This is a genomic window from Azoarcus sp. PA01, assembly GCA_001274695.2.
In the GTDB taxonomy this organism is placed as follows: Bacteria; Pseudomonadota; Gammaproteobacteria; order Burkholderiales; family Rhodocyclaceae; genus Aromatoleum.
The window spans coordinates 1-55,287 of sequence record LARU01000004.1 but is presented as its reverse complement, the minus strand read 5'-3'; the positions used below and the strand labels follow the sequence as shown (position 1 = coordinate 55,287).

62 protein-coding genes, 3 pseudogenes and 1 other annotated feature (1 of these 66 only partly in view) are annotated in these 55,287 nt (G+C 64.1%); of the genes and pseudogenes, 17 read left to right on the top strand and 48 right to left on the bottom strand.

Annotated features, from left to right (window positions below; genetic code table 11):
* The 3 genes from PA01_12375 to PA01_12365 form a co-directional block, all read left to right on the top strand.
* Positions 1–910 carry the 3' portion of a 3-deoxy-7-phosphoheptulonate synthase gene (locus tag PA01_12375; protein ID KON79348.1) on the top strand. The gene continues 170 nt to the left of window position 1, outside the view, so only the last 910 of its 1,080 coding nucleotides appear in the window; its start codon lies off the left edge, out of view; the stop codon is at positions 908–910.
* Entirely contained in the window at positions 907–1,737 is an 831-nt protein-coding gene (serB, locus tag PA01_12370) for a phosphoserine phosphatase SerB (GenBank protein KON79347.1), read from the top strand. The genes PA01_12375 and serB overlap by 4 nt, the downstream gene beginning before the upstream one ends.
* 317 nt (positions 1,738–2,054) lie before the next feature.
* The gene (locus tag PA01_12365) at positions 2,055–2,405 is read left to right on the top strand and encodes a hypothetical protein (GenBank protein ID KON79346.2); all 351 of its coding nucleotides are present in this window, start codon (positions 2,055–2,057) and stop codon (positions 2,403–2,405) included.
* Positions 2,406–2,427: 22 nt separating this feature from the next.
* Here the strand turns inward: PA01_12365 and PA01_12360 are convergent, their stop codons facing one another.
* The 3 genes from PA01_12360 to yaaA all read right to left on the bottom strand — a co-directional run bounded on the left by PA01_12360 (position 2,428) and on the right by yaaA (position 4,709).
* Positions 2,428–2,658 (bottom strand): DUF433 domain-containing protein, encoded by a 231-nt coding sequence (locus PA01_12360; GenBank protein KON79345.1) that lies wholly within the window; start codon positions 2,656–2,658, stop codon positions 2,428–2,430.
* 106 nt (positions 2,659–2,764) lie between these two features.
* Positions 2,765–3,889: a M14-type cytosolic carboxypeptidase gene (locus PA01_12355; GenBank protein ID KON79344.1), complete on the bottom strand. Its 1,125-nt coding sequence runs from the start codon at positions 3,887–3,889 to the stop codon at positions 2,765–2,767.
* Between the two features lie 34 nt (positions 3,890–3,923).
* Positions 3,924–4,709 carry a peroxide stress protein YaaA gene (gene yaaA / locus PA01_12350; protein ID KON79343.1) on the bottom strand — a complete coding sequence of 262 codons (786 nt, stop codon included), beginning with the start codon at positions 4,707–4,709 and terminating at the stop codon, positions 3,924–3,926.
* A gap of 141 nt (positions 4,710–4,850) precedes the next feature.
* On the opposite strand from yaaA, the gene PA01_12345 reads away from it, so the two are divergent.
* From PA01_12345 to bioD, 5 genes are read left to right on the top strand one after another with little or no spacing between them, the layout of a single operon-like run.
* On the top strand, positions 4,851–6,194 hold the full coding sequence (locus PA01_12345; GenBank protein KON79342.2) for an adenosylmethionine--8-amino-7-oxononanoate transaminase: 1,344 nt from the start codon (positions 4,851–4,853) through the stop codon (positions 6,192–6,194).
* 5 nt (positions 6,195–6,199) lie between these two features.
* A complete protein-coding gene (bioF, locus tag PA01_12340) occupies positions 6,200–7,360 on the top strand; it encodes an 8-amino-7-oxononanoate synthase (GenBank protein KON79341.1) in 1,161 nt (386 codons plus the stop codon).
* Positions 7,357–8,109, top strand: coding sequence for an alpha/beta fold hydrolase (locus PA01_12335; GenBank protein KON79340.1), 753 nt, complete (start codon positions 7,357–7,359; stop codon positions 8,107–8,109). Before bioF ends, PA01_12335 begins: the two co-directional genes overlap by 4 nt.
* Positions 8,102–8,965, top strand: a complete 864-nt coding sequence (locus PA01_12330) for a methyltransferase domain-containing protein (GenBank protein ID KON80318.2) — start codon at positions 8,102–8,104, stop codon at positions 8,963–8,965. Before PA01_12335 ends, PA01_12330 begins: the two co-directional genes overlap by 8 nt.
* A complete protein-coding gene (gene bioD / locus PA01_12325; protein ID KON79339.1) occupies positions 8,958–9,638 on the top strand; it encodes a dethiobiotin synthase in 681 nt (226 codons plus the stop codon). Before PA01_12330 ends, bioD begins: the two co-directional genes overlap by 8 nt.
* 148 nt (positions 9,639–9,786) lie before the next feature.
* On the opposite strand, the gene PA01_12320 is transcribed toward bioD, so the two are convergent.
* The 17 genes from PA01_12320 to rpsB all read right to left on the bottom strand — a co-directional run bounded on the left by PA01_12320 (position 9,787) and on the right by rpsB (position 25,359).
* Positions 9,787–10,572: an RNA methyltransferase gene (locus PA01_12320; GenBank protein KON79338.1), complete on the bottom strand. Its 786-nt coding sequence runs from the start codon at positions 10,570–10,572 to the stop codon at positions 9,787–9,789.
* 21 nt (positions 10,573–10,593) lie between these two features.
* Positions 10,594–11,049, bottom strand: a complete 456-nt coding sequence (locus PA01_12315; protein ID KON79337.1) for a CopD family protein — start codon at positions 11,047–11,049, stop codon at positions 10,594–10,596.
* Positions 11,050–11,196: 147 nt separating this feature from the next.
* Positions 11,197–11,811 (bottom strand): ribonuclease HII, encoded by a 615-nt coding sequence (gene rnhB, locus PA01_12310; GenBank protein KON79336.1) that lies wholly within the window; start codon positions 11,809–11,811, stop codon positions 11,197–11,199.
* Complete coding sequence (gene lpxB / locus PA01_12305) at positions 11,784–12,959, bottom strand: lipid-A-disaccharide synthase (protein ID KON79335.1); 1,176 nt, start codon at positions 12,957–12,959, stop codon at positions 11,784–11,786. The genes rnhB and lpxB overlap by 28 nt, the downstream gene beginning before the upstream one ends.
* Before the next feature lie 4 nt (positions 12,960–12,963).
* On the bottom strand, positions 12,964–13,734 hold the full coding sequence (gene lpxA / locus PA01_12300) for an acyl-ACP--UDP-N-acetylglucosamine O-acyltransferase (GenBank protein KON79334.1): 771 nt from the start codon (positions 13,732–13,734) through the stop codon (positions 12,964–12,966).
* Complete coding sequence (fabZ, locus tag PA01_12295) at positions 13,731–14,168, bottom strand: 3-hydroxyacyl-ACP dehydratase FabZ (GenBank protein ID KON79333.1); 438 nt, start codon at positions 14,166–14,168, stop codon at positions 13,731–13,733. Before fabZ ends, lpxA begins: the two co-directional genes overlap by 4 nt.
* A 5-nt stretch (positions 14,169–14,173) precedes the next feature.
* Positions 14,174–15,193, bottom strand: a complete 1,020-nt coding sequence (gene lpxD, locus PA01_12290; GenBank protein KON79332.1) for a UDP-3-O-(3-hydroxymyristoyl)glucosamine N-acyltransferase — start codon at positions 15,191–15,193, stop codon at positions 14,174–14,176.
* 12 nt (positions 15,194–15,205) lie between these two features.
* Positions 15,206–15,709, bottom strand: a complete 504-nt coding sequence (locus PA01_12285; protein ID KON80317.1) for an OmpH family outer membrane protein — start codon at positions 15,707–15,709, stop codon at positions 15,206–15,208.
* A 115-nt stretch (positions 15,710–15,824) separates the two neighbouring features.
* The gene (gene bamA, locus PA01_12280; GenBank protein ID KON79331.1) at positions 15,825–18,125 is read right to left on the bottom strand and encodes an outer membrane protein assembly factor BamA; all 2,301 of its coding nucleotides are present in this window, start codon (positions 18,123–18,125) and stop codon (positions 15,825–15,827) included.
* Positions 18,126–18,132: 7 nt separating this feature from the next.
* Positions 18,133–19,497: an RIP metalloprotease RseP gene (rseP, locus tag PA01_12275; GenBank protein KON79330.1), complete on the bottom strand. Its 1,365-nt coding sequence runs from the start codon at positions 19,495–19,497 to the stop codon at positions 18,133–18,135.
* Positions 19,494–20,705, bottom strand: a complete 1,212-nt coding sequence (gene ispC, locus PA01_12270; GenBank protein ID KON80316.1) for a 1-deoxy-D-xylulose-5-phosphate reductoisomerase — start codon at positions 20,703–20,705, stop codon at positions 19,494–19,496. The genes rseP and ispC overlap by 4 nt, the downstream gene beginning before the upstream one ends.
* A 2-nt stretch (positions 20,706–20,707) precedes the next feature.
* Positions 20,708–21,535: a phosphatidate cytidylyltransferase gene (locus PA01_12265; GenBank protein ID KON79329.1), complete on the bottom strand. Its 828-nt coding sequence runs from the start codon at positions 21,533–21,535 to the stop codon at positions 20,708–20,710.
* Positions 21,528–22,319: a polyprenyl diphosphate synthase gene (gene uppS / locus PA01_12260; GenBank protein ID KON79328.1), complete on the bottom strand. Its 792-nt coding sequence runs from the start codon at positions 22,317–22,319 to the stop codon at positions 21,528–21,530. The genes PA01_12265 and uppS overlap by 8 nt, the downstream gene beginning before the upstream one ends.
* Positions 22,320–22,365: 46 nt before the next feature.
* Positions 22,366–22,923 carry a ribosome recycling factor gene (gene frr / locus PA01_12255; GenBank protein KON79327.1) on the bottom strand — a complete coding sequence of 186 codons (558 nt, stop codon included), beginning with the start codon at positions 22,921–22,923 and terminating at the stop codon, positions 22,366–22,368.
* A 10-nt stretch (positions 22,924–22,933) separates the two neighbouring features.
* On the bottom strand, positions 22,934–23,650 hold the full coding sequence (gene pyrH / locus PA01_12250; GenBank protein KON79326.1) for a UMP kinase: 717 nt from the start codon (positions 23,648–23,650) through the stop codon (positions 22,934–22,936).
* Between the two features lie 10 nt (positions 23,651–23,660).
* Positions 23,661–24,551, bottom strand: coding sequence for a translation elongation factor Ts (gene tsf / locus PA01_12245; protein ID KON79325.1), 891 nt, complete (start codon positions 24,549–24,551; stop codon positions 23,661–23,663).
* A gap of 52 nt (positions 24,552–24,603) precedes the next feature.
* Entirely contained in the window at positions 24,604–25,359 is a 756-nt protein-coding gene (gene rpsB / locus PA01_12240; protein KON79324.1) for a 30S ribosomal protein S2, read from the bottom strand.
* Positions 25,360–25,721: 362 nt separating this feature from the next.
* On the opposite strand from rpsB, the gene map reads away from it, so the two are divergent.
* A complete protein-coding gene (gene map, locus PA01_12235) occupies positions 25,722–26,546 on the top strand; it encodes a type I methionyl aminopeptidase (GenBank protein KON79323.1) in 825 nt (274 codons plus the stop codon).
* 7 nt (positions 26,547–26,553) lie between these two features.
* Positions 26,554–29,142: a [protein-PII] uridylyltransferase gene (locus PA01_12230; protein ID KON79322.1), complete on the top strand. Its 2,589-nt coding sequence runs from the start codon at positions 26,554–26,556 to the stop codon at positions 29,140–29,142.
* A gap of 406 nt (positions 29,143–29,548) precedes the next feature.
* Here the strand turns inward: PA01_12230 and PA01_12225 are convergent, their stop codons facing one another.
* From PA01_12225 to PA01_12195, 7 genes are all read right to left on the bottom strand, one after another.
* Positions 29,549–30,253 (bottom strand): nucleotidyl transferase AbiEii/AbiGii toxin family protein, encoded by a 705-nt coding sequence (locus PA01_12225; protein KON79321.1) that lies wholly within the window; start codon positions 30,251–30,253, stop codon positions 29,549–29,551.
* On the bottom strand, positions 30,253–30,747 hold the full coding sequence (locus tag PA01_12220; protein KON79320.1) for a helix-turn-helix domain-containing protein: 495 nt from the start codon (positions 30,745–30,747) through the stop codon (positions 30,253–30,255). The genes PA01_12225 and PA01_12220 overlap by 1 nt, the downstream gene beginning before the upstream one ends.
* A 149-nt stretch (positions 30,748–30,896) precedes the next feature.
* Positions 30,897–32,444 (bottom strand): O-antigen ligase family protein, encoded by a 1,548-nt coding sequence (locus PA01_12215; protein KON79319.2) that lies wholly within the window; start codon positions 32,442–32,444, stop codon positions 30,897–30,899.
* Positions 32,441–32,839, bottom strand: a complete 399-nt coding sequence (locus PA01_12210) for a VanZ family protein (GenBank protein KON80315.2) — start codon at positions 32,837–32,839, stop codon at positions 32,441–32,443. The genes PA01_12215 and PA01_12210 overlap by 4 nt, the downstream gene beginning before the upstream one ends.
* 31 nt (positions 32,840–32,870) lie before the next feature.
* The gene (locus PA01_12205) at positions 32,871–33,206 is read right to left on the bottom strand and encodes an H-NS histone family protein (GenBank protein ID KON79318.1); all 336 of its coding nucleotides are present in this window, start codon (positions 33,204–33,206) and stop codon (positions 32,871–32,873) included.
* Positions 33,207–33,378: 172 nt separating this feature from the next.
* A complete protein-coding gene (locus PA01_12200) occupies positions 33,379–33,870 on the bottom strand; it encodes a GNAT family N-acetyltransferase (GenBank protein ID KON79317.1) in 492 nt (163 codons plus the stop codon).
* Positions 33,867–34,154 carry a DUF1778 domain-containing protein gene (locus tag PA01_12195; GenBank protein ID KON79316.1) on the bottom strand — a complete coding sequence of 96 codons (288 nt, stop codon included), beginning with the start codon at positions 34,152–34,154 and terminating at the stop codon, positions 33,867–33,869. Before PA01_12195 ends, PA01_12200 begins: the two co-directional genes overlap by 4 nt.
* 358 nt (positions 34,155–34,512) lie before the next feature.
* On the opposite strand from PA01_12195, the gene PA01_12190 reads away from it, so the two are divergent.
* The 3 genes from PA01_12190 (at position 34,513) to PA01_12175 (ending at position 36,176) form a co-directional block, all read left to right on the top strand.
* Positions 34,513–34,635, top strand: a complete 123-nt coding sequence (locus PA01_12190; GenBank protein KAI5912305.1) for a hypothetical protein — start codon at positions 34,513–34,515, stop codon at positions 34,633–34,635.
* Positions 34,636–34,683: 48 nt separating this feature from the next.
* Positions 34,684–35,906 (top strand): IS3 family transposase gene (locus tag PA01_12180; GenBank protein KON79314.2). Its coding sequence is split into 2 segments (ribosomal slippage): positions 34,684–34,966 and positions 34,966–35,906, totalling 1,224 coding nucleotides; the frame shifts between segments, so codons are not numbered across the junction.
* Positions 34,962–35,078, top strand: a sequence feature (AL1L pseudoknot). (Overlaps the previous gene by 117 nt.)
* Before the next feature lie 60 nt (positions 35,907–35,966).
* On the top strand, positions 35,967–36,176 hold the full coding sequence (locus tag PA01_12175) for a hypothetical protein (protein KAI5912304.1): 210 nt from the start codon (positions 35,967–35,969) through the stop codon (positions 36,174–36,176).
* Between the two features lie 38 nt (positions 36,177–36,214).
* On the opposite strand, the gene PA01_12170 is transcribed toward PA01_12175, so the two are convergent.
* From PA01_12170 to PA01_12140, 7 genes and pseudogenes are all read right to left on the bottom strand, one after another.
* The gene (locus tag PA01_12170) at positions 36,215–36,475 is read right to left on the bottom strand and encodes a putative toxin-antitoxin system toxin component, PIN family (protein ID KAI5912303.1); all 261 of its coding nucleotides are present in this window, start codon (positions 36,473–36,475) and stop codon (positions 36,215–36,217) included.
* Complete coding sequence (locus PA01_12165; GenBank protein KON79313.1) at positions 36,475–36,711, bottom strand: hypothetical protein; 237 nt, start codon at positions 36,709–36,711, stop codon at positions 36,475–36,477. Before PA01_12165 ends, PA01_12170 begins: the two co-directional genes overlap by 1 nt.
* Before the next feature lie 249 nt (positions 36,712–36,960).
* On the bottom strand, positions 36,961–37,362 hold the full coding sequence (vapC, locus tag PA01_12160; GenBank protein ID KON79312.1) for a tRNA(fMet)-specific endonuclease VapC: 402 nt from the start codon (positions 37,360–37,362) through the stop codon (positions 36,961–36,963).
* On the bottom strand, positions 37,362–37,595 hold the full coding sequence (locus tag PA01_12155) for an AbrB/MazE/SpoVT family DNA-binding domain-containing protein (GenBank protein ID KON79311.1): 234 nt from the start codon (positions 37,593–37,595) through the stop codon (positions 37,362–37,364). Before PA01_12155 ends, vapC begins: the two co-directional genes overlap by 1 nt.
* Before the next feature lie 147 nt (positions 37,596–37,742).
* The gene (locus PA01_12150) at positions 37,743–38,234 is read right to left on the bottom strand and encodes a GDP-mannose mannosyl hydrolase (protein ID KON80314.1); all 492 of its coding nucleotides are present in this window, start codon (positions 38,232–38,234) and stop codon (positions 37,743–37,745) included.
* A 5-nt stretch (positions 38,235–38,239) separates the two neighbouring features.
* Positions 38,240–39,453 (bottom strand): annotated as a pseudogene (locus PA01_12145) (glycosyltransferase WbuB).
* Positions 39,453–40,061 (bottom strand): annotated as a pseudogene (locus tag PA01_12140) (NAD-dependent epimerase/dehydratase family protein). Before PA01_12140 ends, PA01_12145 begins: the two co-directional pseudogenes overlap by 1 nt.
* A gap of 96 nt (positions 40,062–40,157) precedes the next feature.
* On the opposite strand from PA01_12140, the gene PA01_12135 reads away from it, so the two are divergent.
* Both PA01_12135 and PA01_12130 read left to right on the top strand, forming a co-directional pair.
* Entirely contained in the window at positions 40,158–41,306 is a 1,149-nt protein-coding gene (locus PA01_12135; GenBank protein KON79310.1) for an XRE family transcriptional regulator, read from the top strand.
* Between the two features lie 10 nt (positions 41,307–41,316).
* On the top strand, positions 41,317–41,772 hold the full coding sequence (locus PA01_12130; protein ID KON79309.2) for a DUF4411 family protein: 456 nt from the start codon (positions 41,317–41,319) through the stop codon (positions 41,770–41,772).
* 202 nt (positions 41,773–41,974) lie between these two features.
* On the opposite strand, the pseudogene PA01_18930 reads toward PA01_12130, so the two are convergent.
* Together PA01_18930 and PA01_12125 are read right to left on the bottom strand one after the other, a co-directional pair.
* Positions 41,975–42,079, bottom strand: a pseudogene (locus PA01_18930) (GDP-L-fucose synthase).
* Positions 42,080–42,093: 14 nt separating this feature from the next.
* The gene (locus PA01_12125; GenBank protein ID KAI5912302.1) at positions 42,094–42,813 is read right to left on the bottom strand and encodes a glycosyltransferase; all 720 of its coding nucleotides are present in this window, start codon (positions 42,811–42,813) and stop codon (positions 42,094–42,096) included.
* 219 nt (positions 42,814–43,032) lie between these two features.
* Here PA01_12125 and istA point away from each other — a divergent pair, with 219 nt between their 5' ends.
* Both istA and istB read left to right on the top strand, forming a co-directional pair.
* The gene (gene istA, locus PA01_12120) at positions 43,033–44,559 is read left to right on the top strand and encodes an IS21 family transposase (protein KON79308.1); all 1,527 of its coding nucleotides are present in this window, start codon (positions 43,033–43,035) and stop codon (positions 44,557–44,559) included.
* A gap of 41 nt (positions 44,560–44,600) precedes the next feature.
* Entirely contained in the window at positions 44,601–45,389 is a 789-nt protein-coding gene (istB, locus tag PA01_12115; protein KON79307.1) for an IS21-like element helper ATPase IstB, read from the top strand.
* Positions 45,390–45,406: 17 nt separating this feature from the next.
* Here istB and PA01_12110 read toward each other — a convergent pair whose 3' ends face one another.
* The 12 genes from PA01_12110 to pseC all read right to left on the bottom strand — a co-directional run.
* Complete coding sequence (locus PA01_12110) at positions 45,407–45,919, bottom strand: DUF1972 domain-containing protein (GenBank protein ID KAI5912301.1); 513 nt, start codon at positions 45,917–45,919, stop codon at positions 45,407–45,409.
* Positions 45,920–46,019: 100 nt separating this feature from the next.
* A complete protein-coding gene (locus tag PA01_18925) occupies positions 46,020–47,168 on the bottom strand; it encodes a glycosyltransferase family 4 protein (GenBank protein KAI5912300.1) in 1,149 nt (382 codons plus the stop codon).
* Between the two features lie 233 nt (positions 47,169–47,401).
* A complete protein-coding gene (locus tag PA01_18920) occupies positions 47,402–48,604 on the bottom strand; it encodes an O-antigen ligase family protein (GenBank protein ID KAI5912299.1) in 1,203 nt (400 codons plus the stop codon).
* Positions 48,579–49,580, bottom strand: a complete 1,002-nt coding sequence (locus PA01_18915; GenBank protein ID KAI5912298.1) for an alpha-2,8-polysialyltransferase family protein — start codon at positions 49,578–49,580, stop codon at positions 48,579–48,581. The genes PA01_18920 and PA01_18915 overlap by 26 nt, the downstream gene beginning before the upstream one ends.
* 181 nt (positions 49,581–49,761) lie before the next feature.
* Entirely contained in the window at positions 49,762–50,808 is a 1,047-nt protein-coding gene (pseI, locus tag PA01_12105; protein ID KON79306.2) for a pseudaminic acid synthase, read from the bottom strand.
* 22 nt (positions 50,809–50,830) lie between these two features.
* Positions 50,831–51,343: a UDP-4-amino-4,6-dideoxy-N-acetyl-beta-L-altrosamine N-acetyltransferase gene (gene pseH, locus PA01_12100; protein KON79305.2), complete on the bottom strand. Its 513-nt coding sequence runs from the start codon at positions 51,341–51,343 to the stop codon at positions 50,831–50,833.
* On the bottom strand, positions 51,336–52,433 hold the full coding sequence (gene pseG, locus PA01_12095) for a UDP-2,4-diacetamido-2,4,6-trideoxy-beta-L-altropyranose hydrolase (protein ID KON79304.2): 1,098 nt from the start codon (positions 52,431–52,433) through the stop codon (positions 51,336–51,338). The genes pseH and pseG overlap by 8 nt, the downstream gene beginning before the upstream one ends.
* Positions 52,430–52,879: a putative toxin-antitoxin system toxin component, PIN family gene (locus tag PA01_12090; protein ID KON79303.1), complete on the bottom strand. Its 450-nt coding sequence runs from the start codon at positions 52,877–52,879 to the stop codon at positions 52,430–52,432. The genes pseG and PA01_12090 overlap by 4 nt, the downstream gene beginning before the upstream one ends.
* Positions 52,858–53,082, bottom strand: coding sequence for an AbrB/MazE/SpoVT family DNA-binding domain-containing protein (locus PA01_12085; protein ID KON79302.1), 225 nt, complete (start codon positions 53,080–53,082; stop codon positions 52,858–52,860). The genes PA01_12090 and PA01_12085 overlap by 22 nt, the downstream gene beginning before the upstream one ends.
* Before the next feature lie 36 nt (positions 53,083–53,118).
* Entirely contained in the window at positions 53,119–53,826 is a 708-nt protein-coding gene (gene pseF / locus PA01_12080; GenBank protein ID KON79301.1) for a pseudaminic acid cytidylyltransferase, read from the bottom strand.
* A 40-nt stretch (positions 53,827–53,866) separates the two neighbouring features.
* A complete protein-coding gene (locus PA01_12075) occupies positions 53,867–54,157 on the bottom strand; it encodes a nucleotidyltransferase family protein (GenBank protein KON79300.1) in 291 nt (96 codons plus the stop codon).
* Between the two features lie 32 nt (positions 54,158–54,189).
* A partial coding sequence (gene pseC, locus PA01_12070; protein ID KON79299.1) for a UDP-4-amino-4,6-dideoxy-N-acetyl-beta-L-altrosamine transaminase occupies positions 54,190–55,287 on the bottom strand: 1,098 nt, incomplete at its 5' end.

Sequence of the window (55,287 nt, the reverse complement as noted above, 5' to 3'; positions counted from 1 at the left end):
CGTCGTCGGCCCGTGTTCGATCCACGACCCGGTCGCCGGCCTCGATTATGCGAAGCGCCTGAAGGCGCTGGCCGACGACGTGGCCGGGACGATGGTGCTGGTGATGCGCGTGTATTTCGAAAAACCGCGCACTTCGACCGGCTGGAAAGGCTTCATCAACGATCCGTACATGGACGACTCGTTCCACATCGAGGAAGGCATGGAGAAGGCCCGGCGCTTCCTGCTCGACGTGAACGAGATCGGCCTGCCGGCCGCGACCGAAGCGCTCGACCCGATCGCCCCGCAGTATTACGGCGACCTGATCGCGTGGACGGCGATCGGCGCGCGCACATCGGAATCGCAGACGCACCGCGAGATGTCGTCGGGCCTGTCGACGCCGGTCGGCTTCAAGAACGCCACCGACGGCGACCTCGACGTCGCGATCAACGCGATCGTCTCCGCGTCGCATCCGCACAGCTTCCTCGGCATCAACGGCAAGGGACAGTCCGCGATCCTGCGCACGCGCGGCAACCGCTATGGCCACGTCGTGCTGCGCGGCGGCGGCGGCCGGCCGAACTACGACACGGTGTCGATCTCGCTCGCCGAACAGGCGCTGGCGAAAGCGAAGCTGCCGCTGAACATCGTCGTCGACTGCTCGCACGCGAACTCGTGGAAAAAGCCCGAGCTCCAGCCGCTCGTCATGAAGGACGTGGTGCACCAGATCCGCGAAGGCAACCGCTCGGTGGTCGGGCTGATGATCGAGAGCTTCCTCGAAGCCGGCAACCAGCCGATTCCGGCCGACCTGTCGCAACTGAAATACGGCTGTTCGGTCACCGACGCCTGCATCGACTGGGCGAGCACCGAAGACACGATCCGCAAGGCCGACAGCGTGCTGCGCGAAGCATTGCAGCGCCGGAGCGAGCCCGCATGAATCTTGTCGTGCAGGGCGAGGATGTCGATTCGGTCGCCCTGAAGAATCTCGCCAAAATCGCCGGCGCGCGCGCCATCGAGCAGATCACTGCACAGGCTTTCCGGCTCGTGGCCGCGCACGACCGCGAAGACATCGACCGCCTGTGTGCCGACGCCGGGCTCGACCGGGCGTGGGTACCGGCCGGGCGCAGGCTCGCCGACTTCGGCCTGTTCGTCACCGACATGGACTCGACACTGATCAACATCGAGTGCATCGACGAGATCGCCGACATGCAGGGCCTGAAGCCTCAGGTCGCAGCGATCACCGAAGCGGCGATGCGCGGCGAAATCGACTTCCGCGAATCCCTGACGCGCCGCGTGAGCCTGCTCGCCGGCCTGCCCGAAACAGCGCTCGCCGAAGTCTACGAGCAGCGGCTGCAGCTGAATCCGGGCGCCGAACGCCTGATGCGCGGGCTCAAAGCCGCGGGCCTCCACACCGTGCTGGTGTCGGGCGGTTTCACGTATTTCACCGAGCGCCTCAAGGCACGGCTCGGCTTCGACGAAGCCTATGCGAACGAACTGGAGACGCACGACGGGCGCCTGACCGGCCGGGTTCGCGGCGCGATCGTCGACGGCGAGGCGAAAGCCGCGCACCTGCGCCACGCGCGCGAGCGCCTCGGCCTGAAAGCCGACCAGGTGATCGCCGCCGGCGACGGCGCCAACGACATCCCGATGCTGACCGAAGCGGGTTTCGCCGTCGCCTATCGCGCGAAACCCGTGCTGCGCAACGTCGCCGACTGCCGCCTCGACCACGTCGGGCTGGACGGCCTGCTGAACCTCTTCGCGTAGGGCGGAAAAGCCGCACGCGCCTTCCGCCGCAGGGTACTTCCGCCCCACCACCAATGCCGATTCGTTTGTCATGGAGCGGGCAACGCCGCTGCGGAGGGCTCATCCGCCCTACCGCGGCTGTACATTGCCGCAACAACTTGATACAACCCTCCTTTACTCTCCAGGAGGATCCGATGCAACGTGTCTTGTGCTGCCTCGCCTTGGCATGCTCCCTGACCCCGCCGGCCTGGGCCCAGACCCAAGTCTGGTCCGAGGCCCCCAAAACCCAGCGCTGGTCCGAAGCCTCCCAGCCCCCCGCCGCACCCGTACCAGCCCAAGTGGTGCCAAGCACGGGCCAATGGAGCAACAGCCACGCCCTGCCCGCTTCCGCGAGCACTGCGCGCCCGCCCGCTGCGCCCGGCGGCACGGCAGGGCGCACCGGTCAATGGTCCACCCCGACCTATACGCAGCGCCGCTCGGACGAAGACATCCAGCGTCAGGTCGACGGCATCTCCCGGGACGCCGAACGCCGCGCACTCGCGGGCCAGCGTGGCGGGAACGCCGCGCGCAGCGGCAGCCAAGTGCCCGACCAGGCCTGGCGCGACCACATGGACCGCTCACGCGCCCAGGATCAGTTCCAGCGCGACCAGGACGCCTACTACGAGCGCCAGCGGCAATACAACCGTTAAGCATTCATATCGACCAGCAGCTTCATGCGGAAACCAGCATGACCTCGCGCTCTTCGGCCCGCCACGCAGCGTAACGAAGCGCCTGCATGATGTCCTCACGTTCAAGATAGGGGTAATCGACAAGGATCTCGTCGACGCTATGCCCTGCCCCGATCTGTCCCACGATCATGCCGACGGTGACACGCATGCCTTGGACGCACGCTTTGCCGCCCATGACACCGGCCTCCTGCGTGATCCGATCAAGCTGTCCCATGGCCCACTCCTATCGAAACGCTAGTCAGCAGAGTTCAAGAATAGCAGTTCAAGTGCTATTCACGAGAACGAGAAACCCCCGGTCGCGACGAACTCGATCACCTCGATCAGCCCTCCAGATGCGCGAGGATCGCACTGAGCATCGCGCCGCCGAGCCGCTTGCTGCGCGCACCGCTCCAGCCGGTGAGGCCGTCGGGGAGGTTGGCGTTGTCCTTGAACGGCATCTCCAGCGTCAGGGACACGCAACCGAAGCGGTGCGCGACCCATTTGCTTGCAAGCGTCAGCAGTTCGTCGCCGAACCGGCCGGACTTGTAGCCATGCTGCGTCTGGAAATCCGGACTCGCCGCGGCCAGCGCGGCAATGAAGCGCGCCTGCTGCTGCCCCATCTCGGCGGTGAAGCCCGGAACTTCCTCGGCGGTCGAGAAAAACACATACGGCAGCGACTCGTCGCCGTGGATGTCGAGGAAGAGATCGCATCCGCTCGCCTCCATCGCCTCGCGTACGCAGAACACTTCGGGACTCGCGACCGGGTCGGGCGCGCGCCATTCGCGGTTCAGGTTGCGCCCGGCCGCGTTGGTGCGCAGGTTGCCGTGCACGGCGCCGTCGGGATTCATGTTGGGCACGATGTGCAGCACGGCCTGTTCGCGGATCCTGCGCGCGACCGGGTCGGCGGCGTCGAGCAGACGTTCGAGCAGGCCTTCGACGAACCATTCGGCCATCGTCTCGCCGGGATGCTGGCGCGCGATGATCCATACTGGCCGGCGTCCCGGGCTCGCGCGCCCGACGACGACGCGGTCGATATCGCGCCCTTCGACGGTCGTGCCGAGCGTATCGACCTGCGCGAACGCGGACATCTCGGCCCAGCCGAGCAGATCGAGGTGGCGTTCGTGCGAGTAGGGCTCGAAATACGCGTAGTAGATGCTGTTGCGCTCGGGCGTGTGCTCGACGATCAGCTGGCCGTTGTCGTATGACGTCCCCGCGACGCGGAACCAGTTGCGCCGGTCGTACGACGCGACGCAGCGATAGCCCGGCCAGCCTTCGGCGAATGCCGCGCCGGCCGCGTTCTCGAACGTCATGCGAAGCGGCCGGCCCGCGGCGCCGTGCATGCGGAAATAGAACCACTGGTGCAGCGCCGCGGCATTGTCGGGGCGCAGGCGCAGGCGGATGTCCTGCGGGTCGGCGAGGCTGACGACCTCGATCGCGCCGGCGTCGAAGTTGTGGCTGATTTTCATGCTGTCCTCCGAACGGGTGGCGGTGTGGTGGGCGTCAGTCGGTGCGGCGGCGGAACACGAGCGTGTGCGCGTCCGAAACTTCGGGCGCGAAGCCGTAGCCTTCGGCGTCGAAGCCCTTCAGCTCCTCGACGTCCTCGACCCGGTCGCGGATCGCGTAGCGGCTCATCAGGCCGCGCGCACGCTTCGCGTAGAAGCTGATGATCTTGTAACGCCCGGCCTTCCAGTCCTCGAACACCGGCGTGATCACCGGCGCGGCGAGCTTCGCCGGCGCCGCTGCCTTGAAGTATTCCTGCGATGCGAGGTTCACCAGCACCGCGCTGCCGCCGGCCTCGCGCTCGGCGGCGAGCAGTCGGTTCAGCGCTTCGGCGAGGGTGTCGCCCCAGTACGCGTAGAGGTTCGCCCCGCGGGGATTTCCGAGCCGCGTGCCCATTTCCAGGCGGTACGGCTGCATCAGGTCGAGCGGGCGCAACAGGCCGTACAACCCGGACAGGATGCGCAGGTGCTGCTGCGCCCACGCGAAATCGTCTTCCGACAGGCTCGGTGCGTCGAGTCCGCCGTAGACGTCGCCGTTGAACGCGAGCAGCGCCTGCTTCGCGTTGTCCGGGGTGAAAGGCCGCTGCCAGCGCTCGTAGCGCGCCGTGTTCAGCGCCGCGAGCGGGTCCGACAGGTGCATCAGCTCGGCGACCTCCGCAGGAGTCTTCTGCCGCAGGATGCCGATCAGCTCCTCGGCTTCGCGCAGATAGTCCGGCTGCGTCGCCGCAATGGTGACCGGCGGGGTTTCGAAATCCAGCGCCTTGGCCGGAGAGATCACGAAAATCATCGATTGTGCTTGTTGTCGTTGCCGGGCCGACGCATGGTAACAAAACGCCATGCGTCGCGTCGCGCGGGGACGGACACGGCGTTTGACATGAATAGCCCGATTGCGCGACATTCCTTGGTCCCACCCGGCCGGAATCCCCAGATGCACGCCCCGTCACTGCTCGAACGATCCCTCAGGAGCGTATGGCACCCCTGCACGCAGATGAAGCAGCATGAAGCGCTGCCGCTGGTGCCGATCGTGCGCGGTGAAGGCCCGTGGCTCATCGACGCCGATGGCCGGCGGCTGCTCGACGGCATCAGCTCATGGTGGGTCAACCTGTTCGGTCACTGCAACCCGCGCATCAACGCCGCGCTGCGCGCGCAGCTCGACACCCTCGAACATGTCATGCTCGCCGGCTTCACGCACGAGCCGGTGGTCGAGCTGTCCGAACGGCTCGCGGCGCTGACTGGCCATCGCCTCGGGCACGCGTTCTACGCGTCCGACGGCGCCTCCGCGACCGAGATCGCATTGAAGATGAGCGCGCATTACTGGCGCAACCTCGGCCTCGCCGAAAAATCCCGCTTCGTCAGCCTCGCCGGCAGCTATCACGGCGAAACGGTCGGCGCGCTGGCGGTCACCGACGTTCCGATCTTTCGCGACGCATACGCGCCGCTGGTGCGCGCCGGCACGACGGTGCCGACGCCGGACGCCCGCCTCGCCCTGCCCGGCGAATCGGCGGCGGATGTCGCGCGCCGCGCCGCCGCCGCGCTCGAAATGCATCTGGCCGAGCATCACGCGCAGACCGCCGCGCTGATCGTCGAGCCGCTCGTGCAGGGCGCCTCCGGCATGGTGATGTACGACGCGGAATACCTGCGTCTCGCCCGCGCATTGTGCGACCGTTACCGCGTTCATCTGATCGCCGACGAGATCGCGGTCGGCTGCGGGCGCACCGGCAGCTTTTTCGCGTGCGAGCAGGCCGGCATCTGGCCCGATTTCCTGTGCCTGTCGAAAGGCATTTCGGGGGGCTATCTGCCGCTGTCGCTGGTGCTCGCGACCGACACCGTCTATGCGGCGTTCTACGATGACTCGGCGACCCGCGCGTTCCTACATTCGCACTCGTACACCGGCAACCCGCTCGCGTGCCGCGCGGCGCTGGCGACGCTGGACATCTTCGAACAGGACGGCGTGCTGGCCGCGAACCGCGTGCTCGCCCGGCAGCTCGGCGACGCCGTCCGGGCGCGTTTCGGCGCGCATCCCGCGGTGCGCCAGCTGCGCCAGCGCGGCATGATCGTCGCATTCGACGTCGCGACCGAGCGGCCCGACTTCGCGCGCAACTTCTTCCGCGCCGCACTCGACCACAGCGTGCTGCTGCGCCCGATCGGCAACACCGTCTATTTCATGCCGCCGTACATCCTCGACGCGGCTCACGTCGCGCATCTCGTCGACGGCGCCGCAGAAGCGCTCACCAAAGCGCTCGACGAAGCGCTCAACCCGGCGCCGAACTGACCGCGATGCTGCTCGACCGCCTCAAGGCCGATCTCGCCGAACTCGACAGCCGCGCGCTCCGGCGCACGCGTCGCAGTCTCGCAACCCCGTGTGCTCCGCATGTCCGCGTCGACGCGCGCGACATGCTCGCGTTCTGCAGCAACGACTATCTGGGGCTTGCCGCCGACCCTGCCCTCGCGCACGCGCTGCAGGCCGGCGCCGCGCAGTGGGGCGCGGGCTCGGGCGCGTCGCACCTCGTCAGCGGCCATTACGCCGTCCACGATGAACTCGAAACGCGGCTCGCGGCGTTCGTCGGCTGCGAACGCGCACTGTATTTCTCGACCGGCTACATGGCGAACACGGGGGCGATCCCGGCGCTCGTCGGGCGCGGCGACGCGATCTTCGCCGACCGCCTCAACCACGCGTCGCTCGTCGATGGCGCGTTGCTGTCACGCGCCGAGCTGCACCGCTACGCGCACGGCGATCCGGCGGCGCTCGAGGGCGCGCTGGCGGCGAGTTCGGCGAAGCGCAAGCTGATCGTCACGGACACGGTCTTCAGCATGGACGGCGACGTCGCGCCGCTCGCGGCGCTGCTCGATCTGGCCGAGCGCTTCGACGCGTGGCTGATGGTCGATGACGCGCACGGCTTCGGCGTGCTCGGCCCCGGAGGGCGCGGCGCGGTAGCCGAAGCCGGCCTCGCGTCGTGGCGGCTGATCTACGTCGGCACGCTCGGCAAGGCCGCCGGGGTGTCCGGTGCGTTCGTCGCCGGCCACGCCGATGTCATCGAATGGCTGATGCAAAAAGCCCGCACCTACATCTTCACGACCGGTGCCCCGCCTGCGCTCGCCGAAACGCTGCTCGCGAGCCTCGACCTGATCGAGCACGGCGACGAGCGCCGGGAACACCTCGCCGGACTGGTCGCGCTGCTGCGGCGCGAACTCGCCCTCGCCCGCTGGCAGCTGCTGCCGTCGCGCACGCCGATCCAGCCGGTCGTGATCGGCGACAACGCCGAAGCGCTTGCGGTCGCCCGCGCGCTGTGGGACGCAGGGCTGTGGGTACCGGCGATCCGCCCGCCGACGGTGCCGCCCGGCACCGCGCGCCTGCGCATCTCGCTGACCGCCGCGCATCGTGCGGACGACGTCCGTCGTCTCGCGCACGCGCTCAACCGGCTGGAGGCGCGTGCATGAGCCGGCCGGATCTCGTCCTGCTGCATGGCTGGGGACTCGGGCCACAGGTGTGGAACGCGCTGACGCCGCACCTGCCGGCTGCGCTGCGCATTCGCACGCCGGCGCTGCCGGGCCACGGCGGCACGCTCGCGTGCAGCCCGACCCTCGAAGCCTGGAGCGACGCGCTGCTGCCCGAACTGCCCGACGGCGCAGTCCTATGTGGCTGGTCGCTCGGCGGGCTCGTCGCGCTCGACCTCGCGCGGCGTCATCCGCACAAAGTCGCGCGGCTGGTGCTGATCGGCACGTCGCCGTGCTTCGTCACGCGTGCCGATTCCGCCGCGGCACCGTGGCTGCACGGCCTCGCCGCTTCGACCGTCGGCGGATTCATCGACGAGTTCGCCCACGATCCGGCCGCGACGCTGCGCCGCTTCGTCGCGCTGCAAGCCCTTGGCGACGCGCGGCGGCGCACTGTCGCGAACGCGTTGAATGCGGCGCTCGTGAATAGCGAAAAATGCGATCGCAGCATGCTCGCCACCGGCCTCGAACTGCTCGCGGACACCGACTGGCGTGCCGCGCTCGACGACGTCCGCCAGCCGGTGCAGCTGATTCACGGCGACGGCGACGCGTTGATGCCGGTCGCCGCTGCCGAATGGCTCGCGACGCGACTGCCGGACGCCCGCCTCGCACGATTCGACGATTGCGGCCACGCGCCTTTCCTGTCGCGTCCGGAAGACTGTGCCGCGCTCGTCGAGGAGTTCGTCCGTGGTTAGCAGCCGCACCGTGCCGAAACACGTCGTGCGACGCGCGTTCGATCGCGCCGCGGTGACCTATGACAGCGCCGCCGCGGTACAGCGCGAAATCTGCAATCGGCTCGCGGAGTTCGTCGCACGCCGGCTCGCGTCGGTGCCGCCGCTGCAGCGTGTCGTCGATGCCGGGTGCGGCACCGGCTACGGGCTCGATCTCCTCGCGCGGCTCTGCCCGCAGGCGACGCTGATCGCGCTCGATTTCGCGCCGGCGATGCTCGCCCGCCTGGCGGCCGGGTCTGGCCACGTGCAGCCGGTGCCCCTTTGCGCCGACCTCGAAGCGCTGCCGCTCGCTGACGGTTCGATCGACGCCGTCTGGTCGAGCCTCGCGCTGCAATGGTGCGAGCCCTCGCTCGCGCTCGGCGAGTTCGCCCGCGTCCTGCGCCCCGGCGGCGAAGCGTGGATCGCGACGCTCGGCCCGCGCACGCTGTGGGAGCTGCGCGACGCGTTCACCGCCGTCGACGACGCCGAACATGCGATCCGCTTTCACTCGCGCGAACGCTGGCTCGCGGAAGCCGTCGCGGCCGGCTTCGAGCCGCTCGCCGCCGACAATTTTCCCGTCTTCGCCGTCGCCCCCGACTTGCGCCAGCTGCTGCGCGACATCAAGTCGATCGGCGCGCACAGCGTCGGCGCGCAGCGGCGCCGCGAACCGCTCGGCCGCGCAGCCTGGAAAATGCTCGAAACCCGTTACGAGACGCACCGCCGCGACGACGGCCTGCTGCCCGCGACTTACGACCTGATCCTGCTCGCACTGAGAAAACCCGCGCAACCGGCGAGTAGCGGCGCGGACGTCGCAGCCCCCGAAGGACCGACAGATGACTGAACCCCGCGCCTGGTTCCTCGCCGGAACCGATACCGAGATCGGCAAGACTTTCGTCGCCTGCGCGCTGCTGCACGCGGCGCGCCAGGCCGGCCACCGCGCACTCGGCATGAAGCCGGTCGCAGCCGGCGCCGAATGGATCGCCGGCGAATGGCTCAACGAGGACGCCGCGCAGCTGCGCGCCGCTTCGAGCTTCGACCCCGGCCTCGACCGGCTGAACCCCTACTGCCTGAAGACGCCGATCGCCCCGCACATCGCCGCCGCCGAGGAAGGCATCGCCATCGACCCGGCGCGCATCCGCGCAGCGTTCGAGGAGCTCCGCATGCAGGCGGACGTCGTCATCGTCGAAGGCGTCGGCGGGTTCCGCGTGCCGCTCGGCGACCGTTACGACACGGCGGACCTCGCACGCGAGCTCGGGCTGCCGGTGATCCTCGTCGTCGGCATGCGGCTGGGCTGCATCAACCACGTGCTGCTGACCGCCGAAGCGATCGCGGCGCGCGGCCTGACGCTCGCCGGCTGGATCGCGAACCGCATCGACCCGGCGATGCTGCGCGCGGACGAGAACCTCGAAGCGCTGCGAACCCGCATCGACGCGCCGCTGCTCGGCGTCGTGCCGCACGTCGCCGGCGCCGACCCGGCGCAGGTCGCCGCGGCGCTGCGGCTGCCCTCCTGCTAAGGCGCCAATCAAATACAACCGTTCGCCCTGAGCCCTTCGACTTCGCTCAGGACAGGCTTGTCGAAGGGCATTGGCAGGGCTTCGACGGGTTCAGCCCGAACGGTATTTGGCTGCCGGGTTAATAACTTTGCCGCGCTCCGGCGTCGCGCTATCCCACGCCGCGCTGGCGCACCTGCTCGAACAGGCACACTGCGGCCGCCGCCGCGACGTTCAGCGATTCGACCGCGCCCGGCATCGGAATGACGACCGTCGCGGTCGCGAGCGCCGCAACTTCCGCAGACAGCCCCCGCCCTTCCGCCCCGAACAGCCACGCGACCGCTTCGCGCAGGTCCATTTCGTACAGTCCGCGCGCGCCGGCGCCGAGCCCCGTCGCGAGGATCTGTCCCGGATAGCCCTGCAGCAGCGCCGTGACGTCCGCATGCTCGTGCAGCCGCACGCAGAAGTGTCCGCCCATGCCGGCGCGCAGCACGCGCGGCGACCACGGCTGCGCGCAGCCCGGCGTCAGCAGCACGTCGCGCACGCCCGCCGCCGCCGCAGTGCGCAGGATCGTGCCGAGGTTGCCGGCGTCCTGCACGCCGTCGAGCACGAGCAGCGAGTCGGTGAACGCCCGGGGCGACGGCGGCGCCGGCAGGTCGATGACGGCGAGCAGGCCCGACGGCGTATCGACCGGGCTGACGTGCGCGAACAGCGCGTCGGGGAGGTGGATCGTCGGCACATCGGCACAGCGCTCGAGCAGCTCCGCAATCTCGGCGCGGCCGAGACCCAGGTCGCTCGCGACGAGTTCGCGCAGCGGCCAGCCGGCGTCGAGCGCCGCCCGCACCAGATGCGCGCCGTCGAGCAACGTTCGGCCTTCGCTGCGCCGGTCGCGCGCCGAATGCGCGAGCGCGTGCAGGCGCTTGACCGTCGGGTTATCGCGGGACGTGAAGGTTTTCACGGCGAACCGCCCGCCTGACTCTTACAGGCCGAGCCCGAGCGTCGCGATCGCGATCGTGACGAAGCCGAGCGCGAGGTTGAACGCGACGCGCTGGCGGATGCGGTTCAGCGCGACCGCCCCGGCCGCCCAGTTCTCGCCGGCCACCGCTGATTGCAGCGCACGCCATGGCCCTGCCCAGATCCACACGAACACCGCGATCATTACGAAGCCGGTGACGAGCATCACGTGCCACGCGACCGGCGCTCGCGCGAAGCCGGTGGCGACCAGCATCGCAAGGCCGCTTGCCGCAACCAGCGCGACGCTCACCCACACCAGCGGGAAAAAGCGCGCGAACACCGCGGCCCACAGCGGCAGCCGCTGTGCAGGAGGCAGCGCCGTCGCCGCGGGACGCAGGCACAGGTACGCGAACGCCATGCCGCCGACCCATACGACGACACCGACGACGTGCAGGAACAGCATCAGGTGAGGAAAAGTCATGTCAGTATGCGCCGAGCCGCTTCAAGCGTACTGACGCCCCCTCGGGGGGGTGAGACAGGGGTTTCGCGGCGCACTGCGCCGTGCCTGTCGAACGGGTCGGCTGTGCAAAGCCGGCCCTTCGCGAACGCAGTGAGCGTGGGGGTTGTTTCATGTCAGCGTCCCTGCAGGCCAGAGTTCGGGATTGTCGAGCAGCTCGCGCACCGGCGCGAAGCTGCGGCGGTGGCACGCGACGACGCCGTGGCGGCGCAGCGCGACGAAATGTTCGGGCGTCGGGTAACCTTTGTGGCTCGCGAAACCGTACGCGGGATACTCGCCGTCGAGCGCGACCATCTGCGCGTCGCGCACCGTCTTCGCGAGGATCGACGCCGCGGCGATCGCCGGCACCGTCGCGTCGCCCTGGACGACCGCTTCGGCCGGCACCGCCAGCGGCGGGCAGCGGTTGCCGTCGACGCGCACCAGATCCGGCACGCGGCCGAGCGCAGCGACGGCGCGCTGCATCGCGAGCATCGTCGCGTGCAGGATGTTAAGGCGGTCGATCTCCTCGACGCTCGCTTCGGCGACCGCCCACGCGATCGCCCGCTCGCGGATCAGCGGCGCGAGCCGTTCGCGTGCGCGCTCGGTGAGCTTCTTCGAATCGTTCAGGCCGGCGATCGGGCGGGCCGGGTCGAGGATCACCGCAGCGGCGACGACCGAACCGGCGAGCGGTCCGCGCCCGGCCTCGTCGACGCCACAGATCAGGCCGATTGCCGGGATGGCTTCCATTCGGGATTCCGGTTCAGGTAGGGAAGGATCGCGGCTGCGGCGCGCCCGGCAGTGTCCTGGCGCAACTCGCGGTGCAGCGCGTCGAAGCGCCGCGCGAGCTCGGCACACGCGTCCGGATCGTTGAGCCAGCGGTCGAGCGCGTCCGCGAGCGCCTGCGGCGTCGCGTCGTCCTGCAGCAGCTCGGGCACGACGCTGTCGTTGCACAGGATGTTGGGCAAGCCGACCCACGGCAGGTAGGCCATGCGTTTCATCAGCCGGTACTGCCACTTGCCGATGCGGTAGCTGATCACCATCGGCCGCTTCAGCAGCGCCGCTTCGAGGCTGGCGGTGCCGCTCGCGACGAGCACGACGTCGGCGGCCGTCATCGCTTCGACCGCGTGACCGAACAGCAGGCGGATCGGCAGCTCGCCGGCGCCGGCCGCGTGCAGCGCCTGCTCGAACAGCGTGCGCGTCTCGCGCGTCGCGAGCGGCACGACGAAGCCGATGTCGTCGTGGCGCTCGGCGAGGAGGCGCGCCGTCTCGATGTAGGTCGCCGCGAGGTTGCGCACTTCGGACTGGCGGCTCCCCGGCAGCAGCGCGACGATCCGGCAGTCGGCCGGGAGGTTCAGCAGTTCGCGCGCCTCGGCGCGGTCCGGCGCGAGCGGGAACACGTCGGCGAGCGGATGGCCGACGTAGCTCACCGGGATGCCGGCTTTTTCGTACAGCGCAGGCTCGAACGGAAACAGGCACAGCATGTGCGACACCGAGCGCGCGATGCCCTTGATGCGTCCGCCGCGCCACGCCCAGATCGACGGGCTGACGAAATGGATCGCGGGGATGCCCGACGAACGGATCCTGCCTTCGAGCCACAGGTTGAAGTCGGGCGCGTCGACGCCGATGAACGCGTCGGGCCGACCGGCGCGCACGCGGCGCAGCAGCGCCTTGCGGATGCCGGACAGCTCGCGGTAGCGTTTCAGCGCATCGACATAACCATGCACGGCGAGGCGCTCGCACGGCCACAGCGCGTCGAAGCCTTCGGCCTGCATTTTCGGCCCGCCGATGCCGTAGAACTGCGCGTCGGGGATTTCCTGGCGGATCGCGCGGATCAGGTGGCTCGCGAGCAGATCCCCGGAGGCCTCGCCCGCGACCATCGCGATGCGCGTCGCCATCGGCTCAGCGCACGACGCCGCGCGCGGAAGCCGAAAGGAAGGCGCCGAACGGAGCGACTTCGGAGTGGTCGGCGGCGATCTCGGCGATGCGCGTGCGGGCGTCGTCGAAGCTCAGCCCGGAGCGGTACAGCGCACGGTACGCGCGCTTGATCGCCGCGATGCCGTCGGCGGAAAAACCGCGCCGTCGCAGGCCTTCGCTGTTGATGCCGTGCGGCTTGGCCGGATTGCCGGCGACGGTCACGAACGGCGGCAGATCCTGCAGCAGCACCGTGCCGACGCCGCAGAAACTGTGCGCACCGACGCGCACGAACTGATGCACGCCGGTGAAGCCGCCGAGGATCGCCCAGTCGCCGACCTGCACGTGCCCGGCGAGCGTCGCGTTGTTGGCGAAGATCGTGTGGTCGCCGACGACGCAGTCGTGCGCGACATGCACGTACGCCATGACCCAGTTGTCGCTGCCGACGCGCGTCACGCCGGCGTCCTGGCTCGTGCCGACGTTGAACGAACAGAACTCGCGGATCGTGTTGCGGTCGCCGATCTCGAGCCGCGTCGGCTCGTCGTCGTATTTCTTGTCCTGCGGTGCCGCGCCGATCGAGCAGAACTGGAAGATCTCGTTGTCGCGCCCGATCCGGGTGCGGCCTTCGATGACGACGTGCGGCCCGACGCGCGTGTTGTCGCCGATCTCGACGTGCTCGCCGATGATCGAGTACGCGCCGACGGTGACGTTGGCTCCGAGCGCAGCGCCCGGGTGGACGATGGCGGTCGGATGGATCATGACAGGGTCTTGAGCGCGCACATCAGTTCGGCTTCCGCCGCGACTTCTTCGCCGACGCGGGCGACGCCCTTATATTTGTAGATGTTGCGCTTGCCCTGCGTGATCGAGACATCGAACAGCAGCTGATCGCCCGGCACGACAGGGCGCTTGAAGCGCGCGTTGTCGATGCCGGCGAAATAGACCACGGAGTTCTCGTCCGGCTTGATCCCGAGCGTCTTGAACGACAGCAGCGCCGCAGCCTGCGCCATCGCCTCGACGATCAGCACACCGGGCATCACCGGATGATGCGGAAAATGCCCCGGGAAGAACGGCTCGTTCATCGTCACGTTCTTCAACGCGAGGATGCGCTTGCCTTCTTCCATCTCCAGCACACGGTCCACGAGCAGAAAGGGATAGCGGTGCGGAAGGTACTGGAGAATTTCGTTGATATCCATGGCATTCACCGAGCTTTGCGTTCTTTGTGTTCTTCAAGGGCGCGTATTCTATCGACCAGCGCATCCAGGTGGCGCAGGTGGGCGAAGTTTTTCACCCACTCGGCGTGGCCCTGCACCGGCAGGTTCGCGGTGTAGACGCCGCGCCGACGGATCGACTTGGTCACCAGCGTGCCCGCCGAAACCACCACGTCATCGACGATGTCGAGGTGCCCGATGATGCCGGCCTGGCCGCCGATCATGCAGCGCGCGCCGATCGTCGTGCTGCCGGCAATGCCGACGCAGCCCGCGATCGCGGTGCGCGCGCCGATGCGCACGTTGTGACCGATCTGGATCTGGTTGTCCAGCTTGACGCCGTCGCCGATGACGGTGTCGTCGAGTGCGCCGCGGTCGATCGTCGTGTTGGCGCCGATCTCGACGTCGTCGCCGATGACGACGCGGCCGACCTGCGGGATCTTGACCCAGCTGCCGTCGCGCTCGCGCGCGAAGCCGAACCCGTCCGCGCCGATCACCGCGCCGGCATGCACGATGCAGTCGCGCCCGACCACGCAGTCGTGGTAGATCGTGACATTGGCGTTGAGCCGGGAGCCTGCGCCGATGCGGGCGCCGCGCCCGATGCGGCAGCCCGGACCGATGACGACGTGCTCGCCGAGCTCGACGTCGACGTCGATCGACGCGCCGGCCGCGACGCTCACCGAAGCCGGAACGGGACTCGCGACGCTCGCCGCGGGATGCACCCCAGGCACGAACGCTTCGGGCGGGTTGAACAGCTGCGCGACGCGCGCGAAATAGATGTACGGGTCGGCGGTGACGATGCGCGGCAGCGCGGTCAGGTCGCGCGCGGCGGGCGCGAGGATGACCGCGGACGCGCCGCACGCGGCCAGCCGCGACTGGTATTTCGGATTCGCGAGGAACGCGAGATCGCCTTCGCCGGCCTGCTCCAGCGTCCCGACCCGACGCACCGGCGTTGCCGGATCCCCCAGCAGTTCGCCGCCGAGGCGCTCGACGAGTTCATCGAGGCGGAACATCGAACGCTGCGCTTACTTGCTGTCCGCCAGCGCCTTGATCACCTTGTCGGTGATGTCGATGCGCGGGCTCGCGTAGACGGCTTCCTGCAGGATCACGTCGTATTTCTCGGCTTCGGCGATCTGCTTGACGGCGCGGTTGGCGCGGTCGAGCACCGACGCGAGCTCCTCGTTGCGGCGCTGGTTCAGGTCTTCGCGGAACTCGCGCTGCTTGCGCTGGAAGTCCCGGTTCAGGTCGTTGAACGAGCGTTCCTTGTTGCGCCGGTCGGTTTCGGCCATCGTCACGCCGTTGCGTTCGAGATCTTCCTGCAGCGCCTGCAGTTCCTTGCCGAGTCGCTGAAGCTCCTGGTCACGCTTCTCGAACTCCTTCTCGAGACGCTGCTGCGCGCGCACTGCCGGCGCGGCTTCGCGCATCACCCGGTCGGAATTGACGAAGCCGAGCCTGGACTCGGCCAGGGCGGCGGGCGCGGCAACGCTCAGCAGCGCAGCGGCAAGAACGGTCAGGGTCGTAACTTTCACATCTTTCTCCAACGGAATCCGGTAGATCTGGTTCTCTCGAGAAAACGCCGGGCCGTCCCGGGTTTTCCTGTCCCCCTCGCGGGGCGGAAACGGCCAGGCCGTTTCCCGGGGGCGCTCAGAAGACCGAGCCCAACTGGAACTGGAATTTCTGCAGTTCGTCGGTTTCCTTCTTCTTCAGCGGAAGACCGAAACTGAACTTGAGCGGGCCAATCGGGGAACTCCACGAGAACGCCAGCCCTGTACTGTAGCGCAGGTCGGCGGCCTTCACCTTGTCGCCCTCGCTCCACACCGAGCCGACGTCGAAGAAGGCCGACATGCGGAACGAGCGGTCCCTGCCGGTGCCCGGCAGCGGGAAATAGAATTCGGCGTTGCCGATCACGCGCCGGTTGCCGCCGAGCGCATCTTCGCTGATCGGATCCTTCGGGCCGATCGAGCTCTGGTCGAAGCCGCGCACCGACCCGATGCCGCCGGCGTAGAAGTTCTTGTAGAACGGCAGCGGCTTGCCGCCGTACCCCTTGCCCCAGCCCAGATCGGTGTTGAGCATCAGCGCGTAGTCGCGGCCGAACGGGAACCAGTGCTGGTACTGGTAATTGAGCTTGTAGTAACGAAGCGCGCCGGGCGGGATGCTCAGCTCGCCGAAGACGCGCTGGTAACTGCCCATGCGCGGATAGAACGTGCTGTCGCGCGTGTCGCGGGACCAGCCGGCCGTCGCCACGAGGCTGGTCACCGAGTCGCAGTCGAAGTCGTCCTTGTTGGGGTCGCAGAAGTCGAGGTACTGCTGCGGGCTCTCGTCGAACGTCGTGATGACAGTGCGATCGACGGCGAGGCCGAAGTTGATCGAGTCGTCTTCGGCGATCGGGTAGCCCATGCGCAGCCCGGCGCCCGACGACACGGTCTTGTACGGCGCGACCGACAGCGATTCCGACGGATCGTAGGTGCGGTGATAGACGTCCCAGCCGAGGCTCAGGCCGTCCTGCGTGAAATACGGGTTGGTGAAGGACAGCGCGTAGGTGCGGCTCGATTCGCTGGTATTGAGCGCGAGCGTCAGCGCGTTGCCGCTACCGAACAGGTTCTGCTGCGACACCGACGCCGAGAGCACGACGTTTTCCGAGCTCGAGAAGCCGACGCCGAGCGTCAGGTTGCCGGTCGGGCGCTCCTTGACGTTGAAATTGACGTCGACCTGGTCGGTCGTGCCGGTCACCGGCGGCGTCTCGACGGTCACTTCCTCGAAATGCCCGAGCCGGTCGATGCGGGTGCGCGACCGGTTGATCTCTTCGGCGTCGTACCAGGCGCCTTCCATCTGGCGCATCTCGCGCCGCACCACCTCGTCGCGCGTCTTCGTGTTGCCGCCGACGTTGATGCGCCGGACATAGACGCGGCGACCCGGGTCGACGAAGATCGTGAACGCGACTTCGCGCTTTTCCTTGTCCACTTCCGGCGATGCATTCACGTTGGCGAACGCGTAGCCTTCGTTGCCGAGACGGTCGGCGACCGCTTTCGTCGTCTCGGTCAGCTTTTCGCGCGAGAAGATCTCGCCCGGCTTGATCGCCGCCAGCTTGCGGTATTCCTCTTCGGGCAGGATCAGGTCGCCGGCGAAGCGCACTGCCGAGACGGTGTAGCGCTCGCCTTCGGTGACGCTCACCGAGATGTAGATGTCCTTCTTGTCGGGCGTGATCGAAACCTGCGTGGAATCGATGTTGAAGTCGAGATAGCCGCGATTGAGATAATACGAACGCAGGTTCTCGAGGTCCGCGGCGAGCTTCTGGCGTGAATACTGGTCGTTCTTCGTGTACCAGGTCAGCCACCCCGGCGTGGTCAGCTGGAAAAGGCCGAGCAGCTCGGAATCCTTGAACGCCTTGTTGCCGATGATCTCGATCTGGCGGATTTTCGCCACCTCGCCCTCATCGACCTTGAAGTTCAACCCGACGCGGTTGCGCTCGAGCGGGGTGACCGTCGTCTCGATCACCGCGGCATATTTGCCGCGACTCAGGTATTGCCGCTTGAGCTCCTGCTCCGCGCGTTCGAGCAGCGAGCGGTCGAAGATCCGCGATTCGGCGAGGCCGACTTCGCGCAGCCCCTTCTTCAGCGCTTCCTTGTCGAACTCCTTGACCCCGACGAAGTCGATCTGGGCGATCGCCGGACGCTCGTCGACGAGCACCACCAGCACGTCCCCTTCGACCTCGATCCGCACGTCCTTGAAAAACCCGGTGGCAAAGAGACCGCGAATCGCCTCGGCGGCCTGCGCTTCGGTGAAGGTCTCTCCGACCCGCACCGGAAGGTAGTTGAATACCGTTCCGGCTTCGGTTCGCTGGATCCCTTCGACCCGGATGTCCTTGACAACGAAAGGCTCGAACGCATGCACCGGCGCGACGGCGAACAGGGCCGTCAACAGCCCGGTGAGAAGCTTGTGTTTCATCAGGGATTCAGCCAGAAATGAGACGTGTTATGTCGTTGTAAAAGGCGAATGCCATCAACATTGCAAGCGCAACCAGGCCGATTTGCTGGCCGATCTCCATCACGCGCTCGGGAATTGGGCCGCCCTTGATAATTTCGATCACATAATACAGCAAATGCCCGCCATCCAGCACCGGGATGGGCAGCAGGTTCAGCACCCCCAGGCTGATGCTGATCAGCGCGACGAACTTGAGGTAATGGCTCAATCCGAGCTGGGCCGACTGCCCGGCATAGTCGGCGATCGTCACCGGTCCGGAGAGGTTTTTCCACGACACTTCGCCGGTCAGCATGCGCCCCATCATCTTGAGGCTCAGCACACTGGTTTCCCAGGTCTGGGCCATCGCCTTCGACAGCCCGTCGATCGGGCCGTAGCGCACGACTGCGAACATCTCCTCGCGCCCGCCCGGCGGCTCGGCGACCGCGACGCCGATTTTTCCGACGCGCTCGCCCCGGTCCTCCGACACCTCGGGCACGAGCGTCGTGTCGACCGGCGTGTCGCCGCGCATCAGCCGCACCGGCAGCGATTCACCGGGCGAGCTGCGCACCCGCTCGACGAAGTCGACCCACGACGTGACCGGCTCGCCGGCGAGCGACACGAAACGGTCGCCTTCCCTGATGCCAGCCGCGGCCGCCGCGCCGTCCGGGATGATCCGGCCGACCACCGGCGGAATCAGCGGGCGCCACGGGCGCAGGCCGATCTTCGCGATCAGGTCGCTCTCGCCGTCGTCGACCTCGACGCCGGACAGGTCGAGCGTGCGCTGCGCCTCGCCGCCTTCGGCAGTACGCACCTGCAACGTCACTTCGCGCGCGTCGAGCGCGTGGCGCAACAGCACCCAGCGCAGCTCGGGCCAGCTGCGCACCGCTTCGTCATCGACCGCGGCGACGAGATCGCCTTCGCGCACGCCCGCCGACGCCGCGATGCTCGGCCCGTCGGTCAGCGCGAGCCGCGGCTTGAGCTCCTCGGCGCCGGTCGCGAACAGGCCCCAGTACAGCACGATCGCGAGCAGGAAGTTGGCGAGCGGTCCGGCTGCGACGATCGCAAAGCGCCGCCATACCGACTGGCGGTTGAACGAGCGGTGCAGCTCGGCCGGGGGGACTTCGCCTTCGCGCTCGTCGAGCATCTTCACGTAGCCGCCGAGCGGGAACGCGGCGATCACCCATTCGGTGCGATCGGCGCCGGCGGTCCAGCGCAGCAGCGGGCGGCCGAAGCCGATCGAGAAACGCAGCACTTTCACGCCGCACGCGCGCGCGATCAGGTAATGGCCCAGCTCGTGAGCGAGGATCAGCAGGCCGAGCGCGAGAACGAACGGGATCAGGTATTCGAGAATGTTCATGGAGTCGTCTGTCGGGCGAGGATTTCACTTCGCGCGACTTCACGTGCGCGCGCATCGGCATCGAGGATTGCCTCGATGCAATCGACCGACAGATCGCGCGCGCGTTCGAGCGTCGCCGCAATGATGTCGGGGATGCGCGTGAATCCCACCCGGCGCTCGAGGAACGCGGCGACCGCTTCCTCGTTCGCGGCGTTGAGCACGGCCGCCGCCGCCCCGCCTTCGCGCAGCGCGTCGTACGCGAGCGCCAGGCACGGAAAGCGGACAAAGTCCGGGCGCTCGAAGTTCAGCCGGCCGATCTCGAACAGATCGAGCGCGCGCACGCCGGCGTCGATGCGTTCGGGATAGGCCAGCGCATGCGCGATCGGCGTGCGCATGTCGGGGTTGCCGAGCTGCGCGAGCACCGAGCCGTCGGCATATTCGACCATCGAATGGATGACGCTCTGCGGATGCACGACGACTTCGATCGCCTCCGGCGGCACCGCGAACAGCCAGTGCGCCTCGATGACTTCGAGCCCTTTGTTCATCATCGTCGCCGAGTCGACCGAGATTTTTCGCCCCATGACCCAGTTCGGATGGGCGCACGCCTCGTCCGGCGTGACGTCGGCGAGGCTCTCGAGCGAGCGCTCGCGAAACGGACCGCCCGAGGCGGTCAGCAGGATGCGCCGCACGCCGCAACGCTGCGGGTCGCGCGCGTAGCCCTGCGGCAAAGCCTGGAAGACCGCGTTGTGCTCGCTGTCGATCGGCAGCAGCTCGGCGCCGCTCGCCGCCACCGCCTGCATGAAGAGCCGCCCGGACAGCACCAGCGCCTCCTTGTTCGCGAGCAGCACGCGCTTGCCGGCGCGCGCCGCGGCAAGCGCCGGCGCAAGGCCCGCGGCGCCGACGATCGCCGCCATCACCGCGTCCGTGTCGGGGTGCGCCGCGACATCGACGAGCGCCGCCGCACCGGCGAGCACTTCCGTCGCCGAACCGGCGGCTTTCAGGCGCTGGCGCAGATCGGCCGCCGCGCCCGCATCGACGAGCACCGCGAAGCGCGGCGAAAAGCGCAGGCACAGCTCGAACAGACGCTCGACCTGGATCTGCGCGGTGAGCGCGAACGCCTCGAAGCGATCCGGGTGACGGGCGAGCACGTCGAGCGTGCTCATGCCGATGGAACCGGTCGCGCCGAGCACCGTGACGCGTTGCAGACGGGGGGGAATCGGGTCAGGCACGATCAAAGAGCCAGCCATAAAGCTGCCAGACCGGCCAGCGGAAGAGTTGAGGTCAGGCTGTCGATGCGGTCGAGGATGCCGCCGTGCCCGGGCAGCATGCTGCCGCTGTCCTTGACGCCCGCCTGACGTTTGAGCAGCGACTCGAAAAGGTCGCCGAGGACGCCGACCGCGGTGAACGCGGCGAGCAGCGGAACCACCAGCCACACCGTGGGCGCGTCGAGCATCGACGGCGCGTTCGCAGCCAGCACGATCAGCGCGAACACCAGCACGCCGGCAACCGCGCCGCCGGCCCCTTCCCAGGTCTTGCCCGGACTGATCGCCGGCGCGAGCTTGTGGCGACCGAATGCGCGCCCGGTGAAATAGGCCGCGATGTCCGACACGAACGTCGCCGCCATCACCGCCAGCAGCAGCCACGGACCGAGCATGCGCAGGTGCGCGAGCGCGAGCGCCGGCGGCAACAGCACGACGAGGCCGACGATGACCGTGCCGGCCGTGCCGGTGATGCGCCATTTTCTCGCCAGCCACACCGGCACGACGGCGACCCAGAACATGGCGCTCGCGAAGTACAGCGCCGCGAGCCCGCCCGCCGCGGAGGCGGCGTCGCCGGCGAGCCCGCTCATCGCGCCGGTCAACAGACAGGCGACGCCCATCAGCGCCGCGAACACGCTGCGCGGGCCGACGGCAAAGCCGCCGAGGCCGCCCCACTCCCACGCCGCTGCCGCGCAGATGACCGCGGCGAGCGCGAGCCAGCCCCACGGCGGCAGCAGGAAAATCCCCGCCAGCAGACCCGCCAGCAACACCAGCGCCGTGATGACGCGCGTTCTAAGCATGGCCGCCGGACGGAGAGACCACGCCTTCGGCCTGATTGAGCTGCTCGCTGGTCCGCCCGAAACGGCGCTCGCGCGCCTGGTACGAGCGGATCGCCTCGTCCAGCGCCGCGACGTCGAAATCGGGCCACAACGTATCGGTGAAATAAAGCTCGGAATAGGCGAGCTGCCACAGCAGGAAATTGCTGATCCGCTGCTCGCCGCCGGTGCGGATGAAGAGGTCCGGCTCCGGGCCGTAGTTCAGCGACAGCTCGGCGGACAGATCCTCTTCGGTGAACCCTTCGCGCCGCTCGGGGTGCTTTGCCAGCATCCGCGTCATCGCCTGCAGGATGTCCCAGCGGCCGCCGTAGTTCGCGGCGATCGTCAGGGTCAGCTTTTCGTTCGCGGCGGTGCGCTCCTCGGCGCGGCGGATCATGTCGACGAGCTTCGGATCGAAGCGCGACAGGTCGCCGATGACGCGAAAACGGATGCCGTTGTCGTGGAGCCGGTCGACTTCCTTCTGCAGTGAACGCATGAACAGCTGCATCAGGAACGACACCTCGTCGGCCGGGCGGCGCCAGTTCTCGGAGCTGAACGCGAACAGCGTGAGGTAGGACACGCCGCGCTCCATGCACGTGCGGATCACGCTGCGCACCGATTCGACGCCGCGGCTGTGGCCGGCGACGCGCGGCATGAAGCGCTTGCGCGCCCAGCGGCCGTTGCCGTCCATGATGATCGCGATGTGGCGGGGAATGCCCGACACCGCCGGGACGTCGCGAGTCGAACTGATGAAGGATGATTCCGTCATGATGCGTCTCCCGCGGCTCGTCCGGACTGGAGGTGATCCGGAAGGATCAGAGCTGCATCAGTTCCTGCTCTTTTTGCGCGAGCAGCTTGTCGATCTCGGCGATGTACCGGTCGGTGAGCTTCTGGATGTCTTCCTGGGCGCGGCGATCGTCGTCCTCCGAGATCGTCTTGTCCTTGACCGCATCCTTGAGGTGCTGGTTGGCGTCGCGGCGCAGGTTGCGGATCGCGACTTTCGCCGCCTCGCCTTCGTGGCGGACGACTTTCGTCAGGTCGCGGCGGCGCTCTTCGGTCAGCGCCGGCATCGGCACGCGGATGATGTCGCCCTGGTTCGCGGGATTGAGGCCGAGGTCGGAGTCGCGGATCGCGCGCTCGACTTTCTGCACCATCGGCTTTTCCCACACCTGCACGCCGATCGTCCGCGCGTCGACCAGCGTCACGTTCGACACCTGGTTGATCGGCACCATGCTGCCGTAGTACTCGACCATGACGTGGTCGAGCAGCCCGGTGTGGGCGCGGCCGGTGCGCACTTTCACGAGGTCGGCCTTGAGCACCTCGATCGACTTCTGCATCTTCTGCTCGGTCGTCTTCTTGAGTTCGGGGATCATCGTCGAGTCCTCACGAATGGACCAGCGTGCCTTCGTCCTCGCCGAGCACGACGCGCTTGAGCGCGCCCGGCTTGAAGATCGAGAACACGTTGATCGGCAGTTTCTGGTCGCGGCACAACGCAAACGCGGTCGCATCGAGAACGGCCAGATTGCGGCCGATCGCTTCGTCGAAACTGATGCGGTGATAGCGCTGCGCCTCGGGGTCCTTCTGCGGGTCGGCGGTATACACGCCGTCGACTTTCGTTGCCTTCAGCACGATCTGCGCGGCCATCTCCGACCCGCGCAGCGCGGCCGCGGTGTCGGTCGTGAAGAAGGGGTTGCCGGTGCCGGCAGCGAAGATCACGACGCGGCCTTCTTCCATGTGCCGGATCGCGCGGCCGCGGATGTACGGCTCGACGACCTGATCGATGCGCAGCGCCGACTGCACGCGCGCCTCGACTCCGGCACGACGGAACGCGTCGGCGAGCGCCATCGCGTTCATCACCGTCGCCAGCATGCCCATGTAGTCGGCAGTGGCGCGGTCCATGCCGGACGCGGCACCTTTCATGCCGCGAAAGATGTTGCCGCCGCCGATAACCACGCCGATCTGCACGCCGAGGCGACTGACCTCGGCGATCTCGGCGACGATGCGGCTCACCACATCCTCGTTGATGCCGTACGAGTCGTCCCCCATCAGGGCCTCGCCGGACAGCTTCAACATGATGCGCTTGTAGGCGGCGACACTCATCTTGCAGCCCTTACTTCTGCGCCGCGGCGGCGGCCTGCGCAGCCACTTCGGCGGCGAAGTCGGACACTTTCTTCTCGATGCCTTCGCCGACGACGTACAGCACGAAGCTCGCCACCGACGCGTTGCGCGACTTCAGCAGGGTTTCGATCGTCAGCTTGTCGTCCTTGACGAACGGCTGGCCGAGCAGCGTCACTTCCTTGAGGAACTTCTGCACCGTGCCTTCGGCGATCTTCTCGAGCATCGCTTCCGGCTTGCCGGCTTCGCGCGCCTTCTCGATCGCGATGCGGCGCTCGGTGTCGATCAGCTCGGCCGGGATCTCGGACGCCATCAGCGCCTTCGGCTTGGCCGCGGCGATGTGCATCGCCAGGTCCTTGCCGAGCGCCTCATCGCCGCCGACGAGGTCGACCAGCACGCCGATCTTCGCACCGGCGTGGATGTAGCTCGACACTGCGCCTTGCGCGTCGATCCGCGTGAAGCGGCGGATCGTGATGTTCTCGCCGATCTTGCCGACGAGCGCGGTGCGCACCTGCTCGACCGTCTGGCCGTCGAGCTCGAGCGCGCCGATCGCGGCGACATCGGCCGGATTGCGCGTCGCGACCAGCTCGGCGACCGCAGCGGCGAACGCGAGGAAGTCGTCGTTCTTCGCGACGAAGTCGGTCTCGCAGTTCACTTCGACCAGCGCGGCGAGCTTGCCGTCGGCCGACTGGTAGGTGGCAACGATGCCTTCGGCGGTCACGCGGGACGCCGCCTTGCTCGCCTTGCTGCCGAGCTTGACGCGCAGGATTTCCTCGGCCTTGGCCAGGTCACCTGCGGCTTCGGTCAGCGCCTTCTTGCATTCCATCATCGGCGCGTCGGTCTTCTCGCGCAGTTCCTTGACCATGCTTGCGGTAATTTCCGCCATGCTAACTCCTGTATTCGGTATTCAATTCGACGCGATCAAAGGCCGGCAGGGCTCAGGCCTGCTCGTCCGAACCGTCTTCCTCGACTTCGACGAACTCGTCCGAGCCCGCTGCGACGACGTCCTGCAGCGCCTGGCTGCGGCCTTCGAGCACCGCGTCGGCGACGCCGCGGGCATACAGGCGAATCGCGCGCGACGAGTCGTCGTTGCCGGGGATCACGTAGTCGATGCCGTCGGGCGAATGGTTGGTATCGACGACGGCGACGACCGGGATGCCGAGCTTCTGCGCTTCGGTGATCGCGATCTTGTGGTAGCCGACGTCGATGACGAACAGCGCGTCGGGCAGGCCGCCCATGTCCTTGATGCCGCCGATGCTCTTCTTCAGCTTGTCCATTTCGCGCGTCGCCATCAGCGCTTCCTTCTTGGACAGGCGCTCGATCGAGCCGTCCTCGACCATCCCTTCCATTTCCTTGAGGCGCTTGATCGACTGCTTGACCGTCTTGAAGTTGGTCAGCATGCCGCCGAGCCAGCGCTCATCGACGAACGGCATGCCGGCGCGGCGGGCTTCCTCGGAGACGATCTCGCGCGCCTGGCGCTTCGTGCCGACCAGCAGGATCGTGCCGCGATTGGCCGCGAGCTTGCGCACGTAGTTCATCGCTTCGTTGTACTTGCCCATCGTCTTCTCGAGGTTGACGATGTGGATCTTGTTGCGCTGGCCGAAAATGTACGGGGCCATGCGCGGATTCCAGAATCGGGTCTGGTGGCCAAAGTGGACGCCCGCTTCGAGCATCTGACGCATCGTGACAGTCATTTGAAACTCCGGATTTTCAGGGTTGAACCGCCGCCCGGCACGGTCGCCCGTTCGCGAATATCGACAAAAAAATCGACAAATACTCGCAAACGCTCGCGGATTTCTCCGCGATCTTTCGGCAACCTAAAACCGCCACGGGGCACGTGCCCCGATCCGGCGGACCCTTTCGGTACGATGCCGGGCGTGTGGATTTTGCCCGCCTCGGTCGGCAGACAAGCCCGAGATGATATCAGCTATGCCATTGCGCACTCAAGGTGACTTCGCGCTTGCCTCGCGCCCGCGCGCCTCCGGCGGGGCAGCATGAATTTGCCGCGCGTTCGCGCATGCGCTAGCCTTTCTCATTTACACGCGACCCCACGGAAATGAGCATCACAATAAAGACGCCGGAAGAAATCGGGAAAATGCGCGTCGCCGGCCGACTCGGCGCGGAAGTCCTCGACTACATCGCGCCCTACGTCCAGCCGGGCGTGACGACCGGAGAACTCGACCGCCTGTGCCACGACTATATGGTCAACGTGCAGCACACGATCCCCGCGCCGCTCAACTACGCGCCGCCCGGCTACCCGCCCTATCCCAAGTCGATCTGCACGTCCGTCAATCACCAGATCTGCCACGGCGTGCCGGGGGACAAGGCGCTGAAGAAAGGCGACATCGTCAACCTCGACATCACCGTCATCAAGGACGGCTACCACGGCGACACCAGCCGCATGTTCATCGTCGGTGGCGACGGTTCGATCCTCGCCAAGCGCCTGTGCCAGGTGACGCTCGAATGCCTGTGGCTCGGCATCTCGGTCGTGCGCCCCGGCGCGCGGCTCGGCGACATCGGCCACATCATCCAGAAGCACGCCGAGAGCAACGGCTTTTCCGTGGTGCGCGAATTCTGCGGGCACGGCATCGGCCTGAAGTTCCATGAAGAACCGCAGGTGCTGCACTACGGCAAGGCCGGCACCGGCATCGAGCTGCGCCCCGGCATGACGTTCACGATCGAGCCGATGATCAACGCCGGCAAGGCGGCGATTTCCGAGCTTCCCGACGGCTGGACGATCGTCACGAAAGACCGCAGCCTGTCCGCGCAATGGGAGCACATGGTGCTCGTCACCGACACCGGCGTCGAAGTGCTGACGCTCTCGGCGGGCTGTCCTCCACCGCCGGCGCTCGTCGCGCCGCTGTTTCCGGCGCTGGCCTGAGGCGCGAATGAGCACCGCGGCGATCCCCACGGACGCGGCGGTCCAGGCCGCGATCGGCGACGCGCGCGCCCGCCTCGCCGACGGCAGCATGCGCATCCGCATGGCCTACGAGGCCCATCCGGCGACCTCCACCGTCCTGAAAGGTCGCGCCCACCTCGTCGACGAGACGATCCACCGCCTGTGGCGCGGCTGCGCGATGCCGGCCGACGTCGCGCTGCTCGCGGTCGGCGGCTACGGCCGCGGCGAGCTCTTCCCGTGCTCCGACGTCGACCTGATGGTGCTGCTGCCCGACAGCGCCGACGACGCGATGCAGGCGCGCCTGTCGGTGCTGCTCGGCGCGCTGTGGGACGTCGGGCTCGAGATCGGCCACAGCGCGCGCACCGTCACCGAAGCGATCGACGCCGCCGAACAGGACATCACCGTCCAGACGAACCTGCTCGAATCGCGCCTGCTCGAAGGCAACCGGCCGCTGTTCGAGGAATTCTGCCGGCGCTATCGCGCGCTGCTCGACGTGCGGGTGTTCTTCAAGGCCAAGCAGCTCGAACAGGAAAAGCGCTACGCGCGCTACAACGACACCCCTTACGCGCTCGAACCGAACTGCAAGGAGAGTCCGGGCGGACTGCGCGACCTGCAGATGCTCGGCTGGATCGCGCGCGCGGCCGGGCTCGGGCGCAACTGGCGCGACCTCGCGCGGCGGCGGCTGATCACCGGCGCGGAAGCGCGCGACCTGCGCAGCATCGAACGTTTCCTCCAGCACGTGCGCATCCGCCTGCACTACCTCACCGGGCGCGGCGAAGACCGGCTGCTGTTCGACTACCAGGAAAGGCTCGCCAGCGCGCTCGGCATCGAAGCGACCACCGCCAAGCGCGCCTCCGAAGTGTTCATGCAGCGTTACTACGTCAACGCGAAGAAGGTCACGCAGACCAACACGATCCTGCTGCAGAACTACGGCGTCGAGATCTTTCCGCGGCGCGCCGGCGCGGCGATCGTCATCAACGAGCACTTCCAGGCGGTGCGCGAGCTGCTCGACATGCGCGAAGACGACACTTTCGCCCGGCACCCGTCAGCGCTGCTCGAGTGTTTCCTGATCCTCCAGCAGCGCTCCGAGCTCAAGGGCATGACGGCGCGCACGCTGCGTGCGCTGTGGCTCAACCGCAAGCGCATCAACGCCGCGTTTCGCGCCGACCCGCACAACCGCGCGCTTTTCGTCACGATGCTGCAGCAAAAGCGCGGCATCGTGCATGAGTTCCGCCGGATGAACCAGTACGGCATCCTCAGCGCCTACCTGCCCGCGTGGCGGCGCATCGTCGGGCAGATGCAGCACGACCTGTTCCACGTCTACACCGTCGACCAGCACATCATGATGGTGCTGCGCAACGTACGCCGCTTCACGATGGGCGAGCACGCGCACGAATATCCGCTGATGACGCAGCTCATCATGTCTTTCGACCGCCACTGGCTGCTGTACGTCGCCGCGCTGTTCCACGACATCGCGAAAGGCCGCGGCGGCGACCATTCGAAGCTCGGCACGGTCGACGCCCGCGAATTCTGCGAGCATCACCACTTCGCCCGCGAAGACGCCGATCTCGTCGTGTGGCTCGTCGGCCATCACCTGACGATGTCCCACTTCGCGCAGAAGGAAGACACCTCCGACCCCACTGTCATCGGGCGCTTCGCCGAGACGGTCGGCACCGAGCGGCGGCTGATCGCGCTGTATCTGCTGACGCACGCCGACATCCGCGGCACCAGCCCTAAAGTCTGGAACGGCTGGAAAGGCAAGCTCCTCGAAGACCTGTTCTTCGCCACGCGGCGGCTGCTGCGCGGCGCAACACCGCAGGAGGCGCTCGGGCTCGACGACCGCCAGCAAGACGCGCGCGCGCTGCTGCGCTATCACGGGCTGCGGCCCGGCGTCGAGGACGCGCTGTGGGCCCAGCTCGACCCGGTGTATTTCATGCGCCATTCGGCCGAAGAGATCGCGTGGCACAGCCGCACGCTGTATTACCGCCCCGCCACACTCGAGCCGGTCGTCAAGGCGCGCGTCACCGACGTCGACCAGGGCGTGCAGGTGATGGTGTTCACGCACGACCAGAAGGATCTGTTCGTCCGCCTGACCGGGTTCTTCGGCCGCCTCGGCTTCTCGATCGTCGACGCCAAGGTGCACACCACGCGCCACGGCTACGCGCTCGACAGCTTCATGCTGCAGGATCCGGGCAACGCCGAGCATTACCGCGACGTCATCACGCTGATCGAGCACGAGCTCAGCGAACGCCTGAAAAACTCCGCCCCGCCCGACCGCCCGTCCGCCGGCCGGCTGTCACGCCAGGTGAAGCATTTCCCGATCACCCCGCGCGTCAGCATCCTGCCCGACGAGTCCGGCAAGCACTACATCCTGTCGCTGACCGCCGCCGACCGCCGCGGGCTGCTGTTCGCCGTCGCCGAAGTGCTCGCGCAAAACGGCATCGTCCTGCACACCGCGAAGATCGCCACACTCGGCGAACGCGTCGAAGACACGTTCCTGCTCAGCGGCAACGGGCTGTCGCAGGATGCCCGCGTCGTCAAGATCGAACGCGAACTGCTGCAGCGGCTGCACATCTAGCAGCGCGGACGAGCCTGCGGCGTTCGCAGCGCCATCCGCACGGCATTGCGACTATGAAGACGGCAATCAAAGACAAGCATTCGCCCTGAGCCCCCGAGCTTGTACCCCCGTTCGCCCTGAACCCCCGAGCTTGTACACCCGGTCGCCCTCAATCCGACAGCACCCGCTGGGTCTCGCCGGTGGGCGCAGTTATCGTCCCATGTTGGCATCGGCGTCACGAGCGATAGCGCGTGTTTTGCGCCTCGGGAGACGCCCCCGCAGCCCGGCCTCGCAGCGATCAGAACCCAGAGGCCAATCCGCCGAAGCAAGCAACTCAGGCAGCTCTGCCGCACGCCCTTGCGGGGGAAGAAATCGAGTCTGACCCCAGGGCACACCGTTTGGCATAGACCCCGCCGGGAAGGGCGGATCAAGGCAGCACGCGTCGCAGTCTACGGACTTTCTGCCACAACTCTGCTTTCGGCGTCGTCATCGCCATTGCCTGCATGCAGCGCTCCAGCCATCCCCGTCGAGTCTGCATGCTGTCGATTGCTTTCTCCAGATCGAGCAGGATCGATTTGCCATAAGCTCCCTCGGCCTTGGTAATGGCCTGTCGGAGCAATCCAAGAGCTGGGGCCATCATGGCCAGATCAATCAGATCCCGGCTAAAAACTCCGTCATCCATCCATCTGTCGGAGTTTGCGAGCAATTTGCTTGCCATCATGTCGAGCGGCGTCAATAGGGCGATACCGCAGACTTCATCGTCCACGCCGGGCGCCGCCAACAAGATGCGCCCTTCCAGCACGATCTCGAACTTGATCCGCTGATCGGCCACGGCAAGCTGAGTTCGTATCCCATACTGATCAGTTCTCACATCCCCGATCTGCTCGAATGCGCCCCCCCCCTCTGATGCGAGCGCCAGAACACCGCGGGGACCGGTCAGCAACGATCGCAGGTTGCGATAGCTCGGGAGATCCGAAACGAGAAAGTCGATGTCGACCGACTCACGGAACTCACCATAGCGCAGCGCAATCGCCGTGCCGCCGCCAAACAAGCATTGGTTTTGCTTGAGAAGCGGCCCGTCGAGCGATTCAAGGACCTGCGCGATATGTCGATGGTGAAGGCGTTCAAACATCACTCGACGGCCCTCCCTTTGGTGAACGCGACACGAAGCGAATCGATCAGATCCCGCTCGCGCTGCGCCATGTGCGCGAAGTCCAAGTGGCGCCGGTTACGCTCGTAGATCCCGAATGCTTCGCTTGGCGTCAGGTAGTCCGTCCCGTGCACCTGCCAGGCAACTTGCTTCAGCTGCGGGTAGTCGTCAAGACAAACGCGTGCTGGTAACCACCCTTTGCCGCCCGTCGTCTGCTCCGGAAGCACGGCCGCGTTCGCGAGCGTCACGATGTCGACATCGAGACCGAGGGCCGACAGCGCGTTCATGTAAGCCCCCATGGTTACAGACGGCTCGCCCTTTTCAATCCTGTGCAATGTCACGCGAGACATTCCGGCCGCCTCGGCAGCCGCGGTAGCGCTCACGCGTATCGACTTGCGATGTTCGCGAATCTTTTGGCCAACTCGCTTGAGCTTCTCGGCGGCAACGATTGAAGGTGCGGGTGGTTTTGCGGGCATAGTGTTTCTCATTGTTATCGATTCGCCCGCGTTGTCAACAATGAGAAACAGATTCCCCCGAGTCGGCGGCGAGACTCAGTTCACACGGGATTCACAAGTCGCACAAGAACCTGCTGAGTGCCGACACAGTTCTCTGATTGCCTCCACGCTCAATCCGCAAACGGATTGGGCCTCACTGCCGCGCCGGCCTCTGCCGCGCGGATTCCCGGCGGCACGACGGGCTCGGCCCTCGTCTGCGCGGCGACCGGTTCCGCAACCGCTGCCGGTCGGCGGCGCTCGCCGCGCCGGCGCTCCCGCTCACGCTCGCCAGGGTGGAAGAACACCGCGGCGAGGAATGCGAAGTACATCGTATTCGCGGGAATGCGCAGGTTGTAGTCGGTCAACCCGAACAGCCCGATCAGCAGCACGCCGACCCCGGCGCCGACCTGCATCATGTGCAGCGGCCGCCAGTTGCGCACCGCCCACACTGCGCGCCAGCGCAGCAGGTAGAGCACCGCCAGCGTCAGCATCAGCACCAGCGCCGGCACGCCGCCTTCCATCCACCACTCGGCGAAGTCGTTATGCGCGTGGTTGATGTAGACCTCGCCGCCGATTTCGTTCGGATGGAACGCCCGGATCACCGCCGGAAACGTGCCGATGCCGCTGCCGAACGGGAAGAACGCCGACGCCGCTTCCAGCGTCGCGTCGAGCATCGGCCAGCGCCCGTCCTGCGTCGCGTCCTGGCCGAAGCGCGCGAACACCGGCGAAAGCCCGACCGCCACGGCCAGCGCGACCCCCAACGCCGACACCGCGCCGACCATGCGCGTCGCGAAACCGGCGCCGAAATTGCGCATCAGCACGACTGCCGACAGCACCACGCCGACCATGCCGACCGCGATCCCGGTGCGTGAGCGCGCGAACACGATGCCGAGCAGCAGCGCGATGCACACTGCCGCATACACAACCGTGCGATTCATCTCGCCTTCGCCGCCGACGAGCGCCTTGAGCCGGTGCAGCGCCCCGCCGCGCCGCTGGCGATGGCCCGCCGATTCGTCCAGCGAAAAGATCGTCGACGCGAGCAGCGCGAGGCCGATCGGCAGCGCCATCACCAGCAGGCCCGCGAAGTGACTGTGATTCGCATAGGTGCCGATCGCGCTGTCGCCGTGAGTCCTGTATCCAAAGCGCAGTGCCGACTCTGGCCCGCCCCCATATTGAATCAACCCGAACACCGCCTCGAACACCGCGACTGCGACAAACACCATCACCAGCCGCCGCACCTGCGCCTCGCCCAGCCCGACGACGACCAGGAACACCGCCAACGGCGGCAGCAGCGCCCACAGCGCCTGCTCGGTGAGATAAGGCACTGCCGACAGCGCAAGCCATTCCGGCGCCGCGCCCACCTCAGTCTGCGCGACGGCATACGGCCCGTGCCCGGGCAGCGCCGCCCCGAATTCGAACGGCAGCGGCGCGAGTTGCAGCAACGGCACGGCGACGACCATCGCCAGCGCCAGCAGCAACGGCCGCGAGAGCCGCGCCATGAACACCGGCCGCGCCACCGCGCCCGACAGCAGCAACAGCGCGAGCAGCTCCAGCGCGAGCAACGCCAGGGGCCGGTTCGCCCCGCGCACCAGCGGCGCGAACACCAGCATCAGCGCTGCGACCCACACCGCCCAACCCCCCGAGCGCTGCCCGGCCCCATCCATCGTCAAACCATTCATCCGATTCCAACCTTCCGACCTTCGCGCATCCCCGCCCGCCGCTGCCAGTGCAGCACCGCGAGCGCCAGCGCGATCCCGGCCAGATCCGCCAGCAAGTCCTCGACCCCTGCGACCCGCCCCGGCAGCGAACTCTGATGCAGCTCGTCGGCGATGCCGAACAGCGCCGCAACCCCGCCCGCCCAAACCGGCGGCAGCGAAAAACCGCGCGCGAGCGACAGCGTCAGCACCCCGAACACCGCCACATGCGCGAGCTTGTCCCACGGCGCCGGGATCAGCCCTGCCGCCTGCGGCTGGCTGCCACCGACGAAGAGCGCGACCAGCACCGCCACCGCGGCGAGCCTCGACAGCAGCTCGCCGCCGCGGCGCGTCGCGCCAAACTCCACTCCGGATTTCACTGCATTCGATCCGCGCCGCGAACGCAATTCATCAGACCTGCGCCTCTTCGTCCGCAATCAGGAACGCTTCCTTCGCCTTGCCCGCGTCCAGCTCGGCCTTCAGCCACTTCGGCATCACGCCGCGCCCGGACCAGCTCGCGCCGGTGGCCGGGTTGCGATATTTCGCCTTGACCGCTCCGCGCTTGCCCGTGGCCGGTTTCACGGCACGCGCGGCGCCGCCAAAACCCAGATCGGCCGCGCTCAGGTTGTAGTCGGCGATCTTCTGGCGGATGTCGGCGATCACGCCAGTGATCTCGGCCTGCCGAATCTCTTCGGCCTGCTGCTTGAGCGCTTCGATCTGCGCGAGGATTTCCTGATACGTGCTCATTGCGCCTGCTCCCTTTATGTTGTTCTCGAATTTTCGACCGGCGCGAGCATATCCCAACATCGCGGCAAAATCGGTGACCGGCGACGATTTCCCCCCAGAAACGCCAGCGCGCACCCCGGTCCCCGAGACATTGGAGTCTGACCCCAATGGCAGTGACCCCAATCGCAGGGCCTTACAGCCCCTCGCGCAGATCGGCAATGGTGGCCATCAGAGTCATGGGATCGAGGGGAGACGGGTCGAAGCCAGCACGCTCGTAAAATGCTCGAGCGCTCTCCGACAACGCATGAACGATCATTCCACGAATACCAATGGCGTCGGCTGCGGCAAGCACGCGCAAACATGCATCACGCACCAGGGCACGACCGATGCCCCCGCCCGGTAGCGATTGGTCGATGGCAAGCCGTCCCAGTACCACCACGGGAATGGGATCGGGCATGTTGCGTCGCAGGCGACCTGTGGCGACTTCCGCTGCGACCGCGCTGGACGCCAGCGCGTAGTAGGCAAGCACCCGTTTGCCTTCGCAAACCACGAAAGTGCGTGACGCACCGCTGGCCTGGTTTTTCAGGGCGCGCTGTTTGAGCCAGTGATCCAGACTCTCGACGCCGCAGGCAAATGCGCTGGTGTCGTGGTGCGCAGCCAACGGTTCTGGCGCGGTCAGACTCACCGCTTGTCCCAGGGGGCCGGTGTCTGCAAAGTCTTTTTCAGTCGCGGATTGAGTGCAGGGGACCGATCCAGGCGCTCGATAAACTCGGCATAGGCCTCTTCACTGACCACGAACAAAGCCTGATCCAGCAGCGCCTCTTCGGCTGCATTGCGTGCCGCGTCCAAGATGAAGTCGGTGCGGTTCTTGCCCCGCACCTTGGCCGCGCGGTCAATCAAACTGCGCACTTCGGGCTTGATGCGCAGGTTCAGAGTGTCGCGTTTGGCGGTGGAATTGACCCCAGACATGATCGTCGTTCCTTTTGCTTGAAGGTTGCCAGTATAGGAATACGTAGAGGCATTGTCATTACATTCATTATCGTGTGCGCGCCGTGGGAGAGCTCTCAGAGGCTGAGAGTTTTTCGTTTTCCGTCACAGAAGCGAAACCGACGGATGGCTGGCATAACGTCTGCGACGTGCAGACGCATCGTGCCGCCGATGCGCGTGATCGGCGCTGAAACAGCTCACCCGATCAGCAGCTCGATGTACGCCTGATAGCTATAGCTACGGTTCTTCTTCCGTCCCGTCATTTCGGTCACGATGCCCAGGTCCGCGAGCACCTTCACGGCGGCGCTGGCCTGAAGGCCGAGGTTTCACGGGAATTCCGATGAAAGCGATCGTCGTTGGAATCATGCCGCAAGAACGTATTCGTGAGCGGGTATTGGCCATCGCTCGCGGTGAGTACCAGCCCAAAGCGACGGAACCCAAGATCTGGTTCACGTCGATGTGAATCGCCCCGGGTTTCGCGGAGGCTCCAACTCTTGAGAAGATGGAGCCCATGAAGAAGACAACAAAATTTTCCCCCGAGGTCGTCGAGCGCGCCGTGCGTATGGTGTTCGAGGCCAAGGATCAGTACGAATCCCAGTGGGCGGCGATCGTCTCGATCGCGGCAAAGATTGGCTGCACGGCGGAAACGCTGCGCCGTTGGGTTCGCCAACACGAGCGCGACACGGGCCAGCGTGAGGGGCTCCCGAACGCCGAGCAGCAACGCATGAAGGAGCTCGAGCGCGAGGTCCGCGAGCTGAAGAAGGCCAACGAGATCCTGCGCCTGGCCAGCGCGTATTTCGCGCAGGCGGAGCTCGACCGCCGCAACAAGTGATGAACGGTTTCATCGACACGCACCGCGAGCGCTTCGGGGTCGAGCCGATCTGCAAGGTGCTGCAGGTTGCCCCGTCGGCCTATCGACGCGCGGTGGCGCGCCGGCGCGATCCGGCTTTGCGCTGTTCGCGAGTCCGCCGCGACGAGGTGCTGGAAGCTCACATCGAGCGGGTCTGGCAGGCGAATTTGCAGGTGTATGGGGCGCGCAAGGTCTGGCGGCAGTTGCGCCGCGAAGGCCTCGAGGTCGCCCGCTGCACCGTCGAACGACTGATGCGGACAAAAGGACTGCGCGGGGCCATGCGTGGCAAGGCCGTGCGAACCACCCGGCCGGATCTTGCTGCGCCTTGTCCGCTCGATCGCGTCAATCGACAGTTCGCTGCGCAGCGCCCGAACCAACTCTGGGTCTCCGACTTCACGTATGTCTCGACCTGGCAGGGTTTCGTGTACGTCGCCTTCGTCATCGACGTCTTCGCTCGCTACATCGTAGGCTGGCGCGTCAGTCGGTCCATGCATACAGAATTCGTCCTCGACGCCCTGGAGCAGGCCCTGTGGGCGCGCCAACCCGAACGTAATGCTTTGATTCATCATAGCGATCGCGGCTCGCAGTACGTCTCGATCCGATACAGCGAGCGATTGACGGAAGCCGGCATCGAGCCCTCGGTCGGCAGTCGTGGCGATAGCTACGACAATGCGCTGGCCGAGACCATCAACGGGCTTTACAAGGCAGAAGTGATCCACCGGCGCGGGCCCTGGAAAAGCGTCGAAGCGGTCGAGCTGGCCACCCTCGAATGGGTCTCCTGGTTCAACCACCACCGGTTGCTGGAGCCGATCGGGTACCTTCCTCCAGCCGAGGCTGAGGCAAACTATTACCGCAGTCGAACTGAGCAGGCCGTCGCTGCCTGACTCAAACAAAACGGCCTCCGCGAAACCCGGGGCGATTCAATGCGGTCATTGGCAGAGGTCTTGAGTGACGAGAACCGGGCATTGCTCAAGGTCATTCAGGAAGCCAAACCTCAATCAATTTCTTCCTTGGCCGGGATGACCGGGCGCAAGCCGGGCAACCTCTCGCGCACTCTCAAAACGATGTCGAACTATGGCTTCGTAGAAATGAAACGTGAAAACAAGCATATACGTCCGATTGCCAAAGCGACGGAATTCAGGATCGTGGCTTGAGGGCTGAGGGATGCCCAGAATTTTGGCGAGCTGCTGCGTCAGGTGCCGGTGCGGATGATGTCGCCAATCTTGCTCGTCAGGTGTGCCTTAACGTACATCGCCTCGGCAAGGCCATGGGCGCGGCGCAACCTGGGGCGCAGCAACACCGCGCGGTATTCAGTCAGCACGGCCGGCGACAGCACATAGAGCAAACCGCCGTCCAGCATGGCGTCGAGAATTCTCGCTGTCGGGCTTGTCGGCTCGCCGCTGATCAGACCGGCAACGAGGACATTGGTATCGATGATGAATAGCGGCTGCATCAGGCATTGCGTACTGCGCGCGCTTCTTCGACCGCCAGGTCCGTGGCCTCGCCCTCGGACAACGTCGACCGGCTGCGCGCTTGGGCGACGAGTTCCCGGGCACTTTCGACGGGCTTGATACCCCGCAACACAAGGCTTTCCTCGATGATCTTCGTGATCGAGCGCCCTTGACGTGCGGCAGTCTCCTTCCGCGCCCGATGGCGTGAATCTTCCAGGGTGATGGTGATACGGCTCATTGTGGTTTCCTCCGTGCCGGGTAGCCATGGCTTGATATTGGTAGGACCAACGCACCAAAACATCAAGACATCCCGATTTGTGATAAGGGTCGACGCCCGTTCGAAGGCGCGCGGAATCGCATTTGTCACCCGATACCGCTTCCACATCCGCCAGCTTCAGGCCGGGGTTCAGTGACCATGTCGCGGGCGCCCACCAAGAGGCCCAAGCAGTGAGCAAACGAAAGACCAGACCCCACCTACCCTCTGCCCTCAGGCTGCCCAGTTAGCCAACTGTAATGCTTCCACTCGCTCGAACTCGCGCAAGTTGTTCGACACGAGCGTCAAACCCTCGCTGCGTGCGTGGGCTGCAATGTGCAGATCATTGACACCGATTGTCTGCCCGCGAGACTCCAGTTGGGCGCGGATGTTGCCATAGTGCATTGCGGCTTTCGGGCCGTAGGACAGCACCTCGAGGCGACTGCAGAAGTCCTCGACAGCGGCAAGCGAACGCGCTGGCGCGTTGCTTTTCTCGGCGCCGTGCATCAACTCCGCGAGGGTAATCGACGAGATCGCCAGATGCCCCGCGTTCTCGTTGAATAGCGCCAGTGCCGACAGCGGCCGGCGCTTGATCACGTAGATCACGATGTTCGTGTCGAGCAGGTAGCGCAGCATCAGAGTGCTTCGCGTTCCGGCTGTTCCTGGCTGGCGCGGGTTTCCATGAAATCGTCGGCAACCTGCGGCCCGTTGATGAAGAACGAATCCCAGGTGTGGCCTATCGGCGCGATGATTCGTTCCAACCCGCGGGCCCGGACATCCACGCGCTTGACGTTCGCGGGCAAGCGCATGTCTGCCGGCAGTCGCACGGCCTGGCTGCGATTGTTCGTGAAGACGGTGCTTGTAGTCATGGATGTCTCCAGTTCATCGATTGGGATACGGCAAGAGTATATCCCGCGCCGCGTCATGCGTCTGTTCCGGCTCGGAGTCGGCGCGTCGTCAGTCCTGTCGGAGCGGCGCCGTCCCCGCCCGATCGCCTGCACCCGCAGCCCCACGCATCACCGCCCAGGCGTGTCCATCACATACGCCCGCGTGTTCCCATGCACCACCGCGCTCGCGCGCATGTCGGCCGGCCGCCACCAGCGATAGCGCCCGTGCTGCGCCTCGGGCGGATTCAGTACGACCGAATCCGCCACCCCCAGCCGGTACGCCAGCACCACGTAATGGGTATCCGGGGCACCGTGCGGATCGGCCGGGCCCGCTTCGCCGAACACGCTGTCGCGATAGAAATGCTCGAACACGCCGAGGAAGTTCGCCTCCCCGCGCTCGAACACCTGGCCCAGTTCGGCTTGCGTGAGCCGGCGGAAGGCCGCGTCGAGCGTCTCGTTCTTCAGGACCCGCCCGCCCGGCACGAACCAGCAGCCCTGCGCCGGGCGGTTGCGGCGTTCGCCGAGCAGGATCTCGCCCGCGGTGTTCTCGACCACCAGATCGATCGAAACCAGCGGCGTCGAGGCGACCACGATGCGAAAAGTTTCGCCACTCAGCCACATCGCATTCACAGCTCCGCCAGAAAGCGTTCCAGGATACGGTCCTTGTCGAGGAACTCGCCGGCGTAGGCAGTGGCGACGTCGTTGAACCGGGGCATCGCGAGGCAGCGCTCGATGCCTTCGATCAGCGCAGTCACCGATTCGGGTTCCGCCCGCACCGCGATGCCTGGATGCTCGGCGCACAACCGGCCGAGCGTGGTGTCGGCATCGGCGGTGATGACCGCGTTGCCGCCCACGGCGAGGATGTTGGTCAGCTTGGACGGCAGCACCGCGTCGGCCGCGCCGCGTTTCTGGATGACCAGATGGCAATCCGCGGAGGCGAGCAGAACCGGCAGCCCTTCATACGGCTGCAACGGCGCGAACCGGACGTTGCGCAACGCCTTGCGCTCGGCCATCTCCACCAGTCCGCGCTTGCCCGCACCTTCGCCGACGATCAGGAATACCAGGTCGTCGCGCTGCTGCAGGCGTTCGGCCGCTTCGATCACGGTTTCCAGGCCCTGTTTCTGACCAATGTTGCCGGAGTACAGCAGCACGCGCTTGTCCGGGTCCACGCCCAGCGTGCGCAACAGCTCAGCGCTGCGCGCGACGTCGCGAAAGCGCGCGGTTTCCGACCAGTTGGGGAAAAAGCGCAGCTTGTCTTCGGCCACGCCTTTCGGCCGGGCGCGCTCGAGCATGCCGCGGGAGATCGTCGATACGCGGTCGAAGCCGCGCAGCAGCGCGCGCTTCATCGCATACGCAAAGCGCTTGAGCCGGCCGCCTTTCGCAATCGACAGGCCGAACAACGCATCCACCTCGTAGTCCTGCACGTGCAGCACGGATTTGGCGCCGGCGAGCTTCGCCAGCAACAGGGCCTGCGGGGCGCAGAACAGCGTCGGCACCACCAGCACCAGCACCACCAGCTCCGGCTTCCAGCGCAGCTGCGCGAGCATGGCCACCGACGACGACAGCGAAAAGCTCGCCAGGTGCAGCAGGCGCTTCAGCGCTGTGGGCTGCGCAGGCACGTACAGCGGGCAGCGCAGCACATCGACCCCGCCTTCGCTCGCCGTCGCATAGCGCCAGCCGCCAAACTGCGGCCACACCTTCCAGTCCGGGTAATACGGCGGCGCCGTCACGACCCGCACTGCCTGGCCGTGGTCCGCGAGCCAGCGCGCCATTTCGCCGCTGTATTTGCCGATGCCGGTCAGTTCAGGCTGTAGTGGATGCCATAGAGCAGGATTCGCATCACGCCGCCCGCGCCTGCTCGACGTTTTCGACATACCAGCCGTAGGCGTCGCGCAGGCCTTCTTCCAGCCCGATGTGCGCCTCCCAGCCCAGCGCCTTGAGCCGCGATACATCGAGCAGCTTGCGCGGCGTGCCGTCCGGCTTGCTGGCGTCGAACGCCAGCCGGCCGCCAAAGCCGGTCACCCGGGCGATCGTTTCGGCCAGCTCGCGGATCGTGCAGTCATGCCCGGTGCCGACGTTGATGTGGCTCAGCATCGGCTGCGTGTGCGCGCGGTAGCGAGCTTCGTCGAGGTCCATCACATGCACGCAGGCGGCCGCCATGTCGTCCACATGGAGGAACTCGCGCATCGGCGCCCCGCTCCCCCAGATCACCACTTCGTCGTCACCGCGCTGCACCGCCTCGTGAAAGCGGCGCAGCAAGGCGGGGATTACGTGCGAGTTTTCCGGATGGTAGTTGTCGTGCGGGCCGTAGAAGTTGGTCGGCATCACGCTGCGGTAGTCGCGTCCGTACTGGCGGTTGTAGCTCTCGCACAGCTTGATGCCGGCGATCTTGGCGATCGCGCAGGGCTCGTTGGTGGGCTCCAGCACGCCGGTCAGCAGCGCCGCTTCGCGCAGCCGTCGAGCATGCGACTCAACGCGTTCGTACTCGATCTGCCCTGACTCTCACCGTACTCAGCGACGTGAGCCGCCTGTATACTTGGGGCTATGGAACGCATCCAATCGATCAACCTGGCGCGGATTGACTGGTGTTGTGCCGATCGCGGCATGACGCGGGACGAACTCGCCGCCGAGATCGGGATCGCGCCAGCATCCCTCGCCAAGGCGTTTGAGGGCGACGCTGGATTGACCTTCAATCAACTTCGGAAGATCGCCGCCTTCTTCGGCCGCGGCACGCTGTTTTTCCTCGAGGCGGGGCCCGTAAATGAAGCGAAGGTGCATTCTGCTCAGTTCAGAACTCTGGCAAATCAGAAGCCAGAGCTCTCGCCCCGCCTGAAACTGTTGATTGAGCGCGTTGAGCGACAGCGTGAGGTTTTCCTCGCCCTACGCGACGAACTCGACCCAGCAGATGTGATGGCGTTTGCTCCACCTGAGCTGAAGGGCTTGAGCGTTCAGGATGCGGCAGGGGTAGTGAGGCGATGGCTTCGGCTTGCGGATCGTAACGATTTCGACAGCTATCGTCAGGCGATTGAAGCGCGCGGCCTACTTGTCTTCCGCAGCAACGGATACAACGGGAAGTGGCAGATCGCTAAGGAGAGTCCGATTCTCGGCTTTTCGCTGTATGACCCCGCTTGCCCCGTCATCCTAGTTAAGAAGCAGGATTCAGATACCCGGCAGACCTTTACCATGATGCATGAGCTGGGGCACCTTCTGCTGCACAAGACCAGTTCTATCGATGACGAAGGCGATCTGCAAGCGCGCGAAGGCGAAGAGCGGGAGGCCAACGCGTTTGCCGGTTATCTTCTCGTGCCGAATGCCTTTCTGCTTAGTATTCGTGACGACGAGCGACCTGCGGATGTTGGCGGATTCGATGATTGGCTGGAGCCACAGCGCCGGGCATGGGGTGTTAGCAGTGAGGTGATTCTGCGTCGGTTAATGGACGCAAGACGGCTGCCAGAGGCGGTTTATGCTGCCTATCGACGGTGGTGGGCGGACCGGCCCATGGTGGAAAAGAGTGGCGGAAGTCGCGAGTACCGTAACCGGGAGCCGAAGCACATCTTTGGTGATGGCTATGTCCGCACTGTGCTTGATGCCCTGAGTTCGCGCCGGATCTCACTTGCCAAAGCCAGCTCATATCTCGACAACCTGACCGTCAGGGATCTCCACAAGCTAGAGCGCTACTATGCAGGTGTTTGATGCGTCATCCATGATCTACGCATGGGATAACTATCCCTACGGACAGTTTCCGGGGCTTTGGACATGGATGGCGGATCGAGTGGAGAAGGGCTTGATACAGATGCCAGATATAGCGGTAGAAGAAGTTGGGCACAAAGTTCCAGAATGTGTACGTTGGCTCCGTGACGCCAATTTACAGAAGATTCTCGTGACCGAAGCGATTCTTCTGGAGGCCTTTCGCACCAAGGGATTGCTGGGAATCGAGGACGATAGATATGGTAGCGGTGTTGATGAGAACGACCTGATCATCATCGCTACCGCAAAACTTTCGGACTGCGAGCTGGTAACCGACGAGGCCTTTCAGGCTTCTGCGAATAAGCAAAAGCGCAACTGGAAGATTCCGCTGGTGTGCAACATGAGCACGGTCAATGTTCCGTGGATTGATTTCCTTGGGTATCTCAAGCGCTCAGAAGCTGTATTTGGTTGACGGAGATTTGCGCCTCCCTGTTCACAACACAAGGAAGCGAAGAGCGCGGTTCGATCCTAAAGGCCGTGATAGTGCGGTACGCAACACGCCACTTGCCGGCCGTAACGGAACGGCCCCATCGGTCGACCAGCGCACTGCCTTGCCGTATGGTGACCGGCACGTGTTTGGGCTGTGCCGCCGTACATCGGGTCGGTTTGAGCTGGAACTCGCGCATCGGCGCCCCGTTCCCCCAGATCACCACTTCCTCGTCGCCGCGCTGCACCGCCTCGTGAAAGCGACGCAGCAAGGCGCGGATCACGTGCAAGGAGAAAGTCGTCCCACCTATTTCTGATCTGGCACAACGGGACGCTGTGCTACCGCGCTCTCCGGGTGAAATCTCAGAAGCAGCGCCTCATACTCAGCCAATATCCGATCCCAGGTAAACCGCTCCTGATGTCGCACCCTGCTCGCTGCACGCATCGCCTCAAGTTCGCCAGGTGCATCAAGAACTCGATCAAACAGCGCCGCGCACTCGTCCGCGTCCTTAAAATAAACACCTGCCTCTCCGGCCACCCAGCGATTGAACCGGTTGTCGTGCGCGATTACCGCATTGCCGGCGCCGAGTGCCTCAACCAGAGACGGATTCGTCCCCCCAACCTGATGCCCGTGCACGTAGGCCGAGCAATGAAAGCGTAGCGACCGCAACACCACTTTGTCGTAAATTGCGCCGACAAACCGGACCTCAGGCCCCGCCGCGGCTTTCACCGCACGATGATAGGCATTCGATACATCGTAATTGCCCAGTACCGCCAGCACCTGACCGCGCGGTCTGCGTGAAAACGCGCTGACCGCTTCCAGAATCGAGTTCTCCGGTTCCGGCCGGGCAACCAACGTCAGGAACCGCCTCGGCTCGAGCCCCAGCGCCGCCAGCGGGGCCTGGTCGGCCGACTCGATCCGCTCTGCCCCGTACGGGATCACCGAGATCTTCCCTTCGCTGACCCGTGACGACAGGTGCCGCTTGATCTCCGGATGATCGGCGATCAGGTGATTGCCGAGTGTCACCGACCGGCACATAGGAGCCAGTTGATGATCGGCACAATGGAGCCAGCGCGTGATCGGCACATTGAGGCCAGGGCGTGATCGGCACATAGGCGCCAGCGCCGGATCGGCGTAATGGAGCCAGCAAAGTTCTGACGGACGTCTCGACCTTGAGCGGTCCATCGCTACCCTGCCGGGTTTTGGTTTGGCAGGAGGGAGCCGGTGGCCCGCAGGAGCATCGAGATGTACGAGTACCGCCAGGCCCTGATGCGCATGCGCCAGGGCGACTCCGAGCGCGAGATTGCGCGCGCGAAGCTGATGGGACGGGCCAAGGCCGCCCGTTTCCGCGAATTGGCCGCAGCCCGCGGCTGGCTCGATCCGGAGCACCCGGTTCCGGAAGATGCCGAGATCGCCGCGGCGATCGGCAGTCCGCGGCTGCCGGTGACGGCGCAATCATCGATCGCCGCGTTCCGGCCGCTGGTCGAGCAGTGGCTCGCACAGGGGGTCTCCGGCGTGGTGATCCACGCCACCCTTAAACGTGAGCACGGCTTCACCGGGCACTATTCCAGCGTGCGCCGGCTTGTCGCCACGATCGAGCGCGAGCGCCCGCCCGAGGCGACCGTGCGGCTGTCGTTCGCGCCTGGCGAGGCAGCGCAGGTCGATTTCGGCGCCGGCCCGCAGCTCGTCGATCCCGCCTCCGGTGAGCTGCGCCGCACGTGGGCCTTCGTGATGACGCTGTGTTTCTCGCGGCACCAGTACGTCGAGTTCGTGTGGGATCAGAGCGTGCGCACCTGGCTCGGCTGCCATCGGCGCGCCTTCGAGTGGTTCGGCGCGGTGCCTGCGCGCCTCATCATCGACAACGCCAAGTGCGCCATCACCAAGGCGTGCGCGCACGACCCCCAAGTGCAACGTGCTTACGCCGAATGCGCCGAAGGCTACGGCTTTCGCATCGACGCCTGTCCGCCCCAGGAGCCGCAGAAGAAGGGCATCGTCGAGGCGGGCGTCAAATACGTCAAAGGCAACTTCCTGCCCACGCGCAGCTTCCGCGATCTGGCCGATCTGAACGCGCAGGCGCGTGACTGGGTGTTGAAGGAAGCCGGGCTGCGCATTCACGGCACGACACGCATCAAACCGCTGGACAGCTTCGCCGTCGAGCGCAGTGTGCTGCGGCCGTTGCCCGCAGTACCGCCGGATCTGGGCACTTGGCATCAGGTGTCGGTGCATCGCGACTGCCACGTCAGCTTCGAGCGCGTGCTGTACTCCGTGCCATTCACCTTGGTCGGCAAGAGTTTGTGGTTGCGCGCGACCGACAGCGTGGTCACGGTCTATCAGGACTTCAAACCCGTTGCCACGCATGCCCGCGCCCGTCGTCCCGGCGAGCGGCGCACCGTCATCGATCATCTGCCGCCCTCGGCGCAACGTTTCTTCGCGCACGACCGCAGTTGGTGTCTGCAACAGGCCGCGGAGATCGGAACCGCGTGCGCCCAGCTCATCGGGCGCCTCTTGAGCGACCGCATCAGTGAGCGGCTGCGTGCCGCGCAGGGCGTGCTGCAGCTGAAGAGCCGCTACGGCGCTGCGCGCCTGGAGGCGGCCTGCGAGCGTGCACTCGCCCACGACAGCCCGCATTACCGCACCGTCAAGACCATCCTCGCCGGCGGCCACGACTTGCAGCCGCTCACCCCCGTGAGTACCGAACCCTACGCCGGCCGCGCCCGTTTCGCCCGTGCGACCGCGGCGCTCTTCGCCGACGATCCGACGTCGTTTCACTGACCGGGTGCACCGCGCGCCCCCTTTACCCAAGGAGTCCCACCATGAATCCCGCCACCGAACTGGCACCGCAACTCAAACAACTGCGCCTTTCCGGCATCCTCGATTCGCTCGACGCGCGCAATCGCCAGGCGATCGACGCGAAGCTCGCCTATACGGAATTCCTCGCGCTGCTGATCCAGGACGAGGTCGCGCGGCGCGAGCAGAAGAAGTTCGCCACGCGGCTGCGTCGCGCCGCGTTTCGCGCTACCAAGACGCTCGAAGGCTTCGAGTTCGACCGGCTGCCCTCGACCAACCGCGCGTTGGTGCATGATCTCGCGACCGGGCGCTACATCGATGAACGTGCCCCGGTGCTCATCGTCGGCCCCTGCGGCACCGGCAAGAGCCATCTCGCGCAGGCGCTCGGGCACTGCGCGGTGCGCCAGGGTCACGACGTCGTCTTCGCGTCCTGCTCGCAGTTGCTCGCGAGCCTCAATGCGGCGCGGGCTACCGGAGCCTATGAACGGAAGCTCCAGCAACTGGCGCGCGTGCCGGTCCTCATCATCGATGACTTCGGGCTGAAACCGCTGCGTTCGCCCGCCGACGAAGACCTGCATGACCTGATCGCCGAACGTTACGAGCAGGCCGCCACCGTCGTCACCAGCAACCTCGACTTCACCGAGTGGGACCAGGCCTTCCCGGGTAACCGCCTACTTGCTTCCGCCACCGTCGATCGCCTGCGTCACAACGCCTACTGCCTGACGCTCGACGGGGCTTCCTACCGCTCGCCCCGACACGGTCCAAACAAGGCCAAAACAGCCCTTGCCAGCACCCCGAAAAACAACGAATCTTGAACCCCCGCAGACGTTCGTCAGAGCCCCTTCCAGCTGGCTCCTATATGCCGATCATCGGTGGCTCTATTGTGCCGGTCAGTGACACCGAGCCAGCACCCCGCCCAATCGTTGAGCCAGAACCAAGTCTTTGCGCCCGGCCCCCATTTGGCGCGCGCCCACTCGATGCCGTCCATATTGATCAGGTTCGGCACGCCTTTCGCACGCAGAAGGCTGCAGAACACGGCGGTGTTGTAGCCGAGCGTCAGGCAGAGATCGTCGTAACCCGCCGCGTGCGCCGTCGCCTTCCAGTCGAAGAGGATCGTGCCCTTCGGACCCGTCTGCGCTACCGGGATGCGCACACGGTGGATGCCCTGCCAGCTGTCTTCGAAGATGGGGCCGCGCTCATCCTCCTGGCAGTAGACGGTCACCCGCCATCCACGCGCAACCAGATAGAGCGCCAGTTGCTCCGCAAAGGTTTCAAAGCCGCCGTGTGAAGCAGGTACGCCGCGAGTACCCAAAATCCTTAAGGAGTTACTCAGTTTTTCTTTCAAAATGCGCCTACTTCATAAATTATAAGTAATAGTAATGAAGCTCAGTGCGACAAAATTTACCAGCACCTCCTTGGCAAGTCCGTGTATCGCGCAAAATACATTAAGAAAAAGCCCTTAAAAATCTTTTCTTAAATGCATCTAAGGTGAGGTTTTGCTGAAAATATTTGTAACCATTGCAGCCGTGAATGCTGATTAAATCGCTTCTTTTGACATATTGCGCAATTGCTTCTGATAGCTGAGTGCAATCACCTGGTGTTACCAAGACTCCAGAAAAACCATCTCTAACGATTTCAGTAGCGCCGCCATGATTAGTGACAATAACCGGCTTCTTGTATGACATGGCCTCTAAAACAGTTGTGGGAAAAGGGTCGGCCATCATAGATGGGATGACGCAAACATCAAAATCAGGATAGGTCGCACTCAACTCTGTTTTGAATTCAAGAATATTTACAGTGTCGCCTAAGCCAAGTTTATTGATTCTAGCGCGAAGATCGTCGAGTAATTTCTCTCGATTTGGTGCGGCTCCGCCAACAAACGTAAAACTGATCCTGTCGATTATTTTTTTATCTAGCAAAGCCAGTGAATCTATAACAAACCACTGCCCCTTCTCTGGCATAATGCGCCCAACTAGCAGATAATTAATTTTGTTATATATGTCTTCTCTTCGGCGCGTGCGGCAACCGCCATTTATTGGAGCAGCGACCCCATTATGGATAACGTTTATTTTCTCTTTGAAACGGCCACCAGAAGATATTAGCAAATCACTTCGCACAGCCTCGGATACACAGATTAACTTTGTACAAGAAGCAATGGCAATAAAGCTCATAATTCTTGCCAAATAACCGTGACAGGAAATAATTTCGTGTGAGTGAATAATTATATTTTTATAGCCAGCCAACCTTCCAAGAAAAACGCAAAAAAACAAACTCATTGTATTTATATATAAATAATCATACCTTTTGGCGCGTTTTTTTAAAAAAAAGTAGAAGGCAAAACCCTTTAATAAAAAACGCAGAAGGTAAAGGAAGCCAAAAGCACTTCTAACGGCTACGGGAAAATGCTCGAAAACTTGCACTTTGATACTACTGTTTGATTCAATGTAAGCACACAACAATCCTTTTTTTGGAACATAAGCGTCAACGGAATAGCCGTCGCTGCATAAAAACTGCAATACACGAGCAAAAATTCTGTCGGCTCCATATAACTCAGAGGAAGAATGCAACGCCAATACCTTCTCTCTTGTTGCCACGCTAACTCTCCTGTTTAACTAATTAAATTTGCTAACATCGAACAACCTAATTTGCCCAGTGAATTCATCTGCGCGACGAACACCATGACCGAACTCGGTTCAAGTTCTTCCGCGAGTTACCATCTTTCCAGGCGGTGTCGCCCTGATTAGTACCTCGAGTCGCGCCAGATATCCGCGATTAGCTAATTTTGGCGTTAAAAACCCGATTTCCGCGAGACAAAAACATCTCGTTACTACAATTTGTAGCATGACTGAATCGGCGCGCGAGCGGGCATAACGAGGCGGCCATTTTTTGCAGCCCAAGAGACATATAAAAACATTGAGAAAAAAAGCAGTGAATCGCTTGAGCCGGGTTGAGAAAATGAGGCTTCTGTGAGAGATCTGACAAGAAATATAATGAACACGCCACGAAAAGTAACGAATCTAGACTTGTTCTCTATTTTTGAAAAAAGGCACTTTAATCCAAAAAAGATAATTGCGAAAATAAAAATTACCCCAAAAATACCGGTGTTTAAATACGCTTCAAGATATGAGTTATGCGCATGAGTAAACGAAGTTACGCGAAAAATATCAAAGCCAATATCACTGGATATTTTTACAGAGGAGTTGTAACCATTGCCGATCAATACTGGCCAGCCGGACACATAATCCAAGATGCCGGCCCACAAAAGTGTCCTACCCGTAAATGTTATCTCCTCTGCGGCGATCCTGCTGACGAACAATGAACCGTAATCGAAAAATACAAAAACAAAAAAGCAGATTATTAAAATGACGCTTCTTGCATGAAATCTCTGCAAGGATGGTGAGCTAAAAAAAATGGCAACCAGAAAGGCAGCTATTGATGTTTTGCTTACAGTCAGCAAAAGAACCGTAACAGCAAAAAGTGCTCCAAACCACCAAAATATTCGCTCGCCTGCTTTGCTACTAGAAGCTGTCCTGTAAGATAAATAAGCGCTAAGTGCAGAAGCAAGTCCAATTGTATTTGGGCCAATTTCGCCAGAGCTGTTTCTGGAGGAAAGGTCATCAGTCCCCGACGCTAGCGTTACAAAAAACATAACCCATAACGCCGCCGTAACTCCAATGGCAAGAGGCTTAACAGAATCGCTATGGCTGACGTATAACGCTTGGTGAGCAAGTGGAATTATCAAAAGTAAGGCATAGAGAGTATCTGTGGCGCCCTGAGAAAAACTCGACAATACACAAAAAACGAAATATATAAAATACAGCTGCCAACCAGCGCTTGTTCGCAGATTTACATAGAACTTTTTATTTGCCGCCTGAAGAAACAGCAAAAAAAAGATAGCCGCAGCCCATGCAAAAGTCCCGGCGGCATAGTTCGATGAAAAAATAGACCAAAATACAGGTTTTAAAAAAATAACAAACCAGAAAATGACGTTTGGTAGCATGAAATCAATTTGTTTTGTATTCTTCAACATTCATCTCTTTGTAAAATCGAATCCAATTGTCCTCCAGGCCGACTCCAAAATATTTGGCTTTGACGGATGGGCAAAAGCTCCTCAAAACATGGAGTGCTGAAGTTTTAAATCCTACAACAGTTCTCTCGCTTTGGCTGCTGATAAAATATATCTCTGCTGGCATGTCACTTCTTAATATATGGCATTCAAAAGAATCAAGCATACTTAGTATTTTTTTTGCGACCATAGGTTTGTCTTGCGGATGGAGCTTCAAATAAACATTACCTTTGAATTCACGAAGGCTAGACTTAATTCTATTAATTATTTTTACTTCGCTATTTTCATACCCGATAAAAGGGAGTAAAAATACGATTGAATTAGCCTTAATATGGTCGGAATCGCAGAAAGTGGAAAAAGAATTAACGCAGAATTTTATTTTTTTAATTTCAACACCATTGCTAATTTCTTTTCTTACTAGAGCAGGGTTTATTGCGTAGATTGCATTATGTAACCGTACGCCACCGATTCTATTTGATTTGCGCCACCATGGCCCGTAAAATAACTTCCCCAATAGAATTTTGAAAAAATTTGTGTTAAAATATCCGCCGATATCATATATAGCTACCCCATCTTCTACTAAATTTACTGACGGGTTATTTTTTTTCGTGAGTCTGACAATAAGCTGCACTTCGGGGCTTAGGTCGTTGAAGATATAAAGCTCCGTCGCTTCTTTAAGGGTGTCTATTGATTTTAATTTTCTTAGGTTAGATATTCTGTTGAGTGTTCTATTGATCGATCCTCCCTCTGCACCTTTCAGGCACACAAGAGACGCTCCGAGCTCTTGAATAATCCTCCTTACATAGGACGGATTTATATCCGACTCTTTGATCCATATAATTGTAATTGTGCTGTTGGCCTTAGCGCTCCTTAAAATTACGTATGTAAAAAGAAAATGCAGCGGCGTGTGGCATACAGAAAAGATTAGTTTTTTTGTCATGACAAAGCCTGGTAAGCGCATCGGATAACCCGAGGATTCTCGCCTCTAGGCGGTTTCCGGTCGAAATTAACTTCTCATTAAACATGACGGTAACGACCGCAGGGAGTGGGAATAGCCAGGGTCGCGCTTCTTCCCGGCCGTTGTACTGGCCGGCCGTCGGCTGACTAAGACGGTACGTCTGTCAGTCAAGTACTTCCGCACGTACTGGTGTGTTGCAGCGCACGCCTGTTCGCAGACGCCTACCCAAAAGCGCGTTCAAATACTTTGGAGCCAGCCCAAAGCCCGGCCTTACGCTACGTACCGTATCGGCGGTGATTACATCCCCAGCCTGTAGATCCTTCACGAAATACAGGGAGCGCCGGAACTTCACATTCCCCTGCTCGCTGGATTTCCGCCCGTAATCGACCTGGCCGAGCGCTTCCCACGCCGTCCGTGCGCCACTGCACAGCGCCGCCATCTCCGCGGGCTCGAGGGAGAAACTGTCGTCCGGCCCTCCGCCCTTGCGATCCAGCGTGAAGTGCTTCTCGATGATTGACGCACCGAGCGCCACGCTGGTGATGGCGGTGGTGTTGTCGAGCGTATGGTCCGACAGCCCGGTAACGAGGCCGAAGCGCTCGATCATGTCGGTGATGGTGCGCAGGTTGTAGTCCGCGGCCGGCGCGGGGTAGCCGCTGACGCAGTGCAGGATGGCGAGTTCCTTGCAGCCGCCTTCGCGGGCGGCGTCGATGGCTTCCTGGATTTCCTCGGCGTCGGCCATGCCGGTGGAGATGATCATCGGTTTGCCGGTGCTGGCGACGTACTTGATCAGCGGCAGATCGACCGCTTCGAACGACGCGATCTTGTAGGCCGGGGCATTGAGATCTTCGAGCAGATCGACTGCGGTGTTGTCGAATGGCGAACTGAAGATGGTGATGCCGAGCTTGCGGGCGCGCTCAAACAGCGGGGCATGCCACTCCCAGGGCATGTGGGCTTCCTGGTACAGGTCGTACAACGTGCGACCGTCCCATAGGCCACCGTGGATGCGGAAATCCTCACTGTCGCAGTCGAGCGTGATCGTGTCGGGCTTGTAGGTCTGGAGCTTGACTGCGTCCGCGCCGGCTTTCCTGGCTTCTTCGATGATGCGCAGCGCGGTTTCGAGTTTGCCGTTATGGTTGGCCGAGAGTTCGGCGATGACGTAGGGCGGTACGTCAGGGCCGATTTTGCGGCCTGCGATATGGATTGCGTTCACAAGGTTTTTTCCGTCATCTTGATCAGTCAATGGGCCACTCATGAACGAGAAGCCCAAAGCAGATCAGGTCATGGTAAAGGTCGTCGATACGGACTTGGTGGCGCAGGACGCCCTCTTGCTGGAAGCCCAGCGCGTGATGGAAGCGGATGGACGCTTCATTGAAGTCGAGTGCCTGACCGCACACCTTGTGCAGACGAAGGGTCCGAAATGCATAATCGAGCGCGCTGCCAGCGAGCTTTTTCCCTGCCCCTTTCGGCGCGCCGGGGACGGCATAGAAACCCCAATCCGCAATGCCGCCGGGCGCCACGTTTGAAAAATGAACGAAGCCCACCGGGTTTTCGTCCTCTTCGACGATCAGGAGGCAGCGGGTCGGATCGTTCGACGCGCGCTCGAACCAATCGCGATGCTCGTTCAGGGAGATTTCATGTCTCGTGAGCATGTACTGCCGGACGTCAGGATGGTTGCGCCAGGCGAGAACGTTTACCAAGTCGCGCGCTTCCATTCGGCGGATGCGGCAGGGGTTAGGCTCATTCATTCGTGATCGCCTCCACGAGACGCATCGTGCCGGCCCCGTCGGTGACCGTGCGTGCTGCTGCACTGAGTGCTGCGAGTCCATCCGTGCGGCTGACCTCCCGAATGCATTTTTCAATGGCCGTGGCGAAACCACCTTCTGCGGCCAGGAGCACGGCTCCGGCGTCGCTAAGTGCCACCGCCCCCGCCTTCTGATTGGGTGCGAGGATCATCGAAATACTCGGCACACCGAGGCAGCAACGTTCCCAGGCGGTCGTGCCGGCGGCACCAATTGCCAGATCGCTGTCGGCCATGAGCCCGGCCATATCGCGTACATCGACCAAGACCTCAGTCGGCCATAGCATCTCCGCAGCCTGCTTGCGCACCGGTTCGAGCCAAGGGGCGTGCGGGCCCATAACCACGGTGATGCGGCAATCCGGAGGCAGCAGGCAGCGCCGCAAGGCATCGAGCACCCGCCCGGTGGCGTTGTCCTTGTCCACGCCGCCCATCGTGATCAGCAGGCGCCGGAGTTGCGGGCGCTCCCTGCGGGCGAGGCTGTCGGCACGCAGGGCGGCAAATTCGGGACGCAGCAGGGCGTACTGCGGGCCGGCGAGGATGGTGCATCCGCCGGGGACGAGCACAGCATAGTCCGCTGCGCTGCGGCCGAGGTTCTGGTCGAGCAACAGGTCGCAGTCGTGCGGCCGGTCGGCGAGGTCGTCGATTACCATCAGCCGGCGGCAGACCCCGCGCAAGCTGCGATCCCAGCGGGCGTCGAGCGCGTAGTGGTCGATGATGAGCCAGTCGACGCGCTCGTCGCGGAGGGCTGCGCGCGTCTGCTCGGCATCAGTTTGCCAATCGGCGCCGAGCCAATGGGCGTGGGCAGGCTGGGCTGTCCCGTCCGCCGCCGGCGCGGATGTCTCGGTGGTGGCAGACGGAAGCGCGGTGGTCTCGAAACCACGCTGGCGGATCTGCTCGATCAGGTGGCCGGGATGGGCGCGGCAGACGAAGCGGCAGGTGGCGCCACACGCGCGCAGCGCGTCGGCCAGCGTGAGGCAGCGCATGACGTGCCCGGTGCCGATGTCGAGCGAGGCGTCGGCGCGAAAGATGATCTTCACTTGCGCGTCTCCAGCCATGCGGAAAACTCGGCTGGCGTCAGAACCAGGAGCGGATTCAACTGGGCACGGGCAGCCTGGATGTCCTCGTCGCCGCTCACCAGCACGTCGGCAGTTGCCTCGATGGCAAGAACGGCGAACATGACGTCGTCGGGGTCGCGCAAGGCGGGAGGCTCGGTGTGCGGGGAACTCGTCGATACGGTTTCGGCATACGGCAGAAACTCCGCCAGCAAGGCCTCCTGGTCGGCCTGTTCCAATTTGAATTTCGGGTAATTCAGGACGCGGATCAGCTCCTGGACCGTCTCGCGGCTCACCAGCGGCACGAATCGGCCCGCCTGCCACGCGTGGCGAAGCCACGCGAGCCGTCCGCGCGAAAACAGCAGCGCCGACACGACGCAGTTGGTGTCGAGCACCACCCGGGGGGGAGTCAGCTTTTTCTTCGGACCCATGCAACCGCGTCCTTCACGTCATCTTCCGTAATGCCCAGGGATTCAAGCTTCGAGCGCACGGCATCGGCCTGTTGCAACCGGACCGGCGTCAGAACGATGCGGCCGTTATCGATCGTGACATCGTAATATTCGGCGTCACCCACGGCCTGGACAACAGCCTTGGGCAGCGTGAGCTGATTCTTGGAGGTTCTCTTCGCTAGCATGGCAGCTCCAAATCAAGGAAGTAAGGATTCCTTATTTTACTTCAGATTGGAGGAAGCGCCGGCCTGCAGGGCCCTGAACATCCACTCGGCCCGCTCCCAGTCTTCCGCGGTGTCGATGTCCTGCACGCGATGACGCGGCAGGATCACCGGTGCTGCGGCAGGGCTGAAGATCGGCCGCTCGGCCAGCCAGGCAGCGGCCCGTCCCCAGTAGAACTGGCCGGCGTCGTGAAACGCTTCATCGAGATCCTGCGAGCGGGTGTGGAAGTGTTCGGCCTGGAACATTTCGACGCGGCCCGCAGCGGTGATGCGAATCGCGCGCTGGATCGGGAAGGCGTAGCTGGTGACGCTAAAGGCGTAGTCGCAGTTGGTGGCGGTCAACACGCTGAGCCCGCGCCGCAGATCGGCTGCAGTCACGAACGGAGCGGTGGCGTACAGGCAGCAGACCACGTCCGGGCGCTGCGCGCGGGCCGAACACCATTCGATTGCGTGCCGAATCACGGGGATCGTGCCAGCGTAATCGTTGGCAAGCTCCGCGGGGCGCATGAAGGGCGTTTCGGCGCCGCACTCGCGTGCGACCTCAGCAATTTCAACGTCGTCGGTCGATACGATGACGCGGTCGAAACAGCCGCTGTCGCGGGCGGCTTCGATCGACCAGGCGATCATCGGCTTGCCGCAGAACGGTTTGATGTTCTTGCGCGGGATGCGTTTGCTGCCGCCGCGCGCGGGAATGATGGCGAATTTCATTGCGTTGGCTTGGGGGTGGTCGCTCGCAGAACCTTTTTGTTCATACTGCTTGGGCCTCGTGCAGAACCTGGCTGCGGAACTTGGGAGGTAGCGCCGCCGAGGTGAGCACGTCGACCGATACGCCAAGCCGGGTTTCGAGTTCGACCTGAATGTGCGCGAGATCGAGCAGGGATGCATCGGGCGCCGGGTCGACGAGCAGGTCGAGATCACTTTGGTCCGAGTCCTCGCCACGGACGACGGATCCGAAGATCCGTGGATTGCTCGCCCGATGGGCCAACACGATCCGTCGGATGAGTTCGCGGTTTGCCTCGAGTGCATCGGAGGGTTTCATGGCGCTTCTCCTGGTGTGGTGCAGAACATCGGTTAGAGGTCCAGGGCACTACGCAGTGCCGCAACGACCTCATCCTGCTGCGCTTCGCTCATGGTCTGGAACATCGGCAGGCTGATCGCCTCAGCATAGTAGCGTTCCGCTTCGGGGTAATCGCCGGCCTTGAAATCCATCTGCTGGTAGTAAGGCTGAGTGTGCACCGGGATGTAGTGCAGATTCACGCCGATGCCCCGTTCGCGCAGCGCCTCGAAAACTTGACAGTGGCCGCGGCCGATTCTTTCCGCTTGCAGACGGATGACGTACAGATGGAGGCCGGAGTAGCCATCCGACTGCTGCCAGGGAGTGACGACGGGCAGCGCGTCGAGCAGCGTATCGTAGCGGCGGGCGAGCGCGTGGCGGCGGGCGACGTAGTCGTCCAGCCGGGTCATCTGGCTAACGCCGAGCGCGGCCTGAAGCTCGGTCATGCGGTAGTTGAAGCCGAGTTCGATCTGCTGGTAATACCAGGGGCCGTCAGCCTCGTGCGTCATCTGCGCGGCGTCGCGGGTGATGCCGTGGCTGCGCAGCAGCGCCATCTTGTTCGCGAGTTCGGCATCGTTGGTGAGCGCCATGCCGCCTTCGGCGGTGGTGATGATCTTGACCGGGTGGAAGCTGAATACGGTGATGTCGCTGTAGCGGCCGTTGCCGATGAATTCGCCGCGGTACTTGCCGCCGATCGCGTGCGAGGCGTCTTCGATGATCTTGAAGCCGTAACGCTGACTCAATGCGTGGATGGCGGCCATGTCGCAGGGCTGGCCGCACAGGTGAACCGGCACCACGACCTTGGGCAGACGCCCTTCGCGCTCGGCCTGCTCGAGCTTGCGGGCGAGCGCCTGCGGGCACAGGTTGTACGTGCGCGGGTCGATGTCGACGAAATCGACCCGGGCGCCGCAGTAGAGGCCGCAGTTGGCCGAGGCGACGAAAGTGATCGGGCTCGTCCACAGCCAGTCGCCCGGGCCGAGGCCGAGCGCGAGGCAGGCGATGTGCAAGGCCGAGGTGGCGCTGTTGACGGCGAGCGCGTGTGCGGCGCCGACGTGGCTGGCGACGGCCTGTTCGAAGCGCGGGACCATCGGGCCCTGCGTGAGGTAGTCGGACTG

What these genes read in the sequence shown, in the direction of transcription:
- serB (KON79347.1), top strand. Translation starts at nt 907, where the DNA reads ATGAATCTTGTCGTGCAGGGCGAGGATGTCGATTCGGTCGCCCTGAAG.
- PA01_12360 (KON79345.1), bottom strand. Translation starts at nt 2,658, where the DNA reads ATGGGACAGCTTGATCGGATCACGCAGGAGGCCGGTGTCATGGGCGGC.
- PA01_12355 (KON79344.1), bottom strand. Translation starts at nt 3,889, where the DNA reads ATGAAAATCAGCCACAACTTCGACGCCGGCGCGATCGAGGTCGTCAGC.
- yaaA (KON79343.1), bottom strand. Translation starts at nt 4,709, where the DNA reads ATGATTTTCGTGATCTCTCCGGCCAAGGCGCTGGATTTCGAAACCCCG.
- PA01_12345 (KON79342.2), top strand. Translation starts at nt 4,851, where the DNA reads ATGCACGCCCCGTCACTGCTCGAACGATCCCTCAGGAGCGTATGGCAC.
- bioF (KON79341.1), top strand. Translation starts at nt 6,200, where the DNA reads ATGCTGCTCGACCGCCTCAAGGCCGATCTCGCCGAACTCGACAGCCGC.
- PA01_12335 (KON79340.1), top strand. Translation starts at nt 7,357, where the DNA reads ATGAGCCGGCCGGATCTCGTCCTGCTGCATGGCTGGGGACTCGGGCCA.
- bioD (KON79339.1), top strand. Translation starts at nt 8,958, where the DNA reads ATGACTGAACCCCGCGCCTGGTTCCTCGCCGGAACCGATACCGAGATC.
- PA01_12315 (KON79337.1), bottom strand. Translation starts at nt 11,049, where the DNA reads ATGACTTTTCCTCACCTGATGCTGTTCCTGCACGTCGTCGGTGTCGTC.
- rnhB (KON79336.1), bottom strand. Translation starts at nt 11,811, where the DNA reads ATGGAAGCCATCCCGGCAATCGGCCTGATCTGTGGCGTCGACGAGGCC.
- lpxB (KON79335.1), bottom strand. Translation starts at nt 12,959, where the DNA reads ATGGCGACGCGCATCGCGATGGTCGCGGGCGAGGCCTCCGGGGATCTG.
- lpxA (KON79334.1), bottom strand. Translation starts at nt 13,734, where the DNA reads ATGATCCATCCGACCGCCATCGTCCACCCGGGCGCTGCGCTCGGAGCC.
- fabZ (KON79333.1), bottom strand. Translation starts at nt 14,168, where the DNA reads ATGGATATCAACGAAATTCTCCAGTACCTTCCGCACCGCTATCCCTTT.
- lpxD (KON79332.1), bottom strand. Translation starts at nt 15,193, where the DNA reads ATGTTCCGCCTCGATGAACTCGTCGAGCGCCTCGGCGGCGAACTGCTG.
- bamA (KON79331.1), bottom strand. Translation starts at nt 18,125, where the DNA reads ATGAAACACAAGCTTCTCACCGGGCTGTTGACGGCCCTGTTCGCCGTC.
- rseP (KON79330.1), bottom strand. Translation starts at nt 19,497, where the DNA reads ATGAACATTCTCGAATACCTGATCCCGTTCGTTCTCGCGCTCGGCCTG.
- PA01_12265 (KON79329.1), bottom strand. Translation starts at nt 21,535, where the DNA reads ATGCTTAGAACGCGCGTCATCACGGCGCTGGTGTTGCTGGCGGGTCTG.
- uppS (KON79328.1), bottom strand. Translation starts at nt 22,319, where the DNA reads ATGACGGAATCATCCTTCATCAGTTCGACTCGCGACGTCCCGGCGGTG.
- frr (KON79327.1), bottom strand. Translation starts at nt 22,923, where the DNA reads ATGATCCCCGAACTCAAGAAGACGACCGAGCAGAAGATGCAGAAGTCG.
- pyrH (KON79326.1), bottom strand. Translation starts at nt 23,650, where the DNA reads ATGAGTGTCGCCGCCTACAAGCGCATCATGTTGAAGCTGTCCGGCGAG.
- tsf (KON79325.1), bottom strand. Translation starts at nt 24,551, where the DNA reads ATGGCGGAAATTACCGCAAGCATGGTCAAGGAACTGCGCGAGAAGACC.
- rpsB (KON79324.1), bottom strand. Translation starts at nt 25,359, where the DNA reads ATGACTGTCACGATGCGTCAGATGCTCGAAGCGGGCGTCCACTTTGGC.
- map (KON79323.1), top strand. Translation starts at nt 25,722, where the DNA reads ATGAGCATCACAATAAAGACGCCGGAAGAAATCGGGAAAATGCGCGTC.
- PA01_12230 (KON79322.1), top strand. Translation starts at nt 26,554, where the DNA reads ATGAGCACCGCGGCGATCCCCACGGACGCGGCGGTCCAGGCCGCGATC.
- PA01_12225 (KON79321.1), bottom strand. Translation starts at nt 30,253, where the DNA reads ATGTTTGAACGCCTTCACCATCGACATATCGCGCAGGTCCTTGAATCG.
- PA01_12220 (KON79320.1), bottom strand. Translation starts at nt 30,747, where the DNA reads ATGCCCGCAAAACCACCCGCACCTTCAATCGTTGCCGCCGAGAAGCTC.
- PA01_12215 (KON79319.2), bottom strand. Translation starts at nt 32,444, where the DNA reads ATGAATGGTTTGACGATGGATGGGGCCGGGCAGCGCTCGGGGGGTTGG.
- PA01_12205 (KON79318.1), bottom strand. Translation starts at nt 33,206, where the DNA reads ATGAGCACGTATCAGGAAATCCTCGCGCAGATCGAAGCGCTCAAGCAG.
- PA01_12195 (KON79316.1), bottom strand. Translation starts at nt 34,154, where the DNA reads ATGTCTGGGGTCAATTCCACCGCCAAACGCGACACTCTGAACCTGCGC.
- PA01_12190 (KAI5912305.1), top strand. Translation starts at nt 34,513, where the DNA reads ATGAAAGCGATCGTCGTTGGAATCATGCCGCAAGAACGTATTCGTGAG.
- PA01_12170 (KAI5912303.1), bottom strand. Translation starts at nt 36,475, where the DNA reads ATGCAGCCGCTATTCATCATCGATACCAATGTCCTCGTTGCCGGTCTG.
- PA01_12165 (KON79313.1), bottom strand. Translation starts at nt 36,711, where the DNA reads ATGAGCCGTATCACCATCACCCTGGAAGATTCACGCCATCGGGCGCGG.
- vapC (KON79312.1), bottom strand. Translation starts at nt 37,362, where the DNA reads ATGCTGCGCTACCTGCTCGACACGAACATCGTGATCTACGTGATCAAG.
- PA01_12155 (KON79311.1), bottom strand. Translation starts at nt 37,595, where the DNA reads ATGACTACAAGCACCGTCTTCACGAACAATCGCAGCCAGGCCGTGCGA.
- PA01_12150 (KON80314.1), bottom strand. Translation starts at nt 38,234, where the DNA reads ATGTGGCTGAGTGGCGAAACTTTTCGCATCGTGGTCGCCTCGACGCCG.
- PA01_12135 (KON79310.1), top strand. Translation starts at nt 40,158, where the DNA reads ATGGAACGCATCCAATCGATCAACCTGGCGCGGATTGACTGGTGTTGT.
- PA01_12130 (KON79309.2), top strand. Translation starts at nt 41,317, where the DNA reads ATGATCTACGCATGGGATAACTATCCCTACGGACAGTTTCCGGGGCTT.
- istA (KON79308.1), top strand. Translation starts at nt 43,033, where the DNA reads ATGTACGAGTACCGCCAGGCCCTGATGCGCATGCGCCAGGGCGACTCC.
- istB (KON79307.1), top strand. Translation starts at nt 44,601, where the DNA reads ATGAATCCCGCCACCGAACTGGCACCGCAACTCAAACAACTGCGCCTT.
- PA01_18920 (KAI5912299.1), bottom strand. Translation starts at nt 48,604, where the DNA reads ATGTTGAAGAATACAAAACAAATTGATTTCATGCTACCAAACGTCATT.
- PA01_18915 (KAI5912298.1), bottom strand. Translation starts at nt 49,580, where the DNA reads ATGACAAAAAAACTAATCTTTTCTGTATGCCACACGCCGCTGCATTTT.
- pseH (KON79305.2), bottom strand. Translation starts at nt 51,343, where the DNA reads ATGAATGAGCCTAACCCCTGCCGCATCCGCCGAATGGAAGCGCGCGAC.
- PA01_12090 (KON79303.1), bottom strand. Translation starts at nt 52,879, where the DNA reads ATGGGTCCGAAGAAAAAGCTGACTCCCCCCCGGGTGGTGCTCGACACC.
- PA01_12085 (KON79302.1), bottom strand. Translation starts at nt 53,082, where the DNA reads ATGCTAGCGAAGAGAACCTCCAAGAATCAGCTCACGCTGCCCAAGGCT.
- pseF (KON79301.1), bottom strand. Translation starts at nt 53,826, where the DNA reads ATGAAATTCGCCATCATTCCCGCGCGCGGCGGCAGCAAACGCATCCCG.
- PA01_12075 (KON79300.1), bottom strand. Translation starts at nt 54,157, where the DNA reads ATGAAACCCTCCGATGCACTCGAGGCAAACCGCGAACTCATCCGACGG.